A 57,671-nucleotide genomic window follows, 5' to 3' on the forward strand; every position below is an offset into this window, starting at 1 on the left:
AATCCAGAAGGTTTTGAGCCGCTGACTGCTTGTTTTCTAACTGCTGATCACTAACCGCTGCACATCAAACTGCATCTGGAGATTCAGCCAGAATAAAGGATCAACGCCGAACCAGTGCCCGAAGCGCAAAGCAGTATCGCTATCCACAGAACACTTGCCCGCGATAATCTGGCCAATGCGATATGGCGGCACATCAATCTGGCGTGCAAATGTCACTGGATATACCCCAAATTCCACCAATTCGTCTCGCAGAATCTCTCCGGGATGAACAACGCGCTTCAACATGGCTCAGATCCTCGCGTTTTTAGTGATAATCTACAACCTCGACATCGGTTGGTCTGGGACTATCGGATCAGGTAAAGCATAGTTAGGGGATCATCTATTCTCATTCTTATTTTTTAATGGACCGCCGACCATCCATGGCACTTCAGAACAGGCACCCAATCAGGTGACAGATTCATGTCAATCAGAAGCTTCACACTCATGGAGTGACCAGTGCAACTTCCCGTTCTTCGACCCGCCAGGCTGCATAGGCCAGAGCTTGATCGATATCTTCACGCTCGAGATAAGGATAGGCTTTCAGAATTTCCTCGTGTGATCGACCAACTGCCAAGAGCCCCACAACAGTTCCAACCGTCACCCGCATTCCCCGAATACATGCCTTACCGCCCATGACCGCGGGATCGAAAGTAATTCTCGCGAATTTTTCCACGCGCTATCTCCTTCTATATCCGTAAGGACAGTAACTTTCATTGTTGACAAAACCATAACATCATAATATGCCCGATTTTCGCACGGCTTGAATTTCGCGGTTTATCTCTTCCAAATCCATCTTATCAAGACCTTTTTCAACCGATTGCTTTTGAAGTTCATCAACGGCTTGAATCGCACGCACACGACGGAAAGCCGCCAGGGTTTCTTCCCAATCGGCATCGGAAACAGATGACAAAATGGCGATAGGTTTTCCCTGAGCCGTAATCACCATTTCTCGCTCATCAGCCAACTGCTCCCAAATTTCGGATGGTCGCAGATCTCTTATTTGAATAAAACGCATTGTGGAATCTCCTACTGCCTTTCAAAACCTTCTGGATTGCGGCTTAAACCATGCCGCAATGACGGGCGAGGCCTGCCTCGCCCCTACGGTTGTTCATCCTTCTTGTATCTTGAGACGGGCAACCACAAGGGATTGCCCCTACATCTCACTTCCTACTTCTTCTTCTCGACCTTCTCCTATTCGTCGCCGGATTTTCCGCAATAATTTTTTTGCAAGCCGCCTGTGTCAAAGACGACGCCTCCACGCCCTTTGGAATGCGGTAATTATTACCATTGTGTTTGATATAAGGACCGTAGCGCCCGGCGAGAACCTGAATCCCGTCAAAATCGTGAATCACCTGTTGCGACTGCCTGCCGCCCGCTCCGCCCTGCATAAATTTTTCGAGCGTCTCGCGGTCTAATGTCGCCGCATCCGTCCCTCTGGGAATCCTGTAATTCTTGCCATCTTTGCGAATATAAGGACCATACCGCCCATTGAGCACCTGGAAATCGCCAAAATCGCGAATCACATTTTTGGCTTTGCGATCTTCCTCGGCAGCCGCGATCTCCAACGCGCGATCCAGCGTCACCCCAAACAGATCCTCTCCCTCTGGCAGGGAGAAAAAGTTGCGACCTATTCGCACATAGGGACCATACCGGCCAGTATTGACCTGCACCTCATCACCCGCATCATTTTGCCCGAGTTTGCGGGGCAATTCAAAACACTTGAGAGCATCGGCCAATTCAATATCAAAAATACTCTGATTGGGAGGCAAAGATGCAAACAGAGGCTTTTCCTCTTCACCTGCACCACCAACTTGAACATAGGGACCGTAATTGCCAAAACTCACACTCACCTCGCGCCCCGTATTGGGATCTTTGCCCAACTTGCGCCCAATTTTACCAACTGACTTCTTGTCTTCCACCCGCTTATTAAACGGCGGATAAAAAGCCTCCAACATCGCCTTCCACGAATTTTTCCCCTGTGCAATCTCGTCAAAATCGTCTTCGAGATGCGATGTAAAACGCAAATCGACAATATCGGGAAAATGCGCCATCAAAAAATCGTTCACCACCTCGCCGATATCTGTGGGTTTGAGCTTCTTATCTCGCGTGCGTTCCACATACTCCCGGCTCTGAATCGTCGAAATCGTCGGTGAATAAGTCGAGGGACGCCCAATACCCTCGCCCTCGAGCTTCTTCACCAGCGAAGCCTCTGTATAACGCGCGGGCGGCCTGGTAAACAACTGCTCCAAATGCAACTTCTCCAAATTGAGCACCTGTCCCTTTATAACCCTGGGCAAAATCACATCTTTATCACTGATATTGGCCTCTGGATCATCTGACCCCTCGGCATAAACCCTCAAAAATCCAGGGAATAAAACGCGCTGCCCCTTTGCCTCAAAAATCAATTCACCCGCTTCACCTGCCCGAATGCGAATCGTCGTATATGCAATACGCGCATCGGCCATCTGCGTCGCCAACGTGCGCTTCCAGATCAAATCGTAAAGCCGAAATTGTCGGGGATCGAGATGGGTCCTGACGCTATTGGGTTTAATCGACAAATCCGCCGGACGAATTGCCTCGTGCGCTTCTTGCGCCCCCCTGGTTCTATTGGCAAATCGGCGGGGCTTTTCCACGGTGTAATCCCGGCCAAACTCCTGAGCAATCACCTCCCGCGCCTGATTCACCGCCTGCTCGGCCAAACTCACCGAATCGGTACGCATATACGTAATCAAACCGCCGGTATATCCGGGAATTTCAAAATTGCCCTCGTAAAGCTGTTGTGCAACCCGCATCGTCTGCGACACGGAAAAACTTAGTTTGCGAGACGCCTCTTGTTGCAGCGTCGATGTCGTAAACGGAGGCACGGGCCGCCGCACACCCTCGCGCTCGACCACCTCTGCCACGACAAATTGCCCCTTCAGCGCGCTCGCTTCAATAGCTCTGGCCTCGGCTTCATTTTTCACAGACGCTTTTTTCCCATTCTGCCGCGTCAATTCAGCCTGAAATTTGGGATCCTTAAAATCGGATTTAATTCTCCAATATTCCTCTGGCTTAAACGCCCGAATTTCCCGCTCCCGATCAACGATAATCCGCACCGCCACACTCTGCACGCGTCCGGCTGACAATCCCCCCTTTACCTTTCGCCACAACAAAGGCGACAACTCATATCCCACAGCGCGGTCCAAAATGCGACGCGCCTGTTGTGCATCCACCAAATTTTGATCCAGTTCGCGCGGATTTTCAAGCGCGTGCAAAACCGCAGACCGGGTAATCTCGTGAAACACAATCCGCTTAATGGGCTGATTCTTAAGCCCCAGCGCGAAAATCAGATGCCACGAAATAGATTCTCCTTCGCGGTCTTCATCCGTCGCCAAATATACAGTCGTATCTTTTTTAATATCCTTCTTCAGTGCCTGAATCACACTGCGCTTGTCTTGTGACACCACGTATTTGGGATCAAAACTTTCCACATCAAAGCCCAATTCGCGTGCGGGAAGATCGCGCACATGCCCCATAGAAGCAGCGACTTTGTAGTCCTTGCCCACAAATCGAGAAATTGTGCGTGCCTTAGCAGGTGATTCGACAATAATCAAATTTTTTGCCATCAAAACATCCTTTATCATTCAGGGTAGGGGCGACGCTCCTGTATTCGCCCATTACAATCCAGAAAAAAATACGCGCACCAATTACAAAAGTCAAGGTCGCGTCCCGCGGCTCGTACGCGCAGACTGTGCAATGAGCATCTCTGCGCCCATCGCCATCAAAGCTGCCAACAACACCCATCGCCAGAGCTCCTGACCGTGCCTCTGAGAAAGGACAGCCTCCTTCAAATCGGCCTCGCCATCTACAACGCGCAAGCGACCTTTACCAAAAAGTGCCTCGAGTCGCGCCATCGGAACCGGAGTCAAATCGGGTTCGCGCTCATCAACCTGAACGGCAAAGCGATCAGAGACGCGCTCGCGCGCAAAAATCTCCCACAACCCCGGCACATCCACTGCGCCAACCGGCCACACCGATTGCAAGCCGCGTTGTTGAGGCCAAATTGTTCTGGGTTCTCCACCTGGCGCCTGCAAAACAGCTTCAGAAACATTTTCCCGTCGGATATCTCTGTACACGACCTGACCGACGCGATAGTCAGATCGACCAAATGCCCCGGCCGCCAGATATCCACTCAGGCGATGCACAAATGGAACAAAAAAGCCGGAAAGCGGCGCGTCATTCCATCCCAAGTTCGCGCTCACCGAAGACGCAAACAGCACGATGCGCCCATTGCCTTTGCGAGACTCGAGAAGCGCGGGTGTCCCCGAAGCAAAGGACAACACAGGACGTGCATTTGCCGCGGGCAAAACCCGATAAGAAACAAAAAAACGCGGGCTTTGAAACGCCCCTTTGAGTTCCAGGCCCGATAGCATGGGATGATCGGGCAAAACCGTCTGCAAAGCCTGATAAGCACCCGACAACGCGCCCCGCGTACCGAGCAATTTGGCCGGAAAAAGCGCGGGTAACACCTGCGCATTATAATATCGGACATCTATTTGATCCCCCAGGAAAATAGCCAGACCAACCCCGCGTGATATCCGATTTTGCAAAGCGGCAATCGCACCTGTAGAAAGCCGCGCAACATTGCACAAAAAAACCACATCGATATCTTCCAACACCTGATCTGATACGCGTTCGGGTGTAACATGCACCACCTCGCTTGAAACAACGGATAATGCCTCTGCGAGATAATAAGACTCGTGGGATGCCTGACCCACCAGCAAAATGCGAACGCGCTCTGGAATGCGCAACACTGTCACGCGTTTGTTGTCTGCCTCGAGAGCATCTGCCCCTATTTCCACGCGCAGGGCAACATCCCCCCCTGTTTTGGGCACAAGCGACGTATGCAATTTGCGACGCCCGCCCGCAGGAACAGGGGCAATATCCTGGCCAATGCGCCGGCCATCCAAAAATATCTGCACAGGCACATCGCCTCGATTTGCCACGCCATAATTGATCAATTCGATTGCCAGCGTAATTGAACGCCCGACCTCTGGAGAAGTAGTATTGATCTGCCCAATACCGATATTGGCAACTTGCGAAGGCCGCTCGGAGATGATGCACACCGATACATCGTCCAAATTGGACAGTGTATCGGGCAAATTCGTCCACCCATTATATGCGCGATCCGTTACAAAATACAACTCGCGATTGGGCATCTGTGACCCGGACAAATGCGACAAAGCCAATTGCAATCCCGCCTCAAAATCTGTACTGCCAAATCCGGGTTGCAGCGTATCCATAAACAACCGCAACCGCTCTGGCGAAGTCACATCGACCTCCTCGACACCCTTGTCTATCAGTGCCAAACGCACATCGTCGCGCTCATCAAACAGGGCCAACAGAGCCTGCACCTTGCGAAGCGCGCGCTCAAACAACGTACCTTCTGCTGTGCGGTATTGCATACTCAACGAACGATCGAGCAAAATAACCGCCGATGTCCCCGCATCGCCCACCTGCCCGCTGCCCCCACTCAAAGTCGGACGCGCGAAAGCCAGCACAAGCAAAACAATGAGCAGGGTTCGCAAAATGAGCAACGCGAGATGCTTGAATTTTAGCCGTCGCATGCGGTCGTGCTGGAGTTTTTGCAAAAGCGCCACATTTGAAAACGACACAGTTACTGCACGGCGCCGATTCAGCAAATGAATCACAAGCGGCAAAAATGCCGCCCACAAACCGTGCAACAACATTGGATTTGTAAATGAAAGACCGAACATGAGAAAAGCTCAAACAAAAAAACCTGCTTCACAGCAAAGCAGGCAACGGGTTAAATCTTATGACATTTATTAGTTTTTCTTATCTTCTGCCTCAATAATCGCCAGAGCCTCCTCGCGATTTCTAATGCCAATCAAACGCTGTCTAAAATCCTCCCCTTTGAGCACTCTTGATATCCGCGCTAAAGCTTTAATATGCGGTCCCGAGACATCCAGAGGCGAGACCAGAAGAAAAAAAATGTAGGTCTTTTTGCCATCTAAAGCATTAAAATTAATACCTTCCGACTTGATGCCCAGCACACCGCCCAGTGTCGTGGCATATTCCGACTTCCCATGGGGAATGGCAATACCGTGCCCAATACCCGTACTCATAATATCTTCGCGCTCTAAAACCGCCTGGAGCACCTTATCGCGGTCAGTAATTTTATCGCCTACCTCGAGTTCATTAACAAGCTCTTCGAGAATTTCCCGCTTGTTTTGCCCCTTAAGCCCGATAATGATCGATTTGCCCGACAGAATCTCCATCAACGTCATAAATGCCCTTTCATTCGAGTGAGAGCATAGACATCCCTGCCTGCGCGCCTATCCGCACACATCGCGTTTAGACGGAAAATAAAACGCCCCTTCAACTAAGTCAAGAAAATTAGATATATTTATACCTGTGCAACCTCATAAGTCGCAAAAGTCATTGAGAAATTCGACAAAAGTGTTTAACGTTTAAACGAAACCGAAAATCCAAACAGGCGTGTAAAAACTGCCACGACACTATAAAGGATTATCCATGCACAAATTTCTCTACTCGACCATTTATCTACTCCTCATCAGTTTTGCAAGCACGGGATTCGCGCAAAACCGCGACCTCCGCGACGTCATCAACCAGTTGAAAGCAGATCTGGCTACCGCGTCTGATTCATCGGCGAACTACGCGCGCATGGGCCTGCTCTATTTGCGCCTTGAAGAAGCCGACAGTGCCGAAGCAGCCTTTCAAAATGCACTCGCCTTGCGTCCCGATCTCGCAATTGCCCACACGGGCCTGGGCCGCGTGTACCAAAACCTGCGCAACAAACCCGACCGCGCGCTGTCGCACTACGAAAAAGCGGTCGCCATCGACACCACAGACGCCGATGCCCACGACCGCCTCATCAAAACCCTGCTCGCGCTTGAAGATACGGGAAGCCGCGCGCGAAAAGCAGCCTCCCAAACCATTGCGCGATTTCCCGACCTGTCTTCTTCCTATCTCCTGCTCGCCCGCGCACATCGCGAAGAAGGAAGCGCGCATCAAGTCGCGCTTTACTACTACAAAAAATACCTCGAGCGCAACCCCGAAGACCACGAAACCGCATACCAATTTGCCTACGCGCTATACGAAGCCAAAGAATACCGCGACCTCGAAGACATCACATCGCGCATGCGAGACCCCCGCGCACTGCCATTACTCGCCCAGGCCCTCATACAAAGACGCGACCACGAAGGCGCACTGGCGACATTTCAACGCTATATTGAGACCCTGCCGAAAGAAGAACAGCCCCTCTATGACAATATCTCTTATATCGGCTCAAAAGCCGAAGCGCGCGCTTACCGACTCGCGTCTGCCTCAGACGACAAAACGCAACGCGAGCGTTTTCTCACACGCTTCTGGTTGCAAAAAGATCCCTTTAAAACCTCGGGAGGCGCACTGCGCAGAGCCGAACACTACCGCAGAGTATGGCATGCGCGAACCCATTTTGGCAGAAAGTGGCCGTGGGATCGCCGGGGAGAAATCTATATTCGATATGGAGAACCCGACTACATCTCCACCTCTCGAAAACTCAATGCCATCGTACCACTCGATGTACAGCGCCTTCAAGAACAAAAAGCGTATGCGATCTACGGCGATGCGGGCATTGAGGCAAACTTCGTCGGTCCCGTCTATCCGATTCGCACCATGGAAGAAGGGGGCCTGGGTCGCGTGGGCAATATGGGCTTTACCGACTACCGCCCCGTCACAACGACCAGCGGCTGGACCTCTGTGCCCTGGGAAGTGTGGATATACAAAAACCTCGGACAGGGCGCAGAATTTACATTTACCGATGAATTTCTGGGCGGAAACTTCGACTTTGCCCCCGTCCCATCGCTGACCGAAGAAGACCTCGCCAATATCGAAGCCTCTGGGCGACCGTACATGAGCGTTTATCAGCGCCTCAACGAATTTAACCCCGCCACCCTCGCCCAGTCGCTCGCGGCAATAGAACCCGAATTGTACAGCCTAGAAGCGCTCGACCCCCTCGACTTTTACTTCGACGCCCTCACCTTTCGGGGACCGGAGAACAAAACCGAATTGCAGGTTATATTTGGCCTGCCTTTAGACAATGTGGCCCTGCTCACAGATCCGGACACCACTGTAATCGTCGAGCGACGCACCGCGCTTATCTACCCCCGCGCCCTCAATTATCAAAACACCAAAAGCGCATTGGCCATCGACATCACAGACGACCATCGCGGCCTCGGTTTACAAGCCCTCAGCAGCGTGCGCCACATCGCCGAACCCGGCGTATATGAACTGGCCGTCGAAGCATCGCGTCAAAACACCAACCGCATTGGCGCCTATCGCCAGGGCGAACTTCGCTTGCCCGCCTATCACGACAAAAGCCATCTGATGATCAGCGACATCCAGGTCGCCTCTCGCATCATTGAAGCGGACCGCGCACCCGACACATCCTTTGTGCGCGGCAACCTCTACATTCAGCCACAGCCCTCGGCAACCTTTGTCCCCGGCATGTCCATGTACGTTTACTTTGAAATTTACAATCTCAAACGCGACGAATTTGGACAGACGCGCTACACCATCTCCTACGAAGTACAAAAACGCCAGGAAACCGGTTTCGCACTCGTCTCTCTCCTCGCCAAATTGGGCAAAAAAAATACCGAGGCCGTTGGCCTCAGCTTTGATCAAGTCGGTACAACTCCCGACGAAAACACCTATCTCGAAATGCCCCTCACCAACCTCGCGCCCGGACGCTACACCCTCAAACTCAGCATCACAGACAAAAACGCCGACCAGACCATCAAAAAAGACGCTGTCTTTTTTCTTACGGGCACCCGATAATTCTCACCCCGTTCTAATCACATACGTCTCTGCTACCCGATCGTGGATCCCCTGACCATCGGGATGGCGCCGCGCCATGTGAATCAACACCACCCAGACCACCGTACCGATCACCATTGCGGTCGAAGAAACCGCAGCCGATTGTCCATCAACTTCAACGGTATCCATCACTTCTCCATCCGCGGGATTCTGGTACAACTCCTCTGGCGTCAACAGAGCCATCACAATAAACAGCACAAAAACCGGTGCCCACTTCACCACTGCACGCTGAAACGTCTGCCCATAATTCAACCCACCACCCTGTGCATCAATCACGCGCAATCCCAACAACATCTTCCCCGGCGTCTGGCCCATAACCCCCACAAATATCGCGGAATACACCACAATAAAAATAAAATCCACCATCCAAACGCCCGCAGGCGACAGCAGCATATTGCGCAGAACCACCGTCAGCACCAGGTGCAAAATCAAAAAATCCAGCACCGTTGCCAACAGACGCCGTCCTACTCCAGCGATTTCACTTTGCATCAACATATCTTCACCTTATTATTATGAATGTAACTAAAAACTCAGGAGATAACATGGACCATATCTTTGACGCACAGGGCATACGACGTGCCGTTCTCGTTGGGGTGGCGCAACGCGGTATCTCCACACGCAGCGCCAGAGAATCTCTCGAAGAACTCGCCCACCTGGCCAGTACTGCCACCTTTGAGGTAATTGATCGCACATTACAAAATCGCGACAAACCCGATCCAGCCACCTATATCGGTTCGGGCAAAATCGACGAACTTCGAGAAATGGCCCAAAAGAGAAATATCGACGCGGTCATCTTTGACAATGACCTTTCGCCCTCGCAAATGCGCAACCTCGAAACCGACATTGGGGTGCGCATCCTCGACCGCAGCCTGCTCATTCTCGATATTTTTGCTTTACACGCACGCACACGCACCGCACAAATTCAAGTGCAAATGGCCCACCTGCGTTATTTGCGCCCCCGCATTCGCCAGTTTAATCCCCACGCAGAACGTCGCGCAGGCCTCGGATCGGGTGAAACACACACCGAAACCACCCGCAGGTGGATCGAACAGCGCGGAAAGTCCCTCTACGACAGCCTCAAACGCGTGAGACGTCAAATGGACACAAGCCGCAAAGGGCGCGGCCATAGTTTTAACGTTGTGCTCGTTGGCTATACCAACGCGGGAAAATCCACGCTTATGCGCGGGCTTTCGGGTGAAAATGTCCTGGTCGAAAATCAGCTTTTTGCCACTTTGACCAACACCACGCGCAGCGTCGATGTCCAAAGCCATCGCCCCATCTTGCTCACCGACACCGTCGGCTTTATCAACCGCTTACCGCACCACCTCTTTGCCTGCTTTCGCGCCACATTACAAGAAGCCGTACAGGCAGACCTGCTCCTTCACGTTGTCGATGCCAGCCATTCGCAATACAAAATGCAAATGATCACAGTCAGCGAAGTCCTCACAAAACTCAAAATCGATGACAAACCCGTCCTGACTGTCTATAACAAAATGGACCTCGCGGATTCTGAACGACAAAAAGAAATTGCAAAACGCTGCGCAAAAAATCCCAATACGCTTGCAATTTCTGCGCTCGACGTCGCCAATCTCGACGCGGTCAAAAATCGGATATGTGATTTCTTGGCTGCCGATGCAGTCACCCTAAAACTCCATGTGCCACAAAGTGAAGGCAAACTCCTCTCACAACTTTACACCCACAGCGAAATACTGACCCTGGATTATGAGGGCAACGACGTACACCTGCGCATTCGCCTCAATTCCAATCATGCCGAGCGCCTGCAACTGGACCGCTTCCTGTCTGCAAACCACACACAAGCAGATGCACTCGCTTAATCACTTCTCGCAATCAACGCTCTCGTCGTTGCAACGACAAGCCGCCTGGGCAATAAGCGCACAGTAAAAGCCAGTATCTTACTCATCAACCCGTGAATAGCCACGCGCTTTCCCTTTTGCATAGCCCTGTACCCATATTTCGCCACATCGGCCCCCGTGGGCAATCCGCGCATATCAAACAAACGCGAACCCGTTGCACCTGCAGCGCGTTGAAAACCCGTCTCCGTCGCCCCTGGACACAGCGCAGTCACGCTCACACCCGTACCCTTTAACTCATTGGCAATCGCATCTGAAAACGACAACACATACGCCTTAGTTGCAAAATACACAGCCATCCTCGGACCGGGTTGAAACGCCGCAGTCGAAGCCACATTCAAAATTCTTCCCCGACCTCTATCAATCAAACCAGGCAAAAACAACTTGGTCAAATGCGTCAAAGCGACAATATTCACCTGCAACATATCCGCTTCGGCCAACCAATCTGTCTCCGCATAAAAACCATAAACCCCAAACCCGGCATTATTCACCAGATAATCCACATCCCATCCCAATTCCACGACCCTATCATAAACCTTCTTCTCCTCGCCCGGCACCGACAAATCGGCCACAATCACCTCGGCTCTCACACCATACTTCTCCCGTACCTCTCCTGCCAGGTCGTGCAACTTATCCTCGGACCGCGCCGACAAAATCACATCAACTCCATCAGCCGCAAACACCTGCGCCAATTCCAAACCAATACCACTCGACGCGCCCGTAATCAGTGCTATTGCCATAAAACCCGTCTCCTTTTACCTCAATATGCAAAAAAAATCGCGCAATTGCGAACCTAATTATCTGCTTTACAGGTCCATCAATTATAACTATTCTTGTTTCCCATCCCACAATCACCGAGGCAACCATGAAACTATTGCAATTCGCACAACCCGAGCGAGGATCTCGCCTGGGGCTTGTCAAAGGCGACGATGTCTTTGACCTCACGGCCTGTGCCCCCCACCCGGCCTCGCTTCACGACCTCTACTACCGCCATGGGGGCAACAAAAACAGTATTGCATCCACAGTAGAGTCAATCAATATCCGCAATGCGCCGCGCCTCTCACTCCGCGCCCTCCTCGACAACACGGGCGACCCCGATCAACCCCACCTCATCAGCCCGGTAACCGCACCGGCAGATGCACCGCACAAACTGCGTATCTGGCTGGCGGGAGTCACCCACGAAGACAGCGCGAAATTGCGCGAAATCGAAGCCAAACAGGCCACCGGTGATGCCGTCAACGTCTATGATCAAAAATACCGGGAATGTGCACAGGGTGGCACGCCCGAACTCTTTTCCAAAAACGACACCGCTGCCCTCGTCGGACACGGCGGCTCTATATCCCATCCGCACAACACCCAGCGCCTCGTACCCGAAACAGAACTCGTAACCATCTATGGCCTCAATGCCACAGGTCAAATTGAGCGATTGGGCTACACCGGCGGCAACGACTACACCGACAACGGCATCGAAGCCGAAAACCCACTCAACTTACCCCAGGCCAAAAACTGGTCCCACGGCTGTGCCAGCCTCGGTCCCCTGATGGTCACCAACTCAGCCTATGACGACAGCAGCGTAGCCGTCTCTTGCGAAGTGATACGCAACAACACGCGCATTGCCTACAAAGAAGGGCATACCGGACAAAACCATCTCAACATGCCCGACGGCCTCTTTCATCTCGAACGATCGCTCTTTTCCCGCTTACCCCTTGAACCCAATACCCTGCAAATCCTCTACTGGGGCACACCCATTGTCTTTTCCGACGACGACCTCGAAAGCGGCTTGTGTGAAGGCGACCGCGTGTGCATGACCTTTGAAGGCATTGGACCGCTCGAAAATCCCATCGCCGCTTTTCCGCAAACAAATCAACTGCAATGGCTGGACAATCACAGATGAAAAGGAGGCACCATGAACCGCACGCTACTCATCGCGCTCATTCTCACAATCAGTTCCCTCATCTCTCTGATCGTCACCGCATCTTTCGCCCAAATTCCCGACACCTACACCAATTTAAAAGTCCTGCCCAAAGACATCAAAAAAGCGCAACTCATGCAATACATGAAAGATTTTAGCAAAGCCCTGGGCGTGCGCTGTCACGCTTGCCACAAAGGGGAAGAAGGCCAATCCCTATCCACTTACGACTTTGCCTCAGACGAAAACCCCCGCAAAGACATCGCGCGCCTCATGATCACCATGACGCAGAAAATCAATAGCGAAATCCTCAAAGACTTCAAAGAAGGACAATTCACCCAGATCACCTGCCAGACCTGTCATCGCGGACAACAAGTACCGGACGCCTGACATCTCCTCTCCCCTCGAAAGATGTGAGACATCCTGTTTTTTCGCCATACTTTACCAACCAGTCAACTAATCATATTATTTTACTAATTAACAATATCTTATATAAATCCACTTTCTTCAAATTCAACGTCCTCTCGCACAAAAATACGCTCTACATTTGACAAAATTCATTATCCCTCGTAAATTTCACACACAGAACTGATATTTGGATACGCGCGTATATTGTTTTTAATACCCGTCATTGCACCACAGAACAAAGGGGTTTACCATGGCCGATTCTGTCGCACCAGGTACATTTCGCGATACCGATCCCATCGAAACCGAAGAATGGATCGAATCACTGGCTTATGTTCTGCAAAACGGCGGTCCCGACCGCGTGCGCTATTTGCTCGACCGCCTGGAACAAGAAGCGCAAAAAAGTCTGGGCGTTGACATACCCTTCGCATCTCATACGCCTTATATCAACACCATCCCGCACGACAAACAACTGCCCTATCCGGGCGACCGCGAAATCGAGCGCCGCATCAAAAGTCTCGTGCGCTGGAATGCCATGGCCATGGTCACCCGTGCCAACAAAGAAGCCGATGGCATTGGCGGTCACATCTCCACCTTTGCATCGGCTGCCACGCTATACGAAGTGGGTCAAAATCACTTCTTCAAAGCGTCCAATGGCGATTTCTCTGGAGATCAGGTCTTCTTCCAGGGCCATGCCTCGCCCGGCATGTATGCCCGCGCCTTCCTCGAAGGTCGGCTGAGCACCGAACACCTCGAAAACTTCCGCCGAGAACTCCGCAATCCCGGCGGCCTGTCTTCCTATCCCCATCCCTATCTCATGCCAGACTTCTGGCAATTTCCCACCGTCTCAATGGGACTTGGTCCCCTCGTAGGCATCTTCCAGGCCCGCTTCAACCGCTACCTCGAAGACCGCGGCCTCAAATCGACCCGCGACTCCAAAGTCTGGGTCTTCGTCGGCGACGGCGAAACAGACGAACCCGAAACCCTCGGCGCCATCAGCCTGGCAACCCGCGAACAACTCGACAACCTCATCTTTGTCATCAACTGCAACCTGCAACGCCTCGACGGTCCGGTGCGCGGCAATAGCAAAATCATCCAGGAACTCGAACAGGTCTTTCGCGGCGCTGGATGGAATGTCATCAAAATTATATGGGGAGACGATTGGGACGCACTACTCGAAAAAGATACCCAGGGCCTGCTCCAGCAGCGCATGGAAGAAGTCGTCGATGGTCAATACCAGAAATACACCGTCGAATCTGGCGAATACATCCGCCGCGACTTTTTCGGCACCCATCCCGACCTGCTCAAAATGGTCGAACACCTCTCGGACGAACAACTCCAAAAATTGCGTCGCGGGGGTCACGATCCCGAAAAAGTGTACGCCGCATTCAAAGCCGCTGTGGAACACAAAGGCGCACCGACTGTTATCCTGGCCAAAACCATCAAAGGCTATGGCCTGGGCGAAGCTGGCGAAGGCCGCAACATGACCCACCAGCAAAAAAAGCTCGAAGAAGACGAGATGCGTGAATTCAAGCGGCGCTTTGACATCCCCATCTCCGACAACGAAGTGGGCAAAGCACCCTTTTATCGTCCCCCCGACGACAGCCCCGAAATGCAATACTTGCAACAATGCCGCCGCGACCTCGGCGGATATTTGCCCGCCCGAAGCGTGCGTGCCAAACCCATTCAAGCACCCTCGCGCGAGGTATTTGACGAAGCCTTCAAAGGTACAGGTGACCGCCAGGCCTCTACGACCATGGCCTTTGCGCGTCTGTTTGCCAAACTCGCCCGCGACAAAGATATCGGCAAGCTCCTCGTCCCCATCATCCCCGACGAAGCCCGCACCTTTGGTATGGATTCCCTGTTTCGGCAACTCGGCATCTACTCGCACATGGGGCAGATATACGAACCCGTTGACGCGGGCAACATCAGCTACTATCGAGAAGCCCAGGACGGTCAAATTCTCGAAGAAGGCATCAACGAAGCCGGTGCCATGTCCTCATTCATCTGCGCTGGTACAGCTTATGCCACACACGGCGTCAACACCATCCCATTCTACATCTACTACTCCATGTTCGGCTTTCAGCGCGTGGGCGATCTCATGTGGCTGGCCGGCGATATCCGCTGCAAGGGCTTTCTCTTAGGCGGAACAGCCGGGCGCACCACGCTCAACGGCGAAGGTCTCCAGCACGAAGACGGGCACAGCCACATTCTCGCCTCATCCGTTCCCAACTGTATTGCCTACGACCCGGCCTATGCCTACGAAATTGCCATCATCATCCAGGACGGCATCCGGCGCATGTACAAGGAACAGGAAGATGTCTATTACTACATGACCCTGGGCAATGAAAACTACGAACACCCCCCCATGCCCAAAGGCGTTGAAGAAGGCATTGTCAAAGGCATTTATCCGCTCAAGAAGCACAGAATGCAACAGGGCCAGCACAAAATTCAGCTCTTTGGCAGTGCATCCATCCTCCGCGAAACCCTCCGCGCGCAAGAAATTCTCGCCGCCGAATACAATATTTCCGCCGACGTGTGGAGCGTCACCTCATACAAAGAATTGCGGCGGGACGCGCTTGAGACCGAGCGGTGGAACATGCTGCACCCAACACGACGTCAAAAAAAGCCGTATATCGTCAAAGTACTCGAAAAAACCGATGGCCCGATCGTCGCCGCATCCGATTACATGAAATCCCTGCCCGAAATGATCCGCCCCTGGGTACCCGAAGACATGACGGTCCTCGGCACAGATGGATTTGGGCGCAGCGACACGCGCCAGGCTCTGCGCCGACATTTTGAAGTTGACGCCGAATGCATCGCTGTGGCCGCGCTTCACGTCCTGGCAAAACAGGGCAAAATCAAACGCGAACAGGTCGCCACAGCCATCGACGAACTCGGCATCGACCCCGAGAAAATCGATCCGGTATCGGCAGGCCCGGTCACGACGTATTATTAACTCAATCCGCGATTAAGGAGGTCTTGTGGCAACCGAATTTAAACTTCCCGATCTCGGCGAAGGTGTAGAAGCTGGCGATGTTGTCAGCGTACTCGTTGCCGAAGGCGACACCATTGAAGTCGATCAAAGCGTGGTCGAACTCGAAACCGACAAAGCCCTCGTTGAAGTACCCAGCAGTGTTGCTGGCACCATCACAAAAATACACATCAGTGCCGGAGACCGCGTGCCCGTAGGCAGCTTATTGATCTCCGTTGAAGAAGGCGAACAACAAGTCACAGCAACCCCTGAACCGGAAGCCGAAGCACCAACTCCTGCACCAGAAGAAAAGCCCGAACCCACGCCTGTCGCCGAAGCACCCGAACCAACACCTTCCGCACCCAGGCCACCTGCACCCACATCCAACGGCGACCCCATTCCCGCAGCCCCATCCACGCGGCGGCTCGCGCGAGAACTCGGCGTAGATCTCACCCAGGTCGCCGGTTCAGGCCCCGGTGGACGCATCTCACAAGACGATATCAAAGCCGCTGTGCGCGACCGACAAACAGGTGGTCTCGCACCAACAGCACCCGTCGAATTACCCGACTTCTCGAGATGGGGCAACATCGAGCGCCAACCCCTCAGCAAAGTTCGGCAGATTATTGCAAAAAATATGAGCCAAGCCTGGCAACAGGTGGCTCATGTCACGCAATTTGATCGCGCAGACGTCACAGACCTCGAAGCATTTCGGCAGCGCAACAAAGAAAAAGCCGAAGCATTGGGAGCCAAACTGACGCCGACGGTCCTCGCGCTAAAAGCAATCATCACCGCGCTAAAGACCTTTCCGCAATTCAATGCCAGCCTCGATGCAGGTGCCAATGAAATTATACTCAAACACTACTATAATCTCGGCATCGCCGTTGACACCGAGCGCGGCTTGCTCGTTCCCGTCATCAAAGACGTCGATCGCAAAGACATCCTGGAACTGGCCCTCGAACTCGGCGACATCAGCCAGCGCGCGCGCACTGGCAAAATTGGCCTCGACGAATTGCAAGGCGGCACATTCACCGTCACCAACCTGGGCAGCCTGGGCGTAGGCGAATTTACCCCCATCGTCAATCACCCCGAAGTTGCAATATTGGGATTTGGACGCGCAAGAGAAGAAGCCACCGTACGCGAAGGCCGCATCGAACCCCGCCTCATCATGCCTCTGGCACTGTCTTATGATCACCGCGTTATTGACGGCGCCGACGGTGCGCGATTCATGCGAAAAATCGTCGATGCGCTCGAAAACCCGGAACTCATGCTCATGGGCGGATAAACTGGAGAAACCACATGGCCGAAACGCACAAAACCGATCTCCTCGTAATCGGCGGCGGTCCCGGCGGATATACAGCGGCCTTTCGCGCTGCAGATCTGGGTCTGCAAGTTACCCTTGTCAATGCCGACGACAACCTCGGTGGCACCTGTTTATTGCGCGGATGCATCCCATCCAAAGCCCTGCTCCACGTTGCCGAACTCATCACCGAAGCCAGTGAAGCCAGAACGTATGGCCTCACCTTTGGCGATCCCAAAATCGATCTGGACGCCCTGCGAGGTTGGAAAGACAACATCATCACCCGCCTCTCGACCGGTCTGTCTGGTCTGGTGCGCCAGCGCAAAGTCACCCACCTGACGGGCTACGCGCAATTTGAGAATTCGCAAAGCGCGTCTATATCAGGCGATGGGGATATCGACCGCGTAGAATTTGAACACGCCATCATCGCCACGGGATCACGCCCCATTGTCCTCCCAATTTTTGCGCTCGACACACCGCGCATTTTGGACTCGACAACAGCACTCGACCTCGACGAAATACCCAAAAGCCTCCTCGTCGTAGGCGGGGGCATCATCGGCCTCGAACTCGGCAGTGTTTACGCGGCATTGGGAAGCGCCGTCACAGTCGTCGAAATGACCGACACCCTCTTGCCCGGCACCGACCCCGACCTGGTCAAACCCCTCGAAACCCGATTGCGTCAGGCATTCAGCGCCATACACACCAGCACGCGCGTCACGCATATCGAAGAAGTCAACACCGGCATTGAAGTACACTGGGAAGGCGAAGAATCGAAAACATCCGAAATATTCGACCGCGTCCTCCTCTGCATTGGCCGACGCCCAAATACAGATAATATCGGCCTTGAAAACACGGACATTGTACCCAACGATCAGGGATTCATCGAAGTCGATTCACAAATGCGTACAAATGACCCCCGCCTCTTTGCAATCGGCGATGCTATTCCAGGTCCCGGCCTCGCTCACAAAGCCGCGCACGAAGGCAAAATCGCCGCCGAAGTTCTCGCCGGTGAACCCGCGTCTTTTGACGCACTAATACCCTCAGTTGTGTACACCGATCCCGAAATTGCATGGGTGGGCCTGACCGAAACCGACGCTCTCAAACAGGACCGCAAAGTCGATATCGTGCGCTTCCCCTGGGCTGCTCTGGGCAAAGCGCATGCCATTGGGCGCATCGAAGGCCAGACCAAGCTCATTGTCGATCCCTATACCCAACGCGTACTCGGCATGGGCATTGTGGGACCACATGCGGGCGACCTCATCGCCGAAGGCGTGCTCGCCATTGAAATGGCTGCCGTCGCCGAAGACATTGCCCACACCATTCATCCCCACCCCTCCCTCGCCGAATCCATCGGCATCGCCTCAGAAATCCACCTCGGCTCCGCGACCGACGTGTACATGCCCAAAAAGTAGCTGGTTACACACTCAAATCCCCATACTGCACCTGCAACCTTCGCAACTCAGCCTTCAACTCCGCCACCAGATCTGCGTACGCCTCATCTCCGTACACATTTCGCAATTCATTGGGATCCTCTTGCAAATCGAACAACTCCCAGTAATCACCCTCGGCATAATATTCAATCAGCTTGTAGCGATCCGTACGCACGCCGCGGTGCGGGCCAATGCGGTGCGGTGTAAAATACTGGAACGACGGTTCTGACATCGCCTCTGCCCCCTTGCCGTGCAGCACCCACGAATCTTCAAAATAGGCGTAATAAACAGACCTGCGCCAGTCGTCCGGTTCTGTCCCCTGGAGCAACGGACGCAAACTCTCACCCTGCACGCCTTCGGGAATATCGACACCCGCAAAATCCAGAATCGTCGGCGCAAAATCCACATTCATCACCAGCGCATCGGTCACATTCCCACTTATACCCCCATTTGGATAGCGCACCACCAGCGGAATGCGAATCGACGGCTCGTACATAAACCGCTTGTCGTACCATCCGTAATCACCCAGAAAATACCCGTGATCCGACGTGTAAATCACCAGCGTATCGTCAGCCCAACCCATCTCATCCAGATAATCCAGCACCCGCCCCAGATTTTCATCCACACCGTAAATCGTGCGATACCGATCCTTCATAAAACGCTGATAAATCCAGTCCTTCTTTTCCCCTTCACTCAAGCCCTCGGGTATATCGTCGTAATCGGGCGTCAGACTAATATCAAACTTCATATCTTCAGCCAGAGCCGCAATCTTCCGCGTAGCAAAATCATCGCCATACGTCTCCGGCTGGGGGATCTCAACATCCTCAAAAAGATGCGCGTGCCGGGGTGCTGGCGTAAACGGCCGATGTGGCGCCTTAAACTGATACACCAGACAGAAAGGCTGTTCCCCATCCAACCCCCTCAAAAATTCAAGCGCCATATCCGTCGTTATATCCGTGGCATACCCCTCCTTTACGACTTCCTTTCCATTATCGATATACGTCGGATCAAAATACACGCCCTGCCCGGGATGAATACACCACGTATCAAAACCGCGCGGATCCTGCCGGATATGATACTTGCCAAACAACGCGGTCTTATATCCCGCATCGCGAAGCAACTCGGGAAACGTCGGCACATTTGGATCCAGAAACTCAATCGCATCGGCCCTCTCGGAATTTCCCCGAATACCGTGGACATGTGAAAAATATCCCGTCAGCACCGTACCCCGCGCAGGCGCGCACAGTGCGTTAGTCGAAAAACAATTGTTAAACCGCGTACCCTCATTCCCAATGCGGTCCAGATTGGGCGTATGCAAAATCGGATTCCCATAACTGCTCATCTCGCGCGGCGTATGGTCATCGGTCATCACAAATAAAATATTCGGTCGCTTCATCTTCGCTCCTTCACAAGTTATCAACAAAAGACTTCAACTCTCGATAATACCGCAACTTCTCAACCCTCGGCATGGGCAGCGCACCGCTCGTTGACGGTGCGAGAAACAGCTTCGCGCCTTCCAGCATCTCATCTTGCAAACCGTAATCTCGCTTCCCACCCATCACTTTTGCATATCCGCTCTTCCCATTAAAACAAATCACCGCGGGCCGATACCTCTGCATTTTTTCTCGCAACAATTCAAAACCCGACACATAATCGCCATCCGTCAGATCTCCAATCCCCCGCGTCGCGCGCCCCTTCACAATATCTGTCAGCCCGATATTATAATCCAAAATAGTCGCATCTTCCCGCGGCTCCAACAATCGATCTGTCAGCCCGGCCTCGTATAAAAACGGCCAAAACTGGTTGCCTCTCCCCGCGTAATAATGACCAATTTCCGCGGACTTTAAGCTCGGATTAAACCCCACAAACACCAGATGCAGTCCCACGCGCAAATAATCCCGCAACACATAGTCAGCCATATTCCACACCCCTGTTGACACATCTCCTACAATTCGGTTAAATTACAACCCCGGAAAAATAAGACAAAGTTCATCTACGAAAGGAAATCTTCAATGGCAAAACTGAATAAGTACAGCTCACAGATCACCCAAAAAAAATCCCAGGGCGGATCTCAGGCCATGCTCTATGCCACCGGACTGACGCGCGCCGACATGGACAAAGCGCAGGTCGGCATCGCCTCGGTCTGGTATGAAGGCAACCCGTGTAACATGCACCTCAACGATCTCGCCGCCGAAACCAAAAAAGGCGTCACCGAAGCCGGATGCGTTGGCATGCGTTTCAACACCATCGGCGTATCCGACGGCATATCCATGGGCACAGACGGCATGTCCTTCTCCCTTCAATCCCGTGACCTCATAGCCGACTCCATCGAAACCCTCATGGGCGCGCAATGGTACGATGGCCTGATCGCATTGCCCGGCTGCGACAAAAACATGCCCGGCGTGGTCATGGCAATGGGACGCCTCAACCGCCCTGCCCTGATGATCTACGGCGGCACCATCAAACCCGGCTGCGCCACCATACAAGGAGAAGAACGCAAACTCGACATCATCTCTGCCTTTCAAAGCTACGGCGAATTTCTCACAGACTCGCTCAGCGATGCCGAACGCCAGGAAATCGTCGAACACGCCTGCCCCGGTGCCGGTGCTTGCGGTGGCATGTACACCGCCAATACCATGGCCAGCGCCATCGAATGCATGGGCCTCTCCTTGCCCTATTCCTCATGTACACCCGCCGAAGACCCCGACAAACACGCCGAATGCATTCGCGCCGGTCACGCTGTTCGCGCCCTGCTCGAAGCCGACCTCAAACCGCGCGACATCGTCACCAAACAATCATTCCTCAACGCCATCCGCCTCGCCGTTGTCACGGGCGGCTCTACCAATATCGTGCTCCACCTGCTCGCCATTGCCAGAGCTTATGACATAGACCTCGACATCGACGAATTTCAACACATATCCAACAAAACACCCCTCCTGTGTGACCTCAAACCCTCTGGACGTTACGTCATGGAAGAGCTTCACGACATCGGCGGAACACCCGCAATGATGAAATTGCTCCTCGACGCCGACCTCATCGACGGCGACCAGATGACAGTAACGGGCAAAACAATTGCCGAAAATCTCGCCGATATAAAAAACCTTCCCCCTTATGGCACGGGTGAAGGACAGCAAGACATCGTAAGCCCCTTTAATGACCCCATCAAGCCAACGGGGCATCTGCAAATTTTGCGTGGGAATTTGGCACCGGAAGGTTCGGTCGGAAAAATCACGGGCAAAGAAGGCGAGGTATTCAAAGGCGCAGCCAATGTATTCGACTGCGAAGAAGACATGCTCGCCGCCCTCGAACAGGGCAAAATCGAAAAAGGCAATGTCATCATCATCCGCTACGAAGGCCCCAAAGGCGGACCCGGCATGCCGGAAATGCTCACCCCCACATCAGCATTGGCCGGCGCAGGACTGGTACAGGATGTCGCGCTGATTACCGATGGGCGTTTTTCGGGCGGATCGCACGGCTTTCTCATCGGACACGTCGTGCCCGAAGCCATTGAAGGCGGGCCCATCGCCCTCGTCCAAACCGGCGATCAGGTCACCATCGACAGCCAAAAAGGCGAGATCAACATGGACATCTCTGCCGAAGAACTCGAAAAACGCCGCGCAGCCTGGACTCAACCGCCGTACAAAGCCAACCGCGGCACCCTTTACAAATACATCAAAAACGTAAAAACGGCTTCTGAGGGGTGTGTTACAGATGAGTGAGCTTCACGCTCAAACACCATTTTCCACAAGCTCTTTGAGCGGCACATCTTCCGCTTGCGGAATATAAAAACTGAGCGGATCGGAGACCACGCCTAAGAGTTGTTTTTGAATGGGATTTGCGCGAACAACGAGTTCATCCGGCATATCGATATAATCCATAGGCTTGACCCAGCGATATGCATAACCCACAAAAACGGTCTTGCGCGGAAAACCCGACCAATTTCTGCCAATGCCGTGATAGGTGCGCTGTTCAAAAATAAATGCCGAACCCGCTTTGACATTCATATTGATCGCCCCCCTCGGATGACCCGTCGCCGGATCAATCGCCGGTCTGCCAAATAGCCGATTGCTCCCGGGCACGAGTTGCGTCGCCCCCGATGCGGGATCTGTCTGGTCGCTGATGGCGTAGGCAATTTTGAGTAGAATGCGCGGATGGGGTTCGGTCATCTCCCTGGAAGACGAACCGCCATCGCGGTGATACCCGCCCTTGCGCTTCAATTCTTCAGAAGGTTCTGGACCAGACGGCAAAACAATGAGGTGCGAAGTAATCATCTGGATATTCCAGTTGAGAATCTGCCACGCCAGAGGCGCCGTGGTCGGCCAGTCGAGCAACTGAAGAAAAGCATCGTGATGCACAATGCAGTTTCGCAAGTTGAGCTTGCCCGTTTTCTCCAGGCGACCAGCCGCCTTTTCCCGGTCGTAAATTTCATCAGTCGCCGCATTGAGTTCGGCAACAACATCGGGCGGCAGCGCGTCTTCGATCATGAGATACCCATTGTCCTCAAAAAACTGCTGCTGTTCATCTGTGAGAACAGCCCAATCGGATTGAACAGTCATAGTAATCATCTCCTTGTCATGGACTCGCAAACATATCACAAACAAATTTACGACCTGAAACCACGCGAGGCAAGCCATACTTGCTATCTATTGAAACCCTTCCCATCCACAATCATCCTGCGTATGCCATTTGCCACAACATCGACTGCTATTTGCACATCCCCTTCAAACGGTACAATCAAATCCGCGTACTCTCTCGTCGGCTCCGTATAGACGCGATAATTGAGCACAACATCCCGGCGATACCATGCCACCGCATCTTTTAGCGACATCCCACTCGACGTATTGCGCAACATACGCCTGAGCACCCGCTCGTGTGTATCCACATCCAAAAATAGCTTGATATCCAGCAAAGCCCTCAGCGCCTCTTGCGAAAAAATCAAGTGCCCCTCCACAATAATTAGTCTCTCAGGCACGACCTTTTGGGGATCATCCCCCCGCCGAAAAGCCCGCGTACCGGGCGGCGGAACTTCAATCGCCTGCCCTTCGCGCAGACATTTCACATGTGCGATCAAAGGCTCCCACAGCACAGCCCGCGGATGGTTTGCCGTTCGCTTGATCTCGTCTTCTGGCAGCGCTGACCAATCGCGGAAATAGCTATCCTGATTGAGCACAACAGGTCCAAAATCTGCGAGCCTATCGGCCAGCATATCCGTAAAAGTCGTCTTGCCCGCGGCGGATCCCCCCGAAATACCGAGCACTATGGGCCTGACGTCACTTTTCTCATTCATTCCATAGCCCTATTGCAAAAAATAGACACATAGCTTATTATTTTCAGGCACTAAATATATGAGAGGTGTGCATAATTCTTGTGTTGTGGTGCAACGACGTATAGAGTTTTTTTAATATTTTTCTTTTCATGCCTTCGGCGACCTCCTTTTTTTCAGCAGCAAAAAAAAGGAGGCAAAAAATGCCGCCCTCAAACGCCGGGAGGCTTGCACAGCGCAAATCGTTTCTATAATACAACGCCATGAGGTGGCCTTCAGAGTTGGGATACCATAAGGATGTCCGCTGCGAGACGGACTCACGCGCTGTGCGTGATGGTTTTGGCTGATGGCTTTCTGTCATGGCTCTTGTTGCGTGATTAAGGAAGGAGTTTTATGTCTAATTCTATTTACCATGCAATATGGAAAGGAAAACTCGTTGAGGCAAGTGACGAAGGAGTTATATCAGGCGAAAAAAGTGGTTTTATCTGTGTAAATTGTGACAAACCACTTATGCTAAAAAAAGATGCCTTGTTCCCGCATTTTGTACATGCTTCAAAAAGTTTTTGTTATCCAGAATCGCGCATTCATAAAACGGTTAAATTGTGGATCAAAGAAGCATTACCGTCCAATATATTTCCATTACCGCCCCATCCAGTATTAAAAAATCCGTGCGAGTTTTTAGCATTCAAATGTGAGACCGAGTTTTACGACAAATCAGAAGGGGAAATAAACGAGTTCGACATTCGTGCTCTGGGAAATTTCTCGTATTCGTACGATGTTAGCAAATATATTAACAGAGAATCATTTTTGTATGACTTTGGAGGTGAACCCGTTGAACATTCATATTACTGGAAGCCAGATTTTTACAGAGGCGACGCCAACAGCCTTGACGCTAACCGCGTTCTGGATTTTTGCCGATATTTGACATGGAGTGGCGAATATTATTCAAAGGAATTAAGAGACACATTCGCGTCACCGTCTAAAGGAAAATCATCAGATGAAATGTTGGATAGAATGACGACGTACACTAAAATTGTGTATCCCATTAAGTACCTGTATGAAGATCATTTCAAGCGTAAACCTGCAACTTTTGGAGAGACACATCCATATTTTTGGAAGAACGAAATTTTCCAAAAAATCGGAACTGAATCTAAGAAACTCGACCAGTTAATAATCGAGGTCAGACACAAAAATAAAAAGGATGATAAATTCAAATCGAAAGTACAAAAAAAGGGATATTATGTTCTCGAAGTTGATACGGAAGATTTTTATGGAATTAGTCGGGGTCTTAATGGTCAAGGGCTTAGTATATTGCATCTGATAAAAAATAGCGAGTGGTTATGGTTTACTGACGCAGAAAGAAAACAAGAACAAAGCAAAGGACAAACAGGCTTATTCGTTTAATTCATAATTTCTATTTCAGACTATTACCATATCATTGAGCCATTCGCCTGACCCTTTTGTATATAATTTTTTTATTTTTTTACCATGCCAAAATCCATGTGAAAGCCTCTGCCATTGGCAAGGAAATCCAATAATGCAAGAATTTCATAACGAAGCCGATACGCGAGCCAAGCTGATTGACCCCGCGCTGCATCAAAGGGGTTGGAGTGAGGACAAAATTAAGCGAGAAGAGACACCAGGTGCCGTTGATATCGTAGATGGTAAACCGCACAAACGCTCTCAGGGACGCATTGATTACACCCTTCGGGCTCGCGTGAACTCGGACACGCAACCAGTGGCTCTGGCATTGATTGAAGCAAAATCTGAGCAATTCTCTCCGGGACATGGCCTTCAGCAAGGGAAAGAATATGCAGCGGCGACCAAAAGACTCAATGTCCAGTTTGTATTTTCCACCAATGGGCATCAGGTTGTTGAATATGACCGCATAACAGGCGAAACCACAGATCCTTATCCAATCTCTAAATTTCCCACACCCGACGACCTGCGTAAACGCTATGAAAATGCTCAGGGCTTCTCCTTAAACGACGACGAAGCCAAACCCTTGCTCGTGTCCTATCCCGGTGGTGAAGCCACGCGCCGCTATTATCAGGACGCAGCCATTCGCGCCACATTTGAAAAACTCGCCCGATGCGAAAAAAGCGGCGAAGCCAAACGCGTCTTGCTATCTCTCGCAACGGGTGCAGGCAAGACATTTATCGCCGTACACCTGCTCAAACGCATCGCCGATGCCGGGCAACTACGCAAAGCATTATTCGTCTGTGACCGCGACGAACTGCTTACCCAGGCACTCGGCGCATTTCAAAATGTGTTCGGCGCAGATGCCGCAGCCGTGTCCAGCGGCAATCCGCAGAAAAAACGCGAGTGAGCGGTGTACAACTGGCCGCCTCTCAGGCCAGTTCATTTGAGCTTTTTACGCAGATAAATGCAGATGAACGTTGATTGACTTTCTGTGGTGAGTCTTTTAAATTTTCTTGTTAGAAGAAGTTAAAAACATCAAATAGGAGATTGTTGTGTCACTCGTCACAGTAACTCTTGATGCTGATCTGGCAGTTCTATTACAGGAACTTAATCAGCCTATTCAAGAAACGGCTCGTGAAATGATTGTTCTGGAGCTATATCGCCGAGGCAGCATATCCAGTGGCAAAGCGGCTCAATTATTGGACATGTCACGCTGGGAATTTATTCAGCATGCATCTCAGTTGGGTATTGCTTTTTTTAATCTCAATGCGGAGGAATGGAAACGCGAACGACTTCAGGCTGATGAGCTATGAGTGATTTGCCCGTCATATCCAATGCAAGTCCATTGATTGCTTTGGCGCAAATAGATCATCTCGACCTTATGAAACAGCTTTTCCAGACAATTGTCATTCCTCCAACTGTTGTAGAAGAAATCTCACCGACTGTAAGTATTCCCAACTGGATTGAACAACATGAGTTGTCGCAGCCTATTAGTCCATTTATCCTACGATCTTCATTGGGATCAGGAGAATGTGAAACAATTAGCCTGGCTTTAGAAATACAAGCGCGATTGGTTATCCTGGATGAACGTCCCGGACGTAGATTGGCTCACAGGTTGAGACTGCCTGTCATTGGCACATTGGGGGTTCTGCTATCAGCGAAGCGCAAAGGTCTATTGCCAACCATTAGGCCGTTGATAGATGGATTACTGGCCTGCGACTTTCGCGTCTCTACTGATCTGTATGAACAGATACTTATTGATGCTGATGAGACGGAGTAACTGATGTTACGCACCGGCTGAATATTGGAAGGCTGCGAGTCAAACATCGGCTCAATCACTTTGCCCTCAGGTCAAAACGCTATCTCAAGGCTATTCGATATGCTTTTGATGAATTACAAATTCTTAAAGCTGCGTAACATCAGTGAATAACACGATCAAACCACCGAGATTAAAACCGGGTGATACTGTGGGCATCGCCTCGCCCGCTGCCTCATTTTTTGCTTTTACTAACAATTGGCTTTCCCGTGCCCAGGCAGCCCTTGAAGATCTCGGTTTGAAAGTTCAATTAGCGAATAACACACGCCATCAACGCGAACATTTGAATCCAGCCCCCCAATTGCGTGTCGATGATCTCCACGACCTATTTGCTGACCCGAACATCAAAGCGATTTTTTGTCTCTCAGGAGGATCTGGTACCAATGCACTCCTTCCCTTGCTCGACTGGGATTTGATTGCGCGTTCTCCCAAGATATTGATGGGATACAGCGCGAATACAGCTCTGCTACTCGGCATCTACGCACGTCTCAATATGGTTACTTTCCACGGTCCAACCCTGCTCAACGGTCTCAGCGAATATCCAAAACCCTTGAGTTATACACTTCAAAAAATAAAAGATGTCCTGTTTACACCAACCGCCCCGGGACCATTGGAAGCACCGGAGACCTGGACAGATGACGCGCCCAGTGAAGACAGCCCACGCAAAATGAAAAATAATTCTGGATGGCATTGGCTCAAAGGTGGCAGAGCGCAGGGACCTCTTATAGGTGGCAATCTCCATACCCTGCCGATATTGGCCAGTACTCCATTTTGGCCTTCATTTCACGGTAAAATTCTTTATCTGGAAGAGGTCAATATGGGAAACACGGTTCTTATGTATGCCGAGGAAGCCCTTGCACAATGCCAGCAGATTGGTCTTTTTGAGGAAATTTCTGGTTTGATCATGGGGAAAATGAACAACCTCTCTGAAGCACAGGAAGAGTTATTTCAAGCGTTGATCGATCATTATACATCGGCATTTGATTTTTCCATCCTGACACAAGTAGATATCGGGCATACGAGTCCTCAAATGATTCTTCCAAATGGGATCACAGCGACGCTTGACTCTGAACAAAATCTCTTTTCCATAGATGAAGCGGCGGTTGTCTGAAGCATGGCAAATATGTTGGTCGCCTAAAAAACAAAAGGTCGTGAGGGTTTATTTTTTCACGACCTTTTATTTTTTAACAACAATACCAAGGAGAGTCGCTCCCGAATACCAGCTCAACACTATCGAACAAAAAAGAAAGGAAGTCGCCGAAGCACTATTGGATCTGCGGGACTGTAGGATTAAACATGGACAAACGATATTGACAAGCACATTAAAATTTGGGAACTATATACGAAAGTGACAAGAATATCCACGTTTCGTATTTTGAGCTGGATCATTTCAGATTTTGGATCAGATTTTGGGAAATTGCTTTCTTTGTATATTTTAGCTATAATACAACGAAATGTGTGTCGTAATATTTTATGACAAGTTCAGAGGACTTGAAAATGTCTGATACTATCATGGTTGATACAAGTCTATTAGATATTCCTGAGTTTAATGAGCGCAGGACAACGCAAGTTGCTGCTTTACTTGCACATTATTCTGGCGGTCAAATTAGCGTGTATAAACTTGTCAAATTGATATACCTCATTGATAGAACCTCTTTGGAGCGTCGTGGTCGTCCCGTGACTTTTGACCGTCCGTATAATCTACCATTTGGGCCAACGCCAAGTCATACATACGATCTTGTTTGCAAACCCTGGGAGGGCGAATACTGGTCTCAATATTTTTCCAGATCACAAGGGTATATTATTAAACTAATTAAAGACGATATAAGCAGTGATGAACTATCACAAGCACAACTTGATCTGATAAATGATGTATTTAAAAAATTTGGAAATAAATCCTTTAGACAATTAAAGAACTACCTGCACTCTCTACCAGAGTTTGATGATCCAGGGGGTTCATCTAATCCCATAGATTGGAATACCTTGCTTAAAGCTACGGGATGGTCTGACGAGGATTTAATAACAATCAGGCAAGAATTTGACGCAAAAGCAAAGTTTGAAAATATGCTTAAAAATATGGAGAATGATAATACGAGATAAATATGTTATTAGCGGGAAGATGCGTATGGCTTGATGATCGGGGCGGTGGGCACTTATATTTGTTTTTAACAGAGTGTGTAGGCAATCCACCACAAACAATAATGGTGAATGTAACTTCATGGCGTAGAGGATTAGATGAAACATGCATACTCTCGCCTAACGACCATCCAAATATCACTAAAAAATCAATTATCTACTATGAGGATGCTTGTCTAATTGAAAAATGGAGAAGCAAAATCATTCTACGTGACTGTAGCAACGCACCGCCTATATCACAGGAACTATTGGTCAAAATTCAACAGGGACTTTGCCAATCAGATGAGACACCACCAACAGTAAAAGACTTTTATCAAAAACACCATACATAAATATCACACATCCGCCAGTACTTTCCCTCAAAATGAAAAACAAAAGGTCGTGAGGATTTATTCCCCACGACCTTTTTCATATTAAAAAATACTATTATCTTTTGGTGACCCCGAGGGGAGTCGAACCCCCGTCTCCAGAGTGAGAGTCTGGTGTCCTAGGCCACTGAACGACGGGGTCACTCACAAAATGATGGCGACAACCTAATAAAATTCGATACTTTTGTCAAGCCTCCCTACTCCGCAAGCGCCTTGTAAACCAGAGGCTGGAAAGGCCGCGTAATATTGCCCGATCCGCGCAACTGGGTCCACACCATAGAAATCATCTCATTTTGCGGATCAATCCAAAAATGCGTCTTGGCAATACCCGACCAGTAAAACGTCCCATTCCTATCCTCCCACGCCGTCTCCGTCTCATCCACAATCACAGAAAAACCGTACCCAAAACCATCGCTCTTGCGCCGACGGTGTCGGTAACGTGCCGTCTCGGGTAAATGATTAGCCGTCATAAGCTGAATCGTCTCCGGCTTCAAAATACGCGTACCGTACAACGCACCCCCATTGAGCAACATCTGGGAAAAACGGAGATAATCCCGAGCCGTACTCACCAACCCACCACCACCGGACTCCCGTGCATCGCGCCGCATATTGCTCTGACGGTTGCGCACCCTGAAATTGCCCTCATCGTCCTTTCCATACAGCGTAGCCATGCGATCGCGCTTCTCCTCTGGCACGTAAAAACCCGTATCGACCATCTCCAAAGGCACAAAAATGCGCTGCGAGAAAAACTCTCCCAAAGACATACCCGAAGCAACCTCAACCACGCGACCGAGGATATCAGTCGCCACGCTGTAGAGCCATCGCGTGCCGGGCTGAAAACGCAGGGGAAGCTGGGCCACCTTCTGGGCATATTCGACATTTGATCTAATCGAATACAAATCAGCAATCCGATAAAGCGTATCAACCGATGTCTGTCCAAAAATGCCATACGTCAAACCAGACGTATGCGTGAGCAAATTCGCAATCGTTATCTCGCGCTCGAGCGACACCAGAACGGGACTCTCGGTCCCGCCACCCGTATAGACCTTTGTATCGGCAAACTCGGGAATAAACTTAGACACCGGATCGTCCATCTTCAGCTTGCCCTCTTCGTAGAGCATCATAATCGCAACACTGGTAACCGGTTTGGTCATAGAATAAATGCGAAAAAGCGTATCCTCCGTCATCGGCTTATTCAATTCCCGATCCCGCAAACCCGCAGTCTCAAAATGCACAATCTTGCCCTTTCGGGCGATCAGCGTCAAAACACCAGCAAACTTCCCAGAATCCACGAGCGCTTGCATTGCGGGCTGAATCTTCGCAAGACCTTCTGCAGAAAACCCCAACTCTGCGGGATCCCCCTGGGGAATTTCAGCAGCAAAAATCGGGTGTATGGACAGAAAAACAGCCAGCAGAGCAAACAGGCTACGTTTTAGAAAGCACGTCATATAACTCCCCGCCTTTACTTTGCAAAAAAAAGGGTTACACCATTGCGATGTAACCCCTTCTCCTTATCTGGTGCGGATGCCAGGATTCGAACCCGGAACCGTCTGATCCGTAGTCAGGTGCTCTATCCAGTTGAGCTACATCCGCTAAAATCAAGAACTTAAGTATATTTGAGACAACACAATGTCGTAAGACGAATAAAAGTATCAAAACTGCCAAATACTGTCAAGCGGAAACGGGCTATTATCCCCCATAGCATAAGGCAATAGTGTTTTGGGTTGCCCCCAGCGCCAGAATGTATAATCATAGGGAAAGATGAGCGATGAACGGTCAGCTAAAAACCTTCTGGATCGCGGCTCAAAATCATGCCGCGATGACAAATGAAGAGATTGCTGTCGCATTTTTACTACTGATCACTAATTATCGAGGAACCACTCATGAACCTTGAAACACAACTAATCCACGCAGGTGAAGAAGAAAAAAAATACGAAGGCGCAGTTGCGCTACCCGTATTTCAGAGCGCCACATTTTCATATAGCAGTGAAGACAGTTATCACGACATAAAATATCTTCGCCTGAACAACACCCCCAATCACACCGTAGTCCATGAAAAATTGGCACAAATTGCGGGCGGAGAAGCCGCCGTAGTCACCGCATCGGGCATGGCAGCAATAACCACCGCTCTATTGACAGTATTAAAAAAAGGCGACCACCTCCTCGCACAAAATTGCCTCTACGGCGGAACGCGAGTCTTTTTGGCACGCGACATCGCCGACTTCGGGATCGACGTGGATTTCGTATCCGGAAACGCGCCACATGAATGGGAAAAACTCATCCGCCCCGAAACCCGCGCCATCTATGTCGAAACCATGAGCAACCCCCTCCTGGAAGTCGCCGACCTCCCATCCGTCGTCGCCTTTGCCCAAACCCACAACCTCATCTCCATGATCGACAACACCTTTGCATCCCCGGTAAACTTCCGCCCCCTGCAAATCGGCTTTGACCTCTCCTTGCACAGCTGCACAAAATATCTGAACGGACATTCGGATATCGTCGCTGGCTGCGCAATTGGATCGCACGATCTAATCACCCGCATAGTGCATCGACTGAACATCATGGGCGGCTGCCTGGACCCACACGCCTGCTCTCTGTTACTACGCGGCATGAAAACACTCGTCTTGCGCGTAGAAAAACAAAACGAAAACGCACTCGCACTCGCTTCTTTCCTGGAAAACCATTCCGCAGTAGAACGCGTAAATTACCCTGGCTCACCCAGCCACCCGCAATACAACTGTGCAAAAAAGCTATTTAAAGGATGTGGTGGCGTATTGAGCTTTGAAATAGCCGGCGACAGCCGCATAGCCGACGCAGTAATATCGAAACTACAACTGCCAATCTCCGCGCCCAGTCTGGGCGGCATCGAAACACTCATCACCCGCCCCGTACAAACATCGCACTCCGGACTCACTGAAGAGGAACGCCGCGACGCGGGAATCTCCGAGCGACTGATCCGCGTGGCAGTCGGTATTGAAGCAGCAGAGGACCTATGCGCGGACTTTGAGCAAGCTCTGAGAGGTGTATAGCTAAGGAGAAAAAATATGCCTGATAAAATCAAAATTGGAATGCTGAAAGCCATGCCAGAAAAGTGGGATGTCGCAAAGAATTGGGCGATATTTGAAAAACAATTTGAGACACATGGGGGAGAGACAGATGTATTCATAACCCCGGAATGCTTCCTGGACGGATATGCAGTAACCGAAAAAAATTGGACCGCAGAGCGCTTTGCCAAAGTCGCCCAGGACGTAGAGCAAAGCGCGTACATCCAACAGGTATGCGAAATGGCACGCGCATCGCGCACCCACATCGTTTTTGGATACACTGAAAAACGCGCGGGATATTTTTACAATACCGCTATATTGGTAAACCGCGCGGGAAAAATTGTCGGCACATATTACAAAACGCATCTACAATCGCACGATCACCGTTTTGTGCGCGGCGATAACCTGCCCGTATTCGACCTCGACATTGGCACCGTGGGCATGGTCATTTGTGCGGACCGCCGATGGCCCGAATCGATTCGCACATTGCGCCTCAAAGGCGCGAAAATCTGTCTCATGCCGACCTATGGCATGTGGCATGAAGAAAATGAATGGTGGATGCGCACGCGATCCTATGAAAATCAGATGTTCGTCTGCTTCACGCATCCCAACGTAGCCCTGATCACAGACCCGCACGGCAAGATCGCGGCAAAATTGCAATCCAACGTACCCGACGTGTTAATCCACAAAATCGATCTCAAAGACGCATCGGATGAAAACCATCTCAGCGACCGGCGTCCCGAACTCTACGGAGTAATGGGAAAAGTTGACCACTGGTCACAGCAGCCCGAATTTTCATCGCCCACCTACGGAGGGAAATAACCCATGTATCGCATTGGACTAATTGGCAATCGGGCGCACCAGAATAGTTACGGCCCGATTTGGCATGAACGAGAAGATTGTGAAATCGTCGCAGCGGCAGAGCACCATGAAGGCAAAGGCAAAGCACTATCTCAACTCTACGGCCTTAAAGTCGCACAAGACTACGACACAGTTCTGGAAGATCCGAACGTGGATATCGTCTCCATCTGCACGGACTTTTATCTCAAGCGCACCCTGATCAAAAAAGCACTCGACTGTGGCAAACATGTCCTGGTCGATAAAGCCATCGCGCGAACCGTTGTCGAAGCCAGAGAAATAGCCGATACTGTTGCTGGCGCATCAAATAAAGTCCTGTTAACCTATCCCACGCGGTTTTCACCCGCGATGATAAGACTCAAAGAAGCCCTTGACCGGAGCGAATACGGACATATCTCCGCGTATGCCCACAACAGCGTAAAACAATTTTTTGGCGACCTCATGGCTTATGTAAGCTATCCGACGCCAGCCGTACAAAATGGTGGGGGTGAACTGATGAATTTGGGCAGCCATACCGTGGATGCCCTGCTCTGGTTTTTTGGCATGCCCAACAGGGTGAGTTGCCAAATGCAAAATCTCTACTTTGAGGAATACGAGCAATTTGGCACAGAAGACATCGCCACGCTCTGGTGTGAATATCCCGATTTTACAGCAGCGCTCGCCGTGGGGCGATCAAAGGCACGAAGCGAAGATGCCACATTCGATTGCGTCAACATCACGGGAGAAGGCGCGTGGGTCCAGGTAGATCGCATGGGATATTCCGTCAACGGACAACTCGTCGATACACCACCGCCCAGAGCAGCGGGATTGGCGGCCTGTGTGTCGCATCTCATCGACTGCATCGAGCAAGACGCAAAACCCGTCACCAGTGCAGAAGACGGACTATCCGTTGCCCTGCTCACAACAGCCGCCTATCAATCCGCACATACAGGCGAACCAGTCACCTTGCCCTTGCAAAATGAGCAACACCCTTTAATTGACGCAGAAGACCACGTCGTTAACCGTTTACTGGATTAATCCAGGGAGGAATAAAATGAATACATACCGCGCTGTAATCGTAGGCTTGACGGGCATTGGTGCCAGCCGCCCGCACGAAACGAGAGGACCTGTTTTCGGTGCCATGCCACCGTCTCACGCATCGGCCTATCATAAACACGCACAAACAGAAGTCGTCGGCGTATGCGACCTGCGCCAGGAGGTACTGGATGACTTCTGCGAGCGATGGGGCGACGTCTGGCCCGATGTGAACACGTACACCGATTTCAGGGAAATGCTGGACAAAGAGCAGCCCGACCTCGTCAGTGTCGTGACATCTGATCACGCACACGCCGACATCACAGTCGCAGCCGCCGAAGGATCGGCACAGGCAATCCTGTGTGAAAAACCCATTGCCACAACCATGGAAGACGCCGACCGCATGATCGCAGCCGCCGAAGCAAATAACGTACCGCTCTCGATAGAACACACGCGCCGCTGGTATCCGAGTTATCTACAAGCACGGGAAATGATTCGATCCGGCGAAATGGGCCGCTTGCGAACCATCGTCTGCGACCAATTCGGAACGCGCGCCATGATGTTCCGCAACGGCACGCACATGATCGACATGATGTGCTTTTTTGCCGAAGCAAACCCCGAATGGCTGGTCGGCGAACTGGAACCCGGATTCGAGCACTTCACCGAATACAAAGGCGATGGCGGACACGATCCAGCAACAGACCCTTATGCATCGGCATACATCCATTTTGACAATGACGTACGTGCATTTTACAACTGCCACAAAATGGCGTTTAACGGATCGAAATTTTCTCTAACCTGTGAAAATGGACGGATTGAAATCTCAGATCAAAAATTTGAGGTTATTACCCCACAAGAACCGCGCTGGTGGTCGCATGCAGCAGTCCCCGTAGAACCCTATATATCGATCCGACAAATTGGCGCAGTCTCGGAACTCATCCACGTTTTGGAAAACGGCGGCACACTCGTATCGCCTGCACGCGAAGCCAGAAAAACACTTCAGATCATGCTCGGCATACTGGACTCCCATCACGCGGGCAATGTGCGCGTTGATCTATAAAAAAGGAGAACCCATGACGGATAAGCATCGCATCGAATGTCTCTTCCTCTCGCAAGAAGACCTTCTGCAAGCCGGATGCCTGGACATACGGCTGGCCATGAGCGCGGCTGAAAACGCCATGCTCGCCTACCAAAAAAACGACATCCTTTTTCCAGAAAAAGTAGTTCAGATTTTCAATGAAGACACTCAAGAACGCATTAACTGCCTGCCGGCAACCCTCTTGCCCGAAAAGATATGCGGGGCTAAATGGGTATCCGTATTCCCGTTCAATCCCGAGAAATACGGACAGCAGAACCTCTCTGCGGTCTTCATCCTATCCGAGATCGAGAAAGGCTACCCCATTGCCTTTATGGACGGCACCCTGTGTTCGAATATGCGCGTGGGTGCGATGGGTGGCATTGCCGCCAGGCATTTCGCAAGACCGGATTCCAGGAGCATTGCCTTCATTGGAGCAGGGGAGCAGGCCAAGATGCACTTGATCGCCATGAAAACGGTATTTCCAGGCCTTGAGGAGTGCCGGGTTTCTGCCAAGCATGACCACGAAGAGCAGCAGTTCATCGACGAAATGGCGACACTCTTTCGAGACATGCGTTTTTCCGCCGCCCATACAAATGCACAGCGGGCCATAGAGGGCGCCGATATTCTCGTCACAGCCACGAGCGCACAAGCCCCGCTTCTCAAAGCGGCATGGATAAAGCCCGGCACTTTCTACAGCCATATCGGCGGCTGGGAGGACGAATATGACGTGGCGAGACAATGCGATAAAATTGTGTGCGACGATTGGGAAACCGTAAAGCACAGAACGCAAACGCTCAGTCGTATGTATAAAGATGGACAACTCTCGGACGAGGACATTTACGCGAACCTCGTCGAAGTCGTCTCCGGAGAAAAAGGAGGAAGAGAGACCCCCGAAGAACGGGCCTACTTCAACGCAGTTGGCCTGGCCTATGTCGATGTGGCTATTGCATACGCGATGTACCAACGAGCCAGAGAAGCGGGAAAAGGACGGATGTCGAGCATCCAGGAGACCATGATCTTCCAGCACGAGAACCTATCAGATTGGATCCGGCTGTAGGATCTATTTGAAGAGGGCAAACAGGAGTAAATCATGACCAGACGCAGACTACCCATCGGCATTCAGACCTTCCGCGAGATGCGAGAAGAGAACTACTACTACGTCGATAAGACACCCTATATTCGGCGGATGATAGACGAGGGCAAACACTATTTTCTGTCGCGCCCACGTCGCTTTGGCAAGAGCCTGTTTCTGGACACACTGAAGGAACTGTTTGAGGGCAATGAACCGCTGTTCGAGGGACTTCACATCCACGACCACTGGGACTGGTCTGTTCGCTATCCGGTGATTCGTCTGAGTTTTGGTCGAGGCAACTTCAAAGAGCCGGGATATCTACAGACGAACTTGATGGCACAACTGGACGCAGTTGAACGTCGAGAGGGCATAAAGTCCGACTACACCACCGCGCCCGAGCGTTTCGCCTATCTGATAGAGGCGCTGCATGACCGGGCCGGGCAGCCAGTGGCCGTTCTGGTAGATGAATACGACAAGCCAATTCTGGACGCACTCGAAGTACCAGAAGTCGCACGCGCCAACCGCGACTTCTTGCGCGGCCTGTACGCGACCATCAAGGACAGCGACGCGTATATCAAGTTCACTTTCCTCACTGGCGTCAGCAAATTCTCCAAAGTCAGCCTCTTTTCGGGCCTCAACAACCTCACTGACATCACCATCGACCCGCATTACTCCGCCTTATGCGGCTACACCGAAGAGGACCTCGACACGGTATTCGCGCCAGAGCTGCCCGGCCTGGACCGAGACCAAATCCGCGAGTGGTATAACGGCTATTCCTGGCGAGGGGAGGAGAAAGTGTACAACCCCTTCGACATCCTCCTCTTGTTCCGCAACCGCGAGTTTCGCGCCTACTGGTTCGAGACCGGCACACCGACGTTTCTGGTCAACACGTTAGTAGATCGCGGAGTGAGTTCTATAGACCTGGACGATATGCTGGGCAGCGACGAATTATTATCTACATTTGACGTTGACGATATCGCCACTCAAGCACTGCTATTTCAGACTGGCTATCAGACCATACACCAGACCGAACCGCGCGGTAGCCTGACCTACTACCGTCTGGGCTATCCAAACCAGGAAGTGCGCCAGAGCTTGAACAGAAGCCTGCTGAACCACTTGACCGGGAACCCGACGCAGCAGGCAGAACACATTGCCCGCCTATACGACCTGTTGCTGGTCAATGACTTCGCTGGCCTGGAAAATCTGTTCAAGGCGTTCTTCGCCAGCATTCCCTACCAGTGGCACACAAACAACGACATAGCGAATTACGAAGGCTATTACGCCAGCGTGTTCTACTCCTACTTCGCATCGGTGGGATTGGACATCGTTGTGGAGGACAGCAGTAGCCAGGGTCGTCTGGACATGGCAGTTCGCTTCAACGGCAATGTGTATCTGTTCGAGTTCAAAGTAGTCGAATTAGCACCCGAAGGCACCGCAATGGCGCAACTGAAACAGAAACGCTACGCCGACAAATACCGCAATCGCGGCGAGCCGATACATCTCATCGCCGTAGAGTTCAGCCGAGAAACCCGCAACCTGGTGGGATTCGAGACAGCTACAAGTTCCCGGAGACGATGACAGGTAAACAGGCACTGGAATACATTCAAGAGGTCTGGCAGCGTGCCCAATCTTCGCCGGAAGGCTTGGCGAACGAAGTGCGCGATGTGCTACCAACGGCGTATGCGTATTGTCTCGCTGACTGCGATGAAGACATCCCGCTTTCCGAGCAGTGGAATGTTGTCCTATCCGAAGCAATGGTCTTCGCCGACCGGGAATGGATCGCATTGAACGGCACTGACGACATCTACTTCGACGACCTTGAAGACCGACGATTTCTTCCCAGTGGAGTTGAATTGCGAACTGTCACTGGCGGACATCTGGGCAATTCTCAAAGCGAGCAACTTCGTACCTCAACAGCCTTGGGACTGCAAACTCTGTCGTCGTGCATCGAGATGGATTGGCAACAAGGGGCATCCATTGCAACTAATTGGTCTCGCAAGTTTCGTCTCATTTGCAACCTTCTTCGGCATGTGCGGGGAAGTGAGCAAATGAGACGCGCAAATGAGCACCAATTGGATCTACACATTGATTGCGTCGAGACGCTTAGCCTCTCGGTTCGTGTCGGTGATACTGACGAAGAAAACGTGCTCTGGCTCGACAGCGAGCCTTAGCAGAGGAACTTAAAAATAGCCTAAAAGGTGAGGTCATCATAGACAACGAAAATCCCGACGAAAACGAGCCAAAGGATCCTACGAGAGATGCCAGTGAATTACTTGGTGACGAGATAAATCGCAAAGTTGCTGCAAAGTATGAGCGCAAGTCTGGTCGTAAACCGGAGTTGGGTGATCCACATCAAGAGGGCTGGGACCTACGTAGCGTTGATCCTGATACGGGATTGGAACGCCTGATCGAAGTCAAAGGCAAAGGCTGTAAGTGGATCGATGATGAAGTTGTCGAACTGAGCCGGGCACAGATACGCAAGGCTTTTGAAACATCCAACGGGGTCGCTTGGTACCTCTACGTCGTCGAACGTCTGGATAATGAAAACTACCGAGTGCTACCGATTCCAAACCCGATTACCACTGCGAACAAATGGATGCTCAGCGGTCAATCCTGGAGGATGATTGCCAAGGAACCACGCTGCATCACTGTGGCAAACATAAGTAAAAACAGCTCCCAGCCTTCTGAGTGATCAAAACACATTTTTAGGTATTATGGGAGTAACATCAAATCTCTTTTTCCACCAGGCCGCTACGTACAGCACCATGTAGTAATGGTTATCTTAATGGAGAAATCAATATGGCACTGACCGCACAAGAAATCTTTGCCGAAACCGTTCAAACCCTACCACCTGACGAACAGTTTCGTCTCGCAGTGCTGATTTTACAAGAGCTATCTGTTGAGAACCAGAGTGACACCTGGAACGAACAAGATAAAAAAGATTTAACCACGGTCTCCTTACAGTACGCGACGGCACTTTATATGGAGGAGAACGACCTTGTTTAATCCGGGCGATGTGATAGTGCTTGACAGCCTGAAACCTTGAAGGAGAAAAACCCTGCCCTATACTAATTATACGTCTCAGGAAATCGAATCACGCGGTGAAGCAATATATGTGCAACAGATCCGGGACAAAGTGGATCCTAAGCACAAAGGCAAGTTCTTGGTCATAGACATTGAAACAGGTGAATACGAAATCAACGCTGACGATTTGGTCGCTACGAAACAGCTACTTGCCAAACATCCCAATGCAGTCATTTATGGTTTGCGGATCGGGTACCCAACCGCCTATCGCATTAGTTTGTAGTCGCCTATGTGTTTTCTCAAAAAAACAAACTGGATCGCGGCTAAAACCATGCCGCGATGACGGCTCTGGTGATGGGGCTGAATGATCCCCACTGCGTGTACCTGCCGGATATTTGACATTACTCGAAGAACCCCTCATCGTGGGGCCGCAAATCGATCTCGAAACCCCAGGCGCCTTTGTCCTGCTGCACCAGATTCCAATAGGCATCGGCCACGGCGTCAATATTCATGAGCGGTTCACTCTCCTCGACATCTCCTCTCTCGTGCAACAAGGGGGTATCCAGCACCCCGTCTATGATAACGTGGGCCACGTGAATACCCTCGGGCCACAGCTCGCGGGCCAACGCCCAGGCCAAACCGCGCACCGCAAACTTGGCGCTGCTAAAGGCAATGGCACCTCCCCGGCCCCGAATAGACGAAGTAGCGCCAGTGAAAAGGATGGCACCGCCACCCGCAGACAGCATATCGCCGACCACTTCCTTTGCACACAGAAAGGAGCCGTAGGCACACACGCGCCAGGATAGTTCAAACTCATCCAGGGTCAGTTCATGAAAGTTTTTCCAGGAGGCATTGCCCGCGTGGTTGATCAGAACATCAACCGTGCCCAGTTCCTCGCGCACCCGGGCAAAACTCTGGATCACCTGCTGAGGATCGGTGATATCTGTGGGCACGGCTAAAGCTCTCACACCTTCTTGCAGCAGTTCTTCAGCCAGTCCCTGAATATAATCAGGGGACCGGGCCAGCAACCCCACCTGATAGCCTTCGCCTGCAAACTTCCTCACCAGCGCGGCACCCAAACCAGATCCGACCCCTGAAATAACAGCCGTTTTGGACATAATAATCTCCTCGAGTTTTTTGGTCTTAAAAAAACAAACTGGATTGCGGCTCAACACCATGCCGCAATGACAATTACACCCCTATATGGCATCGCTAACAGTTCACAGACCTTGCGCCCCCATCGGGTGCGGACCGTGAGTCATCACACCCTGTCGCGCGTGGGCATAAACCGCATCTTGAATCTCGAGAATACGCACCGCATCAACAATCGTCGGCTCAAACGCATTGCCCTCACGGCTCGCGTCTAACGCCTTACCCATCACGCGCTGCATGCGCTCGCCGTGCGCAATATCCTCGCTGAACTGGACGCCCTCAGTCGTATGAACCTCAATCAAAGGCTCGCCATTGCGGCCGTACTGCTCAAAAACCGAAGCCTTTGTACCGATAAATCGAAAAAAATGATCGCCACTGCGCGTACCCGACGGATAAGTATAACCGGATTCAACGATCCCCGTAATACCATCATCCGTCCGCAACACACCGATACCACTATCCTCCACACCCCGGCTGTACATCGCATTGGACATAACCGCACCAACCACAGTCACCTGCCGATCACCAACAAACTGCAAAAACGTATCAATCCCATGCGCCGCCTCAACCGCCCAGCAACCACCGCCAGAAATACCCGGATCATTATGCCACGCTGACGGTGTCGGATCATAGCGGGACGGAGGCCCATTATTCAACCTGCTATTATACAGCACCAAATCGCCCAAACTGCCATCTGCCATCATATCTTCCACCACACGGACAATTCGGCTCGCGCGATTGGGCAGCACCAGCGCACTAAACACACCGTACTTCTCCGAAGCCTCGGCAACGGGACGCAAACGGTCTGCACAATCGGCAAACGGCTTATCCAGAAGATAGGGAACGCGGCGATCCACACATGCTTGCACATGAGACGGCATCTCGACATGTTTCCCCGCGACAAGTGCCGCATCTGGCTGACACGCATCGAGACACGCACCCGCCGACTCGAACCCCCGGCACTGGAACTCCTCTGCCAACTGTTGCCGTGGACCTGCATCGCCATCCATAACACCGACAATATCGTGACCGAGACCGTGCGCCGTACGCGCCATACCCCGTCCGTGGTGACTATAGGAAAGAACGACCAGTTTCATGCATTATCTCCCTTCTCAATCTAACGCCACAATAGACCGACACAACTCTTTACCGCGCTCTGACAGAGAATCGTAAATCGCACGGGGCATCTCGCCATCTCGGCCGGGTCGGCGAAACCAGGGCGCGTAATAGCCCACACTCGTCATAATACGCACATCCCGAGACATATTGGGCGTCCCCCCGTGCCAGCAGCGCACATCTCGAAAAATCGCCGACTTACTCGGCGCGCAAGCCACGGAATTCTTCATCCAGTCGGGTTCATCCTCCAGACTGGGAATCGGCTGGCGCGAGCGATGGGTGCCGCGGATAAATCGCGTAGCCCCATTCTCCACACTAAAATCAATCATCGGAAAATTGACCACAATAAACGGCACCGGAACATCCATAATCGTCACCCGCTGCTCGGAATCATTGATCAAATCGGGCATATCGCGGTGCAAATGCTGGATTTTTGCCCCCGGCAGCGAATAATCGCCGCCAGCACCACTACACACAAACTGATTACTATTGAAAATAGCTTCAATAATAGGTAAAATAGTAGGCAGATCAACCAGCATCGCCCATTCGGGGTGATGGATCTGCGAGCCAAACGAATAACGCGCAAACCCCCTGTTCGCCTTCTCCAGCGGAATCGCGCTCGTCTGTTCTGCAACAACGCGATGCGCGCCCTCCTTCAGAAAGGCGAACTGTTCATCGGTCAGCGCATCCGTCACAACCGCAAGCCCATCGCGATGAAAAACAGAGGCCGCGCGGTCAACTTCTGACGGTTCAATAAGTTCGAGGTCGAGCATAAGATCTCCAAAGGAGGTTATTGTGATTGAAGAAAAAGAAAACCTGCAAGACACGTACGAGCCTGGCGAATACGACCCCGCACTCTACAACTACGCCCACATCGCCAAATGTGTTGACGGCTTTGAAAACGTAAGCGACGAACACATCGCGCAATTTCACGCACAGGGCTTTTTGCCAATACAAAGCGCGTATTCCAGCGCACAGGTCAATGACGGCATGGCCGCAGTAAAAGAATTAATCGCAGGGCAAAACCGCGAGTTTCGAGGTGTACAATTCGAGCGCGGGCGCGCCAAACAGGTCAAACGATCAGTGGGTCACGCACGCGAATTACTCGTGCGAAAACTCACCCGATTTGTCGGATTCGATCCGCGACTGGACGCATTTGGTGAAGACCCCCGACTGATAGATATCCTGACCCGCATCATGGACGAACCTCCCAAATTATTCGCCAATCAAGCCATGCTAAAACCGCCCGGCATAGGACGCGAAAAACCCTGGCACCAGGACCATGCCTACTTTAACGTACCCATGCACACCTGCATCGTCAGCGCGTGGGTTGCCCTCGACCCCGCGGATCCCGAAAATGGGTGCATGCACGTCATCCCCCAAAGCCATCGAGCAGGTCCCGTCATACACTTCAAAAGACGCGACTGGCAAATCTGCGACACCGACGTCGCCCGCAACCATATCACCGCAGTAGCCCTGCAACCCGGCGGCGTATTGCTCTGGCACGGGCGGCTGCACCACGGCTCTCCGGAGAACCGGTCAGACCGCCGTCGCCGCGCCCTGCAACTGCACTACATCCCCGGATCCATAGAGACGATCTCCTCAGAAGAACGCCTCGCCGTCTATGGCAACGAAGGCAAGGACGTGACATGTTAGACGTATGTCACACCTTTCTCGCTTCTTCCACAGGACATATCGCCTCGCTCCCGGCAATAGCAACGCGCATCGCACTGAGACCGTCTTCGTGCGTAACGCTAAACGGCGCATCGTCGATACACTGCGTAATAAAATACGCGAGTTCATTCTTATACGACTCGCCAAAACGGGTAATAAACACGGGCACATCGGGACCGTAATCCCTCAAAGAGATAGATTCTTTAAATATCACGCCATCGGGACCATACGCCTCCACCTCAACCTTGCTCGGATCCTCCTGAAAATGCCCCACGTGAATCACCCCGCCATCGCCATAAATCCAGGTCGCATTGCGATACCCCGCAACGTGATTGCGACTGACCATAACCTGACCGAGTAAGCGACCGGGAAACCACATCTGCAAAAAAGCATCATCGTAATCCTCTTCAACAGTACTGATAGTACAATTGTAAAGATTGGACCCAAACGCAGCCACATATTCCGGCAAAGGACAGCCGAGCAGCCAGAGAATCTCATCGCAATTGTGAACAGCCATATCGGTAAGCAAGCCCGCGCTATTATAACCAACGGGCGGTGGAATAGGGTCCTCCAGCACCGAAACAATCTTGAACACATTGCCGATGGCGTTTTGTTCCAACAATGCTTTTGCCCTCAACAACGGCGCGTCAAACCGGCGCATAAAAGCCAGCATCAGCGCATTCTTCCGCCTGGGATCCCGATTCAAATCGGCAACAAAAGCCTCGGCAGACGCGAGCGAATGGGTCAGCGGCTTCTCCAAAAGCACGCGACAACCCGCGTCAACAAGCATGCGCGCATCGCGTTCGTGATCTTCTGTGCGCGACGCAACAAGCGCGGCATCGATCAAATTCGACGCCGCGAGATCAGACACATCGTTAAACGCGTGAATCTCCGTCGCCTGATCTGCCTGAAGCGCTGCAGCCACGCGACTGGCCGTATCGCCATAAGTATCGGACACAGCGACGAGTTCGCACACACCCGTTTCCCGGGCGAGTTCTTGAACATGCCGGGCGTGAAAGACGCCAATGCGCCCAACACCGACCACGGCCATGCGGATGGGTTTATTCATAGAAAATTCCTCTATTACAAATTATGCGGAAATTTGAACGACCTCTCCCGTCTCAACACTATGGCTAATCGCCTCTAAAACGCGCATATTCTCATAGGCATCCTCAAGACTCGAATGAGGCTGTATATCGGCTTGCAGCGACTGTGCCCAATGCTGCATCTCTTCGAGATAGCCGGGACGCCCGACGCTGTGAAATGCGGTATTGAGATCCCATTCTTCGGTAGGCGTATCGGCGTACCCACCGCCAGAATCGAGCCATGTCGGAACGCGGTAACGGCGCAACTTGCGCGTCTCAAACACCTGAATGGCCTGATTATTCGTACCCTTGACAAAAATCATCGCCTCCAAAACCGGACCCGTGCCGAGCGTCATCGTACCGATGCCACCATTCTCATAACGCAAATTAACGGATATTGACACCGTACCAGACGCACCATCAACAGAACCCAGCGCAAAAACCTCGCTGACCTGCCCCATAAAAAAACGCATGCAATCGGTAGGATGGATAACCTGATCGAGCATAAAAGGCCAGGCAAAAGGCGATCCTACTTCCTGTAACCGGGGACCCGGCGCCATATAGCGAGTATGGTATTGACAGGCGTGGCCGAACGCCTCATCGTCCATCAACTCTCTGGCAATCTGATGTGCGGGGGCATGCCGCCACATTGTGCCCACCATCCCTGTTTTACCGGCAGCAACTGAGGCATCGACCAGCATCTTCGCACCCTCAGAGGTAGTCGCGGGCGGCTTCTCGGTATAGATATGATACCCCTGCTGAAGACACGCAATACCGATATCCCGATGCAATTTGTCCTCTGGCCTGCCCACAACGGCAACAGCGTGGAGATCTTCATGCTTGAACATCTCATTATAATCGGTATAATAGCGGAGTGCGCCGAACCTGCGCGCATTTGATCTCGCCTTCTCCTCGACGAGATCGCAAGTAGCGACAAATTCAAACTCCGGCACCAGCGGTATGCACCGTTGCAATTGCGACGACATATTACCACAGCCAATAAATGCCACTCGGACTTTGTCCATAGATATATTCTCCGTGAAATCAATCGTTCGAAATATTCTATCGAATGTGAATGAATAGCGAGACATGACCTCTGTCAACCCCATTCTGGAGGAAAAAATGAAAGTAGCTGCAATATTTGGTGAACGCAAAGGCGGCGTAATAGACGTACCAGATCCAAAGCCAAAAGACAACTGGGTACTGGTAAAAATTCACGCCGCGCCGATGTGTACAGAATACAAAGGATTTACAGGCGGCAGAAAAACCACCTCTCTGGGACACGAAGCAGCCGGTGAAGTCGTCCAAATCGCCCAACCCGGGCGCGTATCAGTAGGCGACCGCGTAGCCGTAATGCCCCAATATCCGTGTGGTACCTGCCCTCTCTGTGTCAGCGGCGATTATATCCACTGTCAGCAAAGCGCAAACTTTGCCGAATTCACGGGCGGAAACGAAGGCCGAGCCACCATGGCGCAGTACCTCTTAAAACCCGACTGGTTACTCCCAAAAATTCCCGACGACGTCTCTTACGAACACGGGGGAATGGCCTGCTGTGGTCTGGGACCCACATTTGGCGCCATACAGCGCATGCAAGTAAACGCCTACGACACATTCATGGTCACCGGACTCGGTCCCGTAGGACTTGGAGGCGTAATCAACGGCAAACACCTGGGCGCGCGCGTAATAGCCGTAGATATCAACCCCTGGAGGCGCGAAAAAGCAATCGAACTGGGTGCAGACGAAGCAATCGACCCGCTCAAAGAAAACGCCCTGCAACAAATAATGGACCTCACCAACGGCGTTGGCGTAGATGCCGCCGTAGATTGCTCGGGCGCCGTATCCGCACACCGGCTGTGCATCGACGCTGCGCGACGGCGCGGACAGGTGGCATTCGTTGGCGAATGCGGAGAAGACACCCCCTTGCGAATCAGCCAGGACATGATCCGAAAAGGCATCACACTCGTCGGCTCCTGGCATTACAACTTAAAAGACGTACCAAAACTCATGCAAGTCGTCCGCGCAAACACAGACAAATTGAATCGGATGATCTCACATATATTCTCACTCGAAGACGTACAAAAAGCCTGGGAATTGCAAACCACAGGCGCGTGTGCAAAAGTCGTATTAAAACCGTGGGCGTGAAGGAGGAAGAACTCAATGCTTAAATGTGCAATAATCGGCGTAAGTGGCGGACGCGCGCGGGGATTGGCAGAAGCGTATCAACACTTAACACACGGCAAACTCGCCGCAATCTCCACGCGAACAGAAGAAAACCTGCACGCATTTGGCGATACATTTGACGTCGATACGCGGTATTTGGACTATCGGGAAATGTTTGAAAAAGAACAGCCAGACCTGGTACACGTAAACACCCCGCCCAGTGTGCGACTGGAAGTATTCGAAGCCGCGGAAAACGCCGGAGTACCCGCTGTCCTCGTGGAAAAACCCATAGCAATTCAAGGAGAAGACTGGCGCGCAATCAAAAACTTTACAACAACCGCAAAAACCAAAATCGCGGTAAATCACCAGCTCCACTTTCACCCGCGCAGGCAGCAATTGCAAAATATCGTACAGGAAGGAAAAATCGGCGACGTGCGATTTATCGAATCAAGCTGCGGCATGAACCTGGCGTATCAGGGCACACACGCGCTACAATCCATTGCCGCCTTCCATCCAGATGGCCTCCCCATAAAAGTAATGGGACAAGCCTCTGGCACAGACGGCCTGGAAGACACGCCCAAAAAACATTTCGCGCCCGACCAGTGCATCGGAGCAATAGAATACGCCGATGGCCTGCGCGCCCAACTCATCTCGGGACCATTTGCCCCGCGCGTAACAAACGAAGACCGCACCAATGTCCACAAGCGCATCGCCGCCTATGGCACGCGGGGATATGTACACTGGACCATGTGGTCGTGGGAGGTGGGTATCGATGGCCATATAGAGCGGGGTACCCACGAATACCCGGACGAAGACATACTCGGACAAGCCGCCATGACAGACGCCATGCTACAATGGATAGAAAACGACGCAAAAGTCCATCCTCTGAACCTCGACCTCGCCTTGCGCGACTTCAACATCATCCTGGGAATCTACACAAGCGCGCTGGAACATCGGCCCGTAGAACTCCCCTGCGAACCAGCAGATAATCTGATAGATGCCTTGAGAACGCGCCTTTAGAACTTCTCAATCCCAGGTATAATCCGTCGCGCCTTCTTCACACGCAAAAGCCGACTCAATCATCGCATTCAAATCGCCTTGCGGACGATAATCAATCAGACTCTTCGCCTTGCCAATCGCATGATCATACATATACTGTAGCGGAACCCTGAACTCAAGCAAATCAACCCCTCTTCTTTCTGCAATCAACCGCGCCCCTTCGGTAAAAGGAAATGGCTCTGGCGCGCCGGCATTAAACGACTCGCCCAGCGCCGCGCCAGAGTTCATCGCACAAACCAGACAATGGGCAATATCGCGGGCATCCTGCGGTTGATAAAGCCATGGGCGTCCGTCCTCATCCGTAATACTACACGGTTGCTGCGGAGACGCCGCCTTCGCTTCGATATCGTGCCAGAGTTCAGTACCATCTGCCATATAGAGTTCAGTACCGGGTCTTTCCTGACTTTTCTTCAACAAATTGACCACGCGCGCAACACTGAACTGATTCAAAATCTTGGTCCCGGACAAAACGTGACTCGGGCGCACAATAGAATAGCGCAAACCCGTCTCTCGATTCGCGCGTTCTGCCATCACCTCGCCGAAATACTTGGACATAGAATACTCGCCATCCGGCCGTTTGGGATGCAATTCATCCACCGGGTGATAAGCACACGGAACATTTTCGCCATTATTGGGAAACACGCCCGAAGAACTGGTATAAACATAGCGTTCAAGCCGGTCTGCAACGCCCTCACACGCGCGTGTAACCTGGAGATTGATCTGATTATTGAGTTCAAAATGCGGACCGACGAGATTGGCAGTGTGAATAACCGCGTCCACGCCCTCGACAGCATCTTTAACATAAGATAAATCCGTCAAATCCCCCTCGCGCAACTCAATATCGACACCGTCGAGACGGCTGCGCGCGGGATCATCGGGAAGAATCGTCCCCCGAACTTCGCAATTCTGGTCGAGCAACTGGCGCACCAGCCGGCAACCAACCTGTCCGGCGGCACCTGTAACGAGAACTTTCATAAAAACTCCTTTACATAGAACCCCTTGTTTGATACGCATCTGCCCTTGCTTGCCGCGCCGTCTGTTTATTTTGTTGCCAATATGCATCAACGGGCTTATCGCGCGTCTGGGGTGGCGTCCTGAACGTAAGCGTATAAGCCCTCCGCGGAACATCTGTGCGATTTGGCTCTGCGTAGTGAAGCATATAACACGCGTGAAGCGAAGCCCCGCCAGCCGCAACAGGACAGGGAACCGCCCGCGCGGCATACTGTTCGGGATCATCAACCTCAAGACCGTGAATACGCGGATCCCGGTTAATACTGTGATGCGGCAAAACATCGAGCTTGTGGCTACCCGGAATAAACTGCAAACAGCCGGATTCCACCGTCGCATCGTCCAGCGGCATCCAAAAATTTACGCCCTTGTACGCCATGGTAGGATCGTGATACGCCTGATCCTGATGCCACGGCGTTGCCGCACCAATACGCGGCGGCTTGTAAATCATGTGTTCGCCATTCCTATCGAGCATATCAGAACCCAGCAACTGCCCCGCAATCGCCCGCGCATTGGCCAGATAGAGCGTATCTTTCAGTTCGGGCGCAAAACGGCTGGGACCGAGCATTTGCGGAAGGCGTGGTTGATCATCCTCATCTGTACCCGCCAGATCAAATTGACTCCCCTGATCCCAACCCGTGCGATCCGAAAAAAGTCGATCGTAAATCTCCCGAAGCTGTTCCACCTCCTCCTCTGTCGTAATCGCATTGAGAACGAGGAACCCATCCTCGTGAAATGAATGAACTTGTTCCTGTGAAAGAGAAATTGTTGGCTCTGGCATCTGCGGCCTCCTCGCTATTGTTTGTGCGATGCAGAATAATGTCAACGGGCCGATCCGTCAAGCGGTTCTGATTATCAGCGCGGAACACTTGCTAAGAAACAATTTTAAAGGTAAATTATCCCCTGAACGAACCAAAACAGAAAAGGAACATCTATGCGCATCTTATACCTCGATCTCGACGCCTTAAATCCCACACACCTGGGCTGTTACGGATATCACCGCAACACATCGCCAACAATTGACAAAATCGCAGCCGAAGGCATTCGATTTAATCAAGTCTATACAACAGACGCGCCCTGCTTGCCATCGCGCACCGCATTTTACTCCGGGCAATTCGGCATTCATTCGGGCGTCGTAGGACACGGCGGCACAGCATCAGAGCGGCGCATAAATGGACCAAACCGCGGATTTCGAGATCGACTGGCAAACGAGGGACTGGCTGGATTCCTGCAGCGTCGGGGCTTAAAAACATCCATGATCAGCCCCTTTGGACAGCGGCATGCCGCGTGGCATTTTTACGCCGGCTTCAACGAAATACACAACACCGGCAAAGGCGGCATGGAATCAGCCGAAGAAGTAACACCCGTAGTCGAAAAATGGCTGAATGATAATGCCGCGGACGACAACTGGTTTTTGCACATCAACTACTGGGATGTACACACCCCCTATCGCGCGCCAGCAGAATACGGCGAACCCTTTGCCGATGATCCTCTCCCAGACTGGCTAACACCCGAATTGCTGGAAGAACACAAAAAACTCGTCGGACCCCACACCGCGCAGGACATCATGATGTGGGACGACCGTCCCAATCCCCGCTTTCCCCGGCACCCCGGGCGCCTGGACAACATGGACGACCTGCGGCGGATGATCGACGGATACGACACCGCAATCCGGTACGTAGATGATCAAATCGCCATCATTGTGGGCATATTGGAAGACAAAGGCGTGCTGGACGACACCGCGATCATCATCAGCGCGGATCACGGCGAAAACATGGGCGAACTCGGCATATACGGCGAACACGGAACAGCCGACCAGGCGACCTGCCATATACCGATGATCGTAAAGTGGCCCGGCGGACAATCTGGAATCACAGACGAGGGCCTGCATTACAATATTGATTTAGCTCCCACATTAGCCGATCTTTTAGGCGGGCAAAAACAAGCGTTGTGGGATGGCGAAAGTTACGCCCCTGTCATCACCGAAGGTACAGATGCCGGGCGCAGCGAATTGATCCTGAGCCAGTGCGCGCACGTATGCCAGCGAGCTGTCCGCTTTGACGACTGGATTTACATCCGCACCTATCACGATGGATATCGGCTCTACCCACGCGAACTGCTATTTAACCTATCAGACGACCCCTGGGAAATGCGCGACGTAGCGGCGGAAAACCCCGATATATGCCGCGAGGCTGCGTATCGCCTCATGAACTGGCACGACCACATGATGGAAACCATGCCGCGACCCTACGACAACGATCCCCTCTGGACAGTCATGCAAGAAGGCGGACCAATGCACACCTGGGGAGCTTTCGAAGACTATTGCGATCGCCTTGCAGAAACCGACCGTGCAGAAGGCGCCGTCTTACTGCGCGAAAAATTTGGAAACAAATACCGCCATCCATAAAAGTAAGGAGTAAACCATGCTCACCCAGAAACAAATTGCGTTTTATCACGAACACGGATATCTCGGTGTGGAGAACGTGCTCAGTGAAGACGAGGTCAATAACCTGCGTCGGGTAACCGATGAATATGTGGAAAAATCGCGGGAGGTCACCGAACACACCGAAGTATTCGACCTCGAACCCGGGCACACGCCCGAAAACCCAAAACTGAGACGCCTGAAAAGTCCGATCCTGCTCCATGAAGTATATCGCAAGACCCTGCATCACGAGAAAATTTTGGGCATCGTATCGCAATTGATCGGATATGGCCTGCGGTGCAATGGCAACAAGCTCAACATGAAACAACCCGGCTACGGCAGCCCGGTTGAGTGGCATCAGGACTGGGCATTTTATCCGCATAGCAACGACGATTTGCTCGCTGTGGGCATAGTGCTCGACGACATGACAGAAGAAAATGGCCCCTTGCTCGTCATTCCCGGCTCGCACAGAGGACCGGTGTATGACCATCACCTCGACGGCCATTTTTGCGGCGCCGTAACCGACTCCACCTTTAGCGACAAAGGTGCCGTACCCGTAATGGTCAAAGCAGGCGGCATCACAATCCATCACGTACGCATGCTACACGGGTCAGTATCCAATACATCCGACAAACCCCGCCGACTGCTCCTATTTCAATACTGCGCGATCGATGCATATCCCCTATCGGGCCTGAACAACTGGGATTTGTTCAATGAAACAATCGTGCGCGGCGAGCCGACCAACATCCCGCGCGTGGAAGCCGTACCCGTGCGAATGCCATGGCCTGGCGCACTCCGAAGCGGATCCATTTACGAATCGCAAACCGTAATAAAAGAATCGAAATTTACCCAAACACAATACAAATAACGAACGTCTCAATCCCGATAAGTAACAGCCGTGCCACTGGCACTGACCATAAGCATACTGCCCTCGCCAACCGTATCGTAGTCGAGATCCACGCCAATGACGGCATTGGCACCCATACCGCGTGCCTGTTCGACCATTTCCTCGATGGCGAGATCTTTGGCTCTGCGGAGTTCTGACTCATACGCGGCTGAACGCCCGCCGACAATATCGCGGAGACTCGCAAAGATATCTTTGAAAAAATTGGCACCCAAAATAGCTTCACCCGTCACAATACCCTGATAGCTATCAACAGTTTTCCCTTCAATATTGGGGGTTGTCAACACGAGCATAAAAGCCTCCTTTTATATTGTTTTCCGATAGTTTCATCGAAAAATATCTCATTGTACACAATCAGGCAAGGGCTAAGGTCTAAAACAACATTCAAAAAACAGGAGCTTTGACATGAACCACGTGAGCAAATCCATGCGGCAACAGTGGCAGGAACAGGGATATTTACATCTCAAAAATGTAATCCCCAAAGACGAAGCAGCGGAATATCTCGACGCGGCCAACGAAGTGATCGCGAAGTACGAAGCCAAATATCCCGAAGTGCTCGAAAAAGGCGTCTATACCATCATCCAAACGCTCTTCCGAACGAGTCGAATTGACGGATTAATGGACCACCCCAACTTATTTGGCACCATCCTCGACCTGATGGGACCTTATATCCAGATCATGGGATCGCAAATCTACGTGCGCTATCCAAATGACAAAACCGATAACTTGATCGGCTGGCACACCGATGCTGGACGCTCACTGGCACAAATTCGGGTCACGCCAGACAGCCTACCATTAAACTTCAAAATTCAGTTCTTCCTCACCGATATACCACACGAAAATTGTGCAAACTTCTGTGTGGTACCCGGCAGCCATCGCCGCCCAATGCCCAAAGGGTCGCGCAATGAAACACCGCCCGGCGCAATACAACTCATTGCCGAAGCGGGAGATTGCGCGATATTCCCCAACACCCTGTGGCACGCGGTCGCGCCAAATCACACAGACGTCGTGCGGCGCAGCATCACCTTCCGGTATGGCCAAATGTGGTGCAGACCTTACGATTACGAAAAGTGCCCCGAAGAAGTTCTATCGCGCATGACACCCCGCCGCCGTCGGTTAATGGGCGATCTGGGCAAAAACTATACGGCAACAGATTATTTCAAGCCATCCGATCAGATAAAAGTCATCATGGATGGCCTGGACTTTAAGTGTCCCAATGCTTAAAGCATAAAAAAAGCCCCGGATTCCGGGGCTTTTTTTATGTCCATACGACACTTTCAGGATACAGACTCGTCTTTTATTAAAACACGCGTGTATTGATTTCTCGTGGAGCATTCGTGGAACAGATTGAAGACAGCGCGCTCATCGCTCAAATTCTGGACGGCGACCGCAAAGCATTCGCAGTTCTGGTGCAACGCTATTCGCGATATGTGTATGCCCAAATTGCCCAATCCATACGATTGGTTGATGACGTAGAAGACCTGGTCCAAATCGTATTTATCAAAGTGTACGAAAATCTGCATCAACTTCGCAAACCCGACCGATTTAGACCCTGGTTACACAGCATCATACGCAACGCCGTCAACTCCCATCATCGCCGTCGAGCCGTGCAATTGCGACTGGAAGAAACATTTTATCCAGAACCCGCAACGCACACTGAAGAAGAAATCAAACACGTTGTACGAGCCGCGCTACGCATCCTATCGGCTGAACATCGCCAGGTAATCGCCCATCACTATTTCAAAGGGTATTCTTATGCGGAAACAGCCGACCTCCTGAACCTCACGGTAGAAACCGTGCGCGGGCGTCTGAGGCGTGCGCGTCTCAAATTGAAAGGAGAATTGCACAAAATGTCGGATATTCAAATGCAAACAACTGAACTGGACCGCGCGGACATGGACGCGCTCAAAAAAGTAATCGGTTTTGTAAGCGACGATGAAAAACGCCCGATCTTGCAGGGCGTATGTCTCGACACAGACGGTCGCGCAACTGCGACCAACGGACATATCATGATCATTCGCACATTGAAAAGCCTCTCGGAATTGGCCGCACCCATTGTCCTCGGACCCTGGCCAGACATCCAACTGCCCGAACAAGCCACATTGAAAATTGCGGAAGAAACCGCAGAAATCCAGAGCAACGGCACAACCCTTCAGGTCCCCTTGATCGAAGGTCCTTATGTTAAATACGAACAGGTCATCCCGCAAGAAGATCCCACAATGCGAGTTTCTATCTCCTCGGCTCTTCTGGCACAAGCACTGAACTTACTACAAGAATTCATGGAAGCGCGGCATCCAGAGTCGGACCTGTGGCAATATCGCCCCCGGGTAGATCTACACCTCTCGCCACTGACCCAAACCATAACTTTTCTCACCTCACGGGACACGGGATATACCCGAGAGGACAATGGCAAATTCCAATATCTCCACGACGCGAAAGATGACGACTCGCCAGGAGGCATTGCAGATTGGATATTTCAAGTGCCCCTCAATGCCAAATTTGAAACACCATCAGAAGACACACTCAGGGTCGCCGTGAACTTCGCGTATCTCAAAAAAATCCTGCATGCGCTGGACATTGAAGACAGCGATGAAATCACAATAGAATTTAGAGAACAGAGCAAAGCGATCATCTTGCGCACATCCCTGAATGCGGAATGGCTGGCATTGCTAATGCCATTGAGACTGAAGTCAAAGGATTAAAGGGTTAAACCACACCTGCATTCTCCAATGCCGCCTGAACCCGCCCCTCCTGCTCGGCAGACGACGGCGGCATTGGCGGGCGCGGCACACCCCCATCGCGTCCCTGCAGCATCATCGCATACTTGGTATTTGCGGGCAAATTATCATCAAAAATCGCATTCCAAATCGGCAGCAACTTCTCGTGTAAATCCAACGCCTTTTTATGATCACCCTCCTGGCACGCATCCCACACCGCCACACACAACTCGGGCACAGCCGTCAAAATCGCCGCAATCGCACCGTGTGCACCCAAAACAAATGACGGATACAACAACGCATCTACCGCAGTCATAATCCGTGCGCGATCTCCAGCCATCAACAACAAATCAGCCAGCAACTTCATATCTCCCGCACTCTGCTTCACCCCCACCACACCTTCCACCTCGTCAATAATCCGCGTCAACAACTCCGGCGACAAATACGTCCACGGCACCACATTGTAAATCATCACTGGCAACCCCGTCCCCTCACACAACGCCTCAAAATGCCTGACCATCGCATCATCGTCTGGCCGAAACAAATAATGCACCGGCGTCACCTGTAATGCCACCGGACCCAAATCAGCCACAGCCTTCCCCCGCTCAATTGCCGACTTCGTACTGTCCGTAATAATCCCCGTAATCACTGGCACTCGCCCATCGGCTTCCTCCACTGCCCATTGCGTCAACTGCCTCACCTCATCATCCCCGAGCGTATGCCCCTCGCCCGTACTCCCCGTCACCGCCAACCCATGCACCTTCGCCGTCTCAATCATATACTGAATTTCTGTCCGAAACGCCCCCTCATCAAGCGAGTCATCCTCCCGAAACGGCGTCACCACTGGCGGCACAATCCCATAAATAGAATCCATCATCTCCTCCTCAATGCGTGTGACCACAAATATTAATCCTGAAAAAACATTACTCCTGCAGAGGTCAAATTGATTATTGCGCTATAAAAAAAGCCCTGGAGAAATCCGGGGCTTTACTTTCAAGTTTTTATATACAACATTCAAACATTTGTGATCGGCGCATAGTGTAATACGATAAACTGGTTGGGACGTAAACCAACTGATTCATAGGTGCGACCTTCCCGGTCACAAAATTCAACCTCAAACGCTTGACCATCCGAAAGCATCTCAACAATTGTTCCAACCTGTCCCTGGCAGAGACCATACTCGTCAATATCTTCTGTCAATGCAACCACATCTAAAAGTTTGATGTCTTTATCCATATCACTTTGCCTTTATTTACAAAGGATAGCACGTTGTCAATCGCGGCTCATTTTGATCGTGTTCAATAATCCATCCACTGCGCAGTATAGCCTGTTGCCCTTGCCATTCAAATTCAAAATCAATGATGTAACGTTGACCAAAATCATCACGTCTCCCCATAGTTGCTGGCTCTGTCAAAACCTTTTTTGATAAAATTTCTCTCAAGGCTTCAGCATCTTGACGGGTTATTCCCAATTTGGCAGAAAACAATCGCGCTTTGTGTTTGCCTTCGTTGTGAGCGGGATTGAGACAATAATCGCGTAATTTGCGAATATCGATAACTGCACGGTCAGCATTGGGGATGATCATAAATAGTGGGGATATGTGATTTTCTTACAAAATAGACAGAAATTTATACGCTGTCAACCGCCGACAAGTGTTATATCCTGCCGCAAACCACAACCCCATTTTGAACCATCTGGTGTTCGTGTTGCAGATTCTGAAAAAGGAATTATTTTACCCAAGCTCAATTTTCAGCATTTAGAAACCTTTTTTGGAGGACTACCATGAACATCATTGTCGTAATGTCCGACACCCTGCGTTACGATCACCTGGGCTGTCACGGAAATACATGGATCCGCACACCGCATATAGACGCATTCTCCAAACGCTGCATGGTCTTTGACCGCGCGTATCAGGCATCATTCCCAACAATACCCACGCGCACAGACATGATGACCGGCAGGCTGACATTCCCCTTTCGAGGCTGGACGCCGCTCCCCGAAGATGAAGTCATCTTGTCCGAACTCCTCACAGACGCGGGATATGTCACCATGCTCTTATGCGACACACCGCACCTGGTAAGAGACGGACATCAATTTGACCGCGGATTTTTGGGCTGGGAATGGATTCGCGGGCAAGAAGGCGATCGCTCAATCACAGATGATATACCCGTCCCCTTCGAATCAGTCCCCGAAAAAATTCGCACACCTGAGCGCATGCAACAATATCACTATCGCTGGCGCGCAGCACACTGGGAAACAGAACGCGACACCTTTGTCGCACGCACCATGCAACGCGCTGCAGACTGGCTGGAGGCAAACCACACCCACGAAAAATTCTTCCTGTACATCGACACCTTTGACCCTCACGAACCGTGGGACCCCCCCGCGCACTACGTCAATATGTACAACCCCGGATACACAGGTGAAGTCATCGACCATCCCATTTACGACTACTGCGATTACCTGAGCGCAGAAGA

56 protein-coding genes and 2 tRNA genes (1 of these 58 only partly in view) are annotated in these 57,671 nt (G+C 51.6%); 32 read left to right on the plus strand and 26 right to left on the minus strand.

Features of this window, described 5'->3' with window-relative positions:
* Positions 1 to 36 precede the first annotated feature (36 nt).
* The 6 genes from OXG87_08150 to OXG87_08175 all read right to left on the minus strand — a co-directional run bounded on the left by OXG87_08150 (position 37) and on the right by OXG87_08175 (position 6,326).
* Positions 37 to 285: a HigA family addiction module antitoxin gene (locus OXG87_08150; GenBank protein MCY3869517.1), complete on the minus strand. Its 249-nt coding sequence runs from the start codon at positions 283 to 285 to the stop codon at positions 37 to 39.
* A gap of 196 nt (positions 286 to 481) precedes the next feature.
* The gene (locus tag OXG87_08155) at positions 482 to 712 is read right to left on the minus strand and encodes a DUF433 domain-containing protein (GenBank protein MCY3869518.1); all 231 of its coding nucleotides are present in this window, start codon (positions 710 to 712) and stop codon (positions 482 to 484) included.
* A gap of 60 nt (positions 713 to 772) precedes the next feature.
* Positions 773 to 1,054, minus strand: coding sequence for a type II toxin-antitoxin system Phd/YefM family antitoxin (locus OXG87_08160; GenBank protein ID MCY3869519.1), 282 nt, complete (start codon positions 1,052 to 1,054; stop codon positions 773 to 775).
* Positions 1,055 to 1,199: 145 nt separating this feature from the next.
* Positions 1,200 to 3,644, minus strand: a complete 2,445-nt coding sequence (gene topA, locus OXG87_08165; GenBank protein ID MCY3869520.1) for a type I DNA topoisomerase — start codon at positions 3,642 to 3,644, stop codon at positions 1,200 to 1,202.
* 90 nt (positions 3,645 to 3,734) lie between these two features.
* The gene (locus OXG87_08170; GenBank protein ID MCY3869521.1) at positions 3,735 to 5,795 is read right to left on the minus strand and encodes a BatA domain-containing protein; all 2,061 of its coding nucleotides are present in this window, start codon (positions 5,793 to 5,795) and stop codon (positions 3,735 to 3,737) included.
* 69 nt (positions 5,796 to 5,864) lie between these two features.
* Positions 5,865 to 6,326, minus strand: coding sequence for a PTS sugar transporter subunit IIA (locus OXG87_08175; GenBank protein MCY3869522.1), 462 nt, complete (start codon positions 6,324 to 6,326; stop codon positions 5,865 to 5,867).
* A 247-nt stretch (positions 6,327 to 6,573) separates the two neighbouring features.
* On the opposite strand from OXG87_08175, the gene OXG87_08180 reads away from it, so the two are divergent.
* Positions 6,574 to 8,877 carry a tetratricopeptide repeat protein gene (locus OXG87_08180; GenBank protein MCY3869523.1) on the plus strand — a complete coding sequence of 768 codons (2,304 nt, stop codon included), beginning with the start codon at positions 6,574 to 6,576 and terminating at the stop codon, positions 8,875 to 8,877.
* Positions 8,878 to 8,880: 3 nt separating this feature from the next.
* On the opposite strand, the gene OXG87_08185 is transcribed toward OXG87_08180, so the two are convergent.
* Positions 8,881 to 9,411, minus strand: coding sequence for an RDD family protein (locus OXG87_08185; protein MCY3869524.1), 531 nt, complete (start codon positions 9,409 to 9,411; stop codon positions 8,881 to 8,883).
* A 47-nt stretch (positions 9,412 to 9,458) separates the two neighbouring features.
* Between OXG87_08185 and hflX the strand changes: the two genes are divergently transcribed.
* Entirely contained in the window at positions 9,459 to 10,751 is a 1,293-nt protein-coding gene (hflX, locus tag OXG87_08190) for a GTPase HflX (GenBank protein ID MCY3869525.1), read from the plus strand.
* Here hflX and OXG87_08195 read toward each other — a convergent pair.
* Positions 10,748 to 11,527: an SDR family oxidoreductase gene (locus tag OXG87_08195; protein ID MCY3869526.1), complete on the minus strand. Its 780-nt coding sequence runs from the start codon at positions 11,525 to 11,527 to the stop codon at positions 10,748 to 10,750. The genes hflX and OXG87_08195 overlap by 4 nt on opposite strands.
* A 125-nt stretch (positions 11,528 to 11,652) precedes the next feature.
* Between OXG87_08195 and OXG87_08200 the strand changes: the two genes are divergently transcribed.
* The 5 genes from OXG87_08200 (at position 11,653) to lpdA (ending at position 18,784) form a co-directional block, all read left to right on the plus strand.
* On the plus strand, positions 11,653 to 12,681 hold the full coding sequence (locus OXG87_08200) for a fumarylacetoacetate hydrolase family protein (GenBank protein ID MCY3869527.1): 1,029 nt from the start codon (positions 11,653 to 11,655) through the stop codon (positions 12,679 to 12,681).
* Positions 12,682 to 12,693: 12 nt separating this feature from the next.
* Positions 12,694 to 13,086: a c-type cytochrome gene (locus OXG87_08205; GenBank protein ID MCY3869528.1), complete on the plus strand. Its 393-nt coding sequence runs from the start codon at positions 12,694 to 12,696 to the stop codon at positions 13,084 to 13,086.
* Positions 13,087 to 13,354: 268 nt separating this feature from the next.
* Positions 13,355 to 16,060, plus strand: coding sequence for a pyruvate dehydrogenase (acetyl-transferring), homodimeric type (aceE, locus tag OXG87_08210; protein MCY3869529.1), 2,706 nt, complete (start codon positions 13,355 to 13,357; stop codon positions 16,058 to 16,060).
* Positions 16,061 to 16,085: 25 nt separating this feature from the next.
* Positions 16,086 to 17,357, plus strand: coding sequence for a 2-oxo acid dehydrogenase subunit E2 (locus tag OXG87_08215; GenBank protein ID MCY3869530.1), 1,272 nt, complete (start codon positions 16,086 to 16,088; stop codon positions 17,355 to 17,357).
* A gap of 14 nt (positions 17,358 to 17,371) precedes the next feature.
* Entirely contained in the window at positions 17,372 to 18,784 is a 1,413-nt protein-coding gene (gene lpdA / locus OXG87_08220) for a dihydrolipoyl dehydrogenase (protein MCY3869531.1), read from the plus strand.
* A gap of 4 nt (positions 18,785 to 18,788) precedes the next feature.
* On the opposite strand, the gene OXG87_08225 is transcribed toward lpdA, so the two are convergent.
* Positions 18,789 to 20,198 (minus strand): sulfatase, encoded by a 1,410-nt coding sequence (locus tag OXG87_08225; GenBank protein ID MCY3869532.1) that lies wholly within the window; start codon positions 20,196 to 20,198, stop codon positions 18,789 to 18,791.
* 10 nt (positions 20,199 to 20,208) lie between these two features.
* Complete coding sequence (locus OXG87_08230) at positions 20,209 to 20,721, minus strand: mismatch-specific DNA-glycosylase (protein MCY3869533.1); 513 nt, start codon at positions 20,719 to 20,721, stop codon at positions 20,209 to 20,211.
* Between the two features lie 93 nt (positions 20,722 to 20,814).
* On the opposite strand from OXG87_08230, the gene ilvD reads away from it, so the two are divergent.
* Positions 20,815 to 22,521, plus strand: a complete 1,707-nt coding sequence (gene ilvD, locus OXG87_08235) for a dihydroxy-acid dehydratase (GenBank protein MCY3869534.1) — start codon at positions 20,815 to 20,817, stop codon at positions 22,519 to 22,521.
* 9 nt (positions 22,522 to 22,530) lie between these two features.
* On the opposite strand, the gene OXG87_08240 is transcribed toward ilvD, so the two are convergent.
* A complete protein-coding gene (locus OXG87_08240) occupies positions 22,531 to 23,358 on the minus strand; it encodes a phytanoyl-CoA dioxygenase family protein (GenBank protein MCY3869535.1) in 828 nt (275 codons plus the stop codon).
* An 83-nt stretch (positions 23,359 to 23,441) separates the two neighbouring features.
* Positions 23,442 to 24,089 (minus strand): uridine kinase, encoded by a 648-nt coding sequence (locus OXG87_08245; GenBank protein ID MCY3869536.1) that lies wholly within the window; start codon positions 24,087 to 24,089, stop codon positions 23,442 to 23,444.
* Between the two features lie 369 nt (positions 24,090 to 24,458).
* On the opposite strand from OXG87_08245, the gene OXG87_08250 reads away from it, so the two are divergent.
* The 7 genes from OXG87_08250 (at position 24,459) to OXG87_08280 (ending at position 29,771) form a co-directional block, all read left to right on the plus strand.
* Complete coding sequence (locus tag OXG87_08250) at positions 24,459 to 25,469, plus strand: hypothetical protein (GenBank protein ID MCY3869537.1); 1,011 nt, start codon at positions 24,459 to 24,461, stop codon at positions 25,467 to 25,469.
* 133 nt (positions 25,470 to 25,602) lie between these two features.
* On the plus strand, positions 25,603 to 26,394 hold the full coding sequence (locus tag OXG87_08255; GenBank protein MCY3869538.1) for a DEAD/DEAH box helicase family protein: 792 nt from the start codon (positions 25,603 to 25,605) through the stop codon (positions 26,392 to 26,394).
* Between the two features lie 145 nt (positions 26,395 to 26,539).
* Positions 26,540 to 26,800: a UPF0175 family protein gene (locus tag OXG87_08260; GenBank protein MCY3869539.1), complete on the plus strand. Its 261-nt coding sequence runs from the start codon at positions 26,540 to 26,542 to the stop codon at positions 26,798 to 26,800.
* Complete coding sequence (locus OXG87_08265; GenBank protein ID MCY3869540.1) at positions 26,797 to 27,267, plus strand: DUF3368 domain-containing protein; 471 nt, start codon at positions 26,797 to 26,799, stop codon at positions 27,265 to 27,267. The genes OXG87_08260 and OXG87_08265 overlap by 4 nt, the downstream gene beginning before the upstream one ends.
* Before the next feature lie 142 nt (positions 27,268 to 27,409).
* Positions 27,410 to 28,414 carry an LD-carboxypeptidase gene (locus tag OXG87_08270; protein ID MCY3869541.1) on the plus strand — a complete coding sequence of 335 codons (1,005 nt, stop codon included), beginning with the start codon at positions 27,410 to 27,412 and terminating at the stop codon, positions 28,412 to 28,414.
* Between the two features lie 386 nt (positions 28,415 to 28,800).
* Positions 28,801 to 29,403 (plus strand): Panacea domain-containing protein, encoded by a 603-nt coding sequence (locus tag OXG87_08275; GenBank protein ID MCY3869542.1) that lies wholly within the window; start codon positions 28,801 to 28,803, stop codon positions 29,401 to 29,403.
* A gap of 2 nt (positions 29,404 to 29,405) precedes the next feature.
* Entirely contained in the window at positions 29,406 to 29,771 is a 366-nt protein-coding gene (locus OXG87_08280; protein ID MCY3869543.1) for a hypothetical protein, read from the plus strand.
* A gap of 102 nt (positions 29,772 to 29,873) precedes the next feature.
* On the opposite strand, the gene OXG87_08285 is transcribed toward OXG87_08280, so the two are convergent.
* From OXG87_08285 to OXG87_08295, 3 genes are all read right to left on the minus strand, one after another.
* Positions 29,874 to 29,949 (minus strand) — tRNA-Glu (locus tag OXG87_08285).
* A gap of 55 nt (positions 29,950 to 30,004) precedes the next feature.
* A complete protein-coding gene (locus tag OXG87_08290) occupies positions 30,005 to 31,255 on the minus strand; it encodes a serine hydrolase (protein ID MCY3869544.1) in 1,251 nt (416 codons plus the stop codon).
* A gap of 68 nt (positions 31,256 to 31,323) precedes the next feature.
* A tRNA-Arg gene (locus OXG87_08295) sits at positions 31,324 to 31,400 on the minus strand.
* Positions 31,401 to 31,690: 290 nt separating this feature from the next.
* On the opposite strand from OXG87_08295, the gene OXG87_08300 reads away from it, so the two are divergent.
* The 9 genes from OXG87_08300 to OXG87_08340 all read left to right on the plus strand — a co-directional run bounded on the left by OXG87_08300 (position 31,691) and on the right by OXG87_08340 (position 39,879).
* Positions 31,691 to 32,836, plus strand: coding sequence for an aminotransferase class I/II-fold pyridoxal phosphate-dependent enzyme (locus OXG87_08300; GenBank protein MCY3869545.1), 1,146 nt, complete (start codon positions 31,691 to 31,693; stop codon positions 32,834 to 32,836).
* A gap of 15 nt (positions 32,837 to 32,851) precedes the next feature.
* Complete coding sequence (locus tag OXG87_08305; protein MCY3869546.1) at positions 32,852 to 33,673, plus strand: carbon-nitrogen hydrolase family protein; 822 nt, start codon at positions 32,852 to 32,854, stop codon at positions 33,671 to 33,673.
* 3 nt (positions 33,674 to 33,676) lie between these two features.
* Positions 33,677 to 34,726, plus strand: a complete 1,050-nt coding sequence (locus OXG87_08310; GenBank protein ID MCY3869547.1) for a Gfo/Idh/MocA family oxidoreductase — start codon at positions 33,677 to 33,679, stop codon at positions 34,724 to 34,726.
* Between the two features lie 16 nt (positions 34,727 to 34,742).
* A complete protein-coding gene (locus tag OXG87_08315; protein MCY3869548.1) occupies positions 34,743 to 35,783 on the plus strand; it encodes a Gfo/Idh/MocA family oxidoreductase in 1,041 nt (346 codons plus the stop codon).
* 13 nt (positions 35,784 to 35,796) lie between these two features.
* Positions 35,797 to 36,858 carry an ornithine cyclodeaminase family protein gene (locus OXG87_08320; GenBank protein MCY3869549.1) on the plus strand — a complete coding sequence of 354 codons (1,062 nt, stop codon included), beginning with the start codon at positions 35,797 to 35,799 and terminating at the stop codon, positions 36,856 to 36,858.
* 33 nt (positions 36,859 to 36,891) lie between these two features.
* Positions 36,892 to 38,451 carry an ATP-binding protein gene (locus tag OXG87_08325; protein ID MCY3869550.1) on the plus strand — a complete coding sequence of 520 codons (1,560 nt, stop codon included), beginning with the start codon at positions 36,892 to 36,894 and terminating at the stop codon, positions 38,449 to 38,451.
* The gene (locus tag OXG87_08330; protein ID MCY3869551.1) at positions 38,448 to 39,044 is read left to right on the plus strand and encodes a hypothetical protein; all 597 of its coding nucleotides are present in this window, start codon (positions 38,448 to 38,450) and stop codon (positions 39,042 to 39,044) included. Before OXG87_08325 ends, OXG87_08330 begins: the two co-directional genes overlap by 4 nt.
* 113 nt (positions 39,045 to 39,157) lie before the next feature.
* Positions 39,158 to 39,565, plus strand: a complete 408-nt coding sequence (locus OXG87_08335) for a DUF3883 domain-containing protein (GenBank protein ID MCY3869552.1) — start codon at positions 39,158 to 39,160, stop codon at positions 39,563 to 39,565.
* 107 nt (positions 39,566 to 39,672) lie between these two features.
* Complete coding sequence (locus OXG87_08340) at positions 39,673 to 39,879, plus strand: hypothetical protein (GenBank protein MCY3869553.1); 207 nt, start codon at positions 39,673 to 39,675, stop codon at positions 39,877 to 39,879.
* A 419-nt stretch (positions 39,880 to 40,298) separates the two neighbouring features.
* Here the strand turns inward: OXG87_08340 and OXG87_08345 are convergent, their stop codons facing one another.
* The 3 genes from OXG87_08345 to OXG87_08355 form a co-directional block, all read right to left on the minus strand.
* Positions 40,299 to 41,015 carry an SDR family NAD(P)-dependent oxidoreductase gene (locus OXG87_08345; protein ID MCY3869554.1) on the minus strand — a complete coding sequence of 239 codons (717 nt, stop codon included), beginning with the start codon at positions 41,013 to 41,015 and terminating at the stop codon, positions 40,299 to 40,301.
* Between the two features lie 102 nt (positions 41,016 to 41,117).
* Entirely contained in the window at positions 41,118 to 42,146 is a 1,029-nt protein-coding gene (locus OXG87_08350) for a Gfo/Idh/MocA family oxidoreductase (GenBank protein ID MCY3869555.1), read from the minus strand.
* Positions 42,147 to 42,161: 15 nt separating this feature from the next.
* The gene (locus OXG87_08355; GenBank protein ID MCY3869556.1) at positions 42,162 to 42,938 is read right to left on the minus strand and encodes a phytanoyl-CoA dioxygenase family protein; all 777 of its coding nucleotides are present in this window, start codon (positions 42,936 to 42,938) and stop codon (positions 42,162 to 42,164) included.
* 22 nt (positions 42,939 to 42,960) lie between these two features.
* Here OXG87_08355 and OXG87_08360 point away from each other — a divergent pair, with 22 nt between their 5' ends.
* Positions 42,961 to 43,821: a phytanoyl-CoA dioxygenase family protein gene (locus OXG87_08360; protein ID MCY3869557.1), complete on the plus strand. Its 861-nt coding sequence runs from the start codon at positions 42,961 to 42,963 to the stop codon at positions 43,819 to 43,821.
* A gap of 7 nt (positions 43,822 to 43,828) precedes the next feature.
* Here the strand turns inward: OXG87_08360 and OXG87_08365 are convergent, their stop codons facing one another.
* Together OXG87_08365 and OXG87_08370 are read right to left on the minus strand one after the other, a co-directional pair.
* A complete protein-coding gene (locus OXG87_08365) occupies positions 43,829 to 44,908 on the minus strand; it encodes a Gfo/Idh/MocA family oxidoreductase (GenBank protein ID MCY3869558.1) in 1,080 nt (359 codons plus the stop codon).
* A gap of 21 nt (positions 44,909 to 44,929) precedes the next feature.
* The gene (locus tag OXG87_08370; GenBank protein ID MCY3869559.1) at positions 44,930 to 45,949 is read right to left on the minus strand and encodes a Gfo/Idh/MocA family oxidoreductase; all 1,020 of its coding nucleotides are present in this window, start codon (positions 45,947 to 45,949) and stop codon (positions 44,930 to 44,932) included.
* Positions 45,950 to 46,046: 97 nt separating this feature from the next.
* Here OXG87_08370 and OXG87_08375 point away from each other — a divergent pair, with 97 nt between their 5' ends.
* Together OXG87_08375 and OXG87_08380 are read left to right on the plus strand one after the other, a co-directional pair.
* The gene (locus OXG87_08375) at positions 46,047 to 47,066 is read left to right on the plus strand and encodes a zinc-binding dehydrogenase (GenBank protein MCY3869560.1); all 1,020 of its coding nucleotides are present in this window, start codon (positions 46,047 to 46,049) and stop codon (positions 47,064 to 47,066) included.
* A 15-nt stretch (positions 47,067 to 47,081) separates the two neighbouring features.
* Entirely contained in the window at positions 47,082 to 48,104 is a 1,023-nt protein-coding gene (locus OXG87_08380) for a Gfo/Idh/MocA family oxidoreductase (GenBank protein MCY3869561.1), read from the plus strand.
* A gap of 6 nt (positions 48,105 to 48,110) precedes the next feature.
* Here the strand turns inward: OXG87_08380 and OXG87_08385 are convergent, their stop codons facing one another.
* Both OXG87_08385 and OXG87_08390 read right to left on the minus strand, forming a co-directional pair.
* Positions 48,111 to 49,118 carry an NAD(P)-dependent oxidoreductase gene (locus tag OXG87_08385; protein ID MCY3869562.1) on the minus strand — a complete coding sequence of 336 codons (1,008 nt, stop codon included), beginning with the start codon at positions 49,116 to 49,118 and terminating at the stop codon, positions 48,111 to 48,113.
* Positions 49,119 to 49,128: 10 nt separating this feature from the next.
* On the minus strand, positions 49,129 to 49,932 hold the full coding sequence (locus tag OXG87_08390; protein MCY3869563.1) for a phytanoyl-CoA dioxygenase family protein: 804 nt from the start codon (positions 49,930 to 49,932) through the stop codon (positions 49,129 to 49,131).
* 153 nt (positions 49,933 to 50,085) lie between these two features.
* Here OXG87_08390 and OXG87_08395 point away from each other — a divergent pair, with 153 nt between their 5' ends.
* Together OXG87_08395 and OXG87_08400 are read left to right on the plus strand one after the other, a co-directional pair.
* Entirely contained in the window at positions 50,086 to 51,558 is a 1,473-nt protein-coding gene (locus OXG87_08395; GenBank protein MCY3869564.1) for a sulfatase, read from the plus strand.
* A 16-nt stretch (positions 51,559 to 51,574) separates the two neighbouring features.
* The gene (locus OXG87_08400) at positions 51,575 to 52,441 is read left to right on the plus strand and encodes a phytanoyl-CoA dioxygenase family protein (protein MCY3869565.1); all 867 of its coding nucleotides are present in this window, start codon (positions 51,575 to 51,577) and stop codon (positions 52,439 to 52,441) included.
* An 8-nt stretch (positions 52,442 to 52,449) separates the two neighbouring features.
* Here OXG87_08400 and OXG87_08405 read toward each other — a convergent pair whose 3' ends face one another.
* Positions 52,450 to 52,770, minus strand: coding sequence for a heavy metal-binding domain-containing protein (locus OXG87_08405; protein ID MCY3869566.1), 321 nt, complete (start codon positions 52,768 to 52,770; stop codon positions 52,450 to 52,452).
* 112 nt (positions 52,771 to 52,882) lie between these two features.
* Here OXG87_08405 and OXG87_08410 point away from each other — a divergent pair, with 112 nt between their 5' ends.
* Positions 52,883 to 53,701 carry a phytanoyl-CoA dioxygenase family protein gene (locus OXG87_08410; protein MCY3869567.1) on the plus strand — a complete coding sequence of 273 codons (819 nt, stop codon included), beginning with the start codon at positions 52,883 to 52,885 and terminating at the stop codon, positions 53,699 to 53,701.
* 113 nt (positions 53,702 to 53,814) lie between these two features.
* Entirely contained in the window at positions 53,815 to 55,179 is a 1,365-nt protein-coding gene (locus tag OXG87_08415; GenBank protein ID MCY3869568.1) for a sigma-70 family RNA polymerase sigma factor, read from the plus strand.
* A 4-nt stretch (positions 55,180 to 55,183) separates the two neighbouring features.
* On the opposite strand, the gene OXG87_08420 is transcribed toward OXG87_08415, so the two are convergent.
* The 3 genes from OXG87_08420 to OXG87_08430 form a co-directional block, all read right to left on the minus strand.
* Positions 55,184 to 56,071 carry a dihydrodipicolinate synthase family protein gene (locus tag OXG87_08420; GenBank protein ID MCY3869569.1) on the minus strand — a complete coding sequence of 296 codons (888 nt, stop codon included), beginning with the start codon at positions 56,069 to 56,071 and terminating at the stop codon, positions 55,184 to 55,186.
* A 137-nt stretch (positions 56,072 to 56,208) separates the two neighbouring features.
* The gene (locus OXG87_08425) at positions 56,209 to 56,430 is read right to left on the minus strand and encodes a DUF4926 domain-containing protein (protein ID MCY3869570.1); all 222 of its coding nucleotides are present in this window, start codon (positions 56,428 to 56,430) and stop codon (positions 56,209 to 56,211) included.
* Positions 56,431 to 56,446: 16 nt separating this feature from the next.
* A complete protein-coding gene (locus OXG87_08430; protein ID MCY3869571.1) occupies positions 56,447 to 56,779 on the minus strand; it encodes a hypothetical protein in 333 nt (110 codons plus the stop codon).
* Between the two features lie 197 nt (positions 56,780 to 56,976).
* Here OXG87_08430 and OXG87_08435 point away from each other — a divergent pair, with 197 nt between their 5' ends.
* On the plus strand, positions 56,977 to 57,671 hold the 5' portion of the coding sequence (locus OXG87_08435) for a sulfatase (protein ID MCY3869572.1). The gene runs 673 nt beyond the window's last position; the window shows 695 of its 1,368 coding nt (coding positions 1-695); the start codon lies at positions 56,977 to 56,979; its stop codon lies beyond the right edge, outside the window.

This window comes from Gemmatimonadota bacterium (genome assembly GCA_026706845.1).
Classification (GTDB): Bacteria; Latescibacterota; UBA2968; order UBA2968; family UBA2968; genus VXRD01.

What these genes read in the sequence shown, in the direction of transcription:
- OXG87_08150 (MCY3869517.1), bottom strand. Translation starts at nt 285, where the DNA reads ATGTTGAAGCGCGTTGTTCATCCCGGAGAGATTCTGCGAGACGAATTG.
- OXG87_08160 (MCY3869519.1), bottom strand. Translation starts at nt 1,054, where the DNA reads ATGCGTTTTATTCAAATAAGAGATCTGCGACCATCCGAAATTTGGGAG.
- topA (MCY3869520.1), bottom strand. Translation starts at nt 3,644, where the DNA reads ATGGCAAAAAATTTGATTATTGTCGAATCACCTGCTAAGGCACGCACA.
- OXG87_08170 (MCY3869521.1), bottom strand. Translation starts at nt 5,795, where the DNA reads ATGTTCGGTCTTTCATTTACAAATCCAATGTTGTTGCACGGTTTGTGG.
- OXG87_08175 (MCY3869522.1), bottom strand. Translation starts at nt 6,326, where the DNA reads ATGACGTTGATGGAGATTCTGTCGGGCAAATCGATCATTATCGGGCTT.
- OXG87_08180 (MCY3869523.1), top strand. Translation starts at nt 6,574, where the DNA reads ATGCACAAATTTCTCTACTCGACCATTTATCTACTCCTCATCAGTTTT.
- OXG87_08185 (MCY3869524.1), bottom strand. Translation starts at nt 9,411, where the DNA reads ATGTTGATGCAAAGTGAAATCGCTGGAGTAGGACGGCGTCTGTTGGCA.
- hflX (MCY3869525.1), top strand. Translation starts at nt 9,459, where the DNA reads ATGGACCATATCTTTGACGCACAGGGCATACGACGTGCCGTTCTCGTT.
- OXG87_08195 (MCY3869526.1), bottom strand. Translation starts at nt 11,527, where the DNA reads ATGGCAATAGCACTGATTACGGGCGCGTCGAGTGGTATTGGTTTGGAA.
- OXG87_08200 (MCY3869527.1), top strand. Translation starts at nt 11,653, where the DNA reads ATGAAACTATTGCAATTCGCACAACCCGAGCGAGGATCTCGCCTGGGG.
- OXG87_08205 (MCY3869528.1), top strand. Translation starts at nt 12,694, where the DNA reads ATGAACCGCACGCTACTCATCGCGCTCATTCTCACAATCAGTTCCCTC.
- aceE (MCY3869529.1), top strand. Translation starts at nt 13,355, where the DNA reads ATGGCCGATTCTGTCGCACCAGGTACATTTCGCGATACCGATCCCATC.
- lpdA (MCY3869531.1), top strand. Translation starts at nt 17,372, where the DNA reads ATGGCCGAAACGCACAAAACCGATCTCCTCGTAATCGGCGGCGGTCCC.
- OXG87_08225 (MCY3869532.1), bottom strand. Translation starts at nt 20,198, where the DNA reads ATGAAGCGACCGAATATTTTATTTGTGATGACCGATGACCATACGCCG.
- OXG87_08230 (MCY3869533.1), bottom strand. Translation starts at nt 20,721, where the DNA reads ATGGCTGACTATGTGTTGCGGGATTATTTGCGCGTGGGACTGCATCTG.
- ilvD (MCY3869534.1), top strand. Translation starts at nt 20,815, where the DNA reads ATGGCAAAACTGAATAAGTACAGCTCACAGATCACCCAAAAAAAATCC.
- OXG87_08240 (MCY3869535.1), bottom strand. Translation starts at nt 23,358, where the DNA reads ATGACTGTTCAATCCGATTGGGCTGTTCTCACAGATGAACAGCAGCAG.
- OXG87_08245 (MCY3869536.1), bottom strand. Translation starts at nt 24,089, where the DNA reads ATGAATGAGAAAAGTGACGTCAGGCCCATAGTGCTCGGTATTTCGGGG.
- OXG87_08250 (MCY3869537.1), top strand. Translation starts at nt 24,459, where the DNA reads ATGTCTAATTCTATTTACCATGCAATATGGAAAGGAAAACTCGTTGAG.
- OXG87_08255 (MCY3869538.1), top strand. Translation starts at nt 25,603, where the DNA reads ATGCAAGAATTTCATAACGAAGCCGATACGCGAGCCAAGCTGATTGAC.
- OXG87_08265 (MCY3869540.1), top strand. Translation starts at nt 26,797, where the DNA reads ATGAGTGATTTGCCCGTCATATCCAATGCAAGTCCATTGATTGCTTTG.
- OXG87_08275 (MCY3869542.1), top strand. Translation starts at nt 28,801, where the DNA reads ATGTCTGATACTATCATGGTTGATACAAGTCTATTAGATATTCCTGAG.
- OXG87_08280 (MCY3869543.1), top strand. Translation starts at nt 29,406, where the DNA reads ATGTTATTAGCGGGAAGATGCGTATGGCTTGATGATCGGGGCGGTGGG.
- OXG87_08290 (MCY3869544.1), bottom strand. Translation starts at nt 31,255, where the DNA reads ATGACGTGCTTTCTAAAACGTAGCCTGTTTGCTCTGCTGGCTGTTTTT.
- OXG87_08300 (MCY3869545.1), top strand. Translation starts at nt 31,691, where the DNA reads ATGAACCTTGAAACACAACTAATCCACGCAGGTGAAGAAGAAAAAAAA.
- OXG87_08305 (MCY3869546.1), top strand. Translation starts at nt 32,852, where the DNA reads ATGCCTGATAAAATCAAAATTGGAATGCTGAAAGCCATGCCAGAAAAG.
- OXG87_08310 (MCY3869547.1), top strand. Translation starts at nt 33,677, where the DNA reads ATGTATCGCATTGGACTAATTGGCAATCGGGCGCACCAGAATAGTTAC.
- OXG87_08315 (MCY3869548.1), top strand. Translation starts at nt 34,743, where the DNA reads ATGAATACATACCGCGCTGTAATCGTAGGCTTGACGGGCATTGGTGCC.
- OXG87_08320 (MCY3869549.1), top strand. Translation starts at nt 35,797, where the DNA reads ATGACGGATAAGCATCGCATCGAATGTCTCTTCCTCTCGCAAGAAGAC.
- OXG87_08325 (MCY3869550.1), top strand. Translation starts at nt 36,892, where the DNA reads ATGACCAGACGCAGACTACCCATCGGCATTCAGACCTTCCGCGAGATG.
- OXG87_08330 (MCY3869551.1), top strand. Translation starts at nt 38,448, where the DNA reads ATGACAGGTAAACAGGCACTGGAATACATTCAAGAGGTCTGGCAGCGT.
- OXG87_08340 (MCY3869553.1), top strand. Translation starts at nt 39,673, where the DNA reads ATGGCACTGACCGCACAAGAAATCTTTGCCGAAACCGTTCAAACCCTA.
- OXG87_08345 (MCY3869554.1), bottom strand. Translation starts at nt 41,015, where the DNA reads ATGTCCAAAACGGCTGTTATTTCAGGGGTCGGATCTGGTTTGGGTGCC.
- OXG87_08350 (MCY3869555.1), bottom strand. Translation starts at nt 42,146, where the DNA reads ATGAAACTGGTCGTTCTTTCCTATAGTCACCACGGACGGGGTATGGCG.
- OXG87_08355 (MCY3869556.1), bottom strand. Translation starts at nt 42,938, where the DNA reads ATGCTCGACCTCGAACTTATTGAACCGTCAGAAGTTGACCGCGCGGCC.
- OXG87_08365 (MCY3869558.1), bottom strand. Translation starts at nt 44,908, where the DNA reads ATGAATAAACCCATCCGCATGGCCGTGGTCGGTGTTGGGCGCATTGGC.
- OXG87_08370 (MCY3869559.1), bottom strand. Translation starts at nt 45,949, where the DNA reads ATGGACAAAGTCCGAGTGGCATTTATTGGCTGTGGTAATATGTCGTCG.
- OXG87_08375 (MCY3869560.1), top strand. Translation starts at nt 46,047, where the DNA reads ATGAAAGTAGCTGCAATATTTGGTGAACGCAAAGGCGGCGTAATAGAC.
- OXG87_08380 (MCY3869561.1), top strand. Translation starts at nt 47,082, where the DNA reads ATGCTTAAATGTGCAATAATCGGCGTAAGTGGCGGACGCGCGCGGGGA.
- OXG87_08385 (MCY3869562.1), bottom strand. Translation starts at nt 49,118, where the DNA reads ATGAAAGTTCTCGTTACAGGTGCCGCCGGACAGGTTGGTTGCCGGCTG.
- OXG87_08390 (MCY3869563.1), bottom strand. Translation starts at nt 49,932, where the DNA reads ATGCCAGAGCCAACAATTTCTCTTTCACAGGAACAAGTTCATTCATTT.
- OXG87_08395 (MCY3869564.1), top strand. Translation starts at nt 50,086, where the DNA reads ATGCGCATCTTATACCTCGATCTCGACGCCTTAAATCCCACACACCTG.
- OXG87_08400 (MCY3869565.1), top strand. Translation starts at nt 51,575, where the DNA reads ATGCTCACCCAGAAACAAATTGCGTTTTATCACGAACACGGATATCTC.
- OXG87_08405 (MCY3869566.1), bottom strand. Translation starts at nt 52,770, where the DNA reads ATGCTCGTGTTGACAACCCCCAATATTGAAGGGAAAACTGTTGATAGC.
- OXG87_08410 (MCY3869567.1), top strand. Translation starts at nt 52,883, where the DNA reads ATGAACCACGTGAGCAAATCCATGCGGCAACAGTGGCAGGAACAGGGA.
- OXG87_08420 (MCY3869569.1), bottom strand. Translation starts at nt 56,071, where the DNA reads ATGATGGATTCTATTTATGGGATTGTGCCGCCAGTGGTGACGCCGTTT.
- OXG87_08425 (MCY3869570.1), bottom strand. Translation starts at nt 56,430, where the DNA reads ATGGATAAAGACATCAAACTTTTAGATGTGGTTGCATTGACAGAAGAT.
- OXG87_08430 (MCY3869571.1), bottom strand. Translation starts at nt 56,779, where the DNA reads ATGATCATCCCCAATGCTGACCGTGCAGTTATCGATATTCGCAAATTA.